Here is a 57671-nt window from a genome sequence, read left to right as displayed (position 1 = left end):
TTGCGCATAACGGATTAGGGATCTAAAACGGCCGGATAGTGTTGTGTGAGTTGTAGAATGGCCAAATTGCTTGTCCAGATGATCCAATTGCTCTGTGATGTTTTTTTGAAGCTCATTGGGTTCTGTGTATTGGCCTCCACCAAAGCTGAGACGCAGCACAGGGTATTTTGTTGTCCAGTCCCATTGTTCGTGGGCGGCTAAGCCGGTAAAGAGGGGTTGATTCCCTTCAAAAAGCTCTTTCAACGTATCGAGAAATAAGCTCTTACCAAAACGACGGGGCCGCGAAAGAAAGTAATGCTTACCTTCTTCAATCAGGTCGATCAGCATCTGTGTCTTATCGACGTAGTAGTAATCGTTTTCTCGTATGTCACGAAAAGTCTGTATGCCGATAGGGAGCTTTTTTCTTTGTTTCATACTGAGATTACTGATTGATTTAATTGAAGTTTAGCATGTTTTAGATTTTATCTGGGACCGACTTAAGTAGCTGTTGTTCGGACAACTTAATTTGATATGTCTTGTGGATAAAACTAATCTATTTAACATTTACTGAACGCTGCACCTGTCTGTGAATATCTTGCAAAAAGTGCATCGGTATAGGTTGCCTATAATGGCGACAAGCTAAAAATATAATTGGCCAAAACGGATACTTGATCGCGGACAATTCTCTAAATTGACTTGACTCGTCACATTCATCAAATACTTCCTTAAGTAGATCTGATGGCTCTTTATCAATACTCACATCAGATAGTGTTCCACCATGATTCGCATCATTTTTATAGAAGTACTCTTCTGAGGAATCTCCCGGATACCAAACTTGAAAATTACAATGCTCAAGGAAGTCTGCCTTTAGTCTTTGAACAAACCGGTATGGTTGATCAAAACCAAAAATAGCAGAGAAAACTGAAATGTATGGATAGAGAATTGACCCTTTAGTCACTGATTCTCTGTAGCTTTTGGTGTCATCAACGGGGTGCTCGATAAGCTCCGCATAGTTTTCAATTGTTGATGGATATGTGTTGTTTGTCTGAAAAAAGAAATAACAGCCGTCAGTCATTATAGATAACCAGTTATTAATATGACCTTGATTATTTCCGTCTAAACCCAAAAAATACAGAGCCAACATGATGTCTATTGCTTGCTCGTCTTTGTAGGGGCTAAACAGTATTGGGTTATTTGTAATAAGCTGCTTCAAAGATGAGTGATATGAGTGGGTCACTGCATACAGCTTTTCATTAGCTTCACTATTGCTATCGGTAACCTGAGTTGAGAGCCAGTCGGCCCAAATCCCTGCCATCGAAAGGCGACCAAGGATATCAAACAACTTTAAATTGGTATCAACAGGACAGGCAGGGTTGATAGCTGAAGATAGCGCATGGAGCTTGTCAGTGTACGGAAGCACGACTACTTCCAAATAATGATTTGCTATTTCAATATGCAGCTTCAAAATTGCATCCAAGGTTTCTTGTATCGACCGTGGGATCTTGTTCTTTTGACCAAAGCTTGATTTCGACAAATCCCAAGCATGAAGGAGAACTGATTCAGATGATAGGTACGCACTCTCTAAGTTATTTTCTTCTCGGCACCAGGCATAGAGAATCCACAGAGAAATATAGAGCTGCCTTATTGATGTAAGATCATCTTTTGCTGTTCGGTCCCCCGCTTTAGTCAGCAGGTGAATCAAATGGCTGAAGTGTTTAAATGACACCTCAGGTTCATCTATCATTGCCAGCGACTTTCTAAGTTGACTACGCAAATACTCTGGGACAAAATCTTCTTGCAGCAGGTGATGCTCAATATATTCAGCTAGCTTATCCCCATTCCACTCACTGAATGTCACGTTATTTCTCTCACTCCTACTTTTGGTATAACCAGATACTTCTTGCCTTATTTTCGATTCAATGTCACCACCAAAGCATAAGCAGATTTCAATCGGTTTATTAGCGTGCTCCGAGGGAATTCTTGAAGGAATGAATCCGTAAATAATATCATCCAGTGACGGAAGTAACGCTTGATCAGATGAGCCATTCCAGGTGCTTCGAGTAAGGTTTCCCGATTTAACTGAAAAAAGGTAAACCGTTTCCTCTCCACCTTCTATGCTCCCTACGGCTGCAATATCAACGCCGTACTCTTTTGTCCCTCGACTGGGTGATATGAAGACATTCAATCCCATCTGACTAAGCAAATCAGGCAGGATAGCATCCAGTTCATCACGCTCTCTAAGCGAAGCAAGGTACTCTTTGATTAAAAGCTTCATTTAGTGCACCCCTCCAAACGAAATCTGCGTATTTGAAAATTTAATCCGTGAGGGTCAATAAGCTCAAGCGACGGAAATTCAAATTTGGTGGAAACTTTTTGCATTTGAGATTCCTGTCGGTGCTTCTCACCACTGTGATACATATAATGAATCGAGTTGGTGCCATACAAAAGGACGGACTCTTTTATCATGGAAAGGAAAGCCGACTCTTCTCGTACTCCGTCATGCATTTCACTCATCATTTTATGATAATGTCGGCTATACGCATGGCGTTGAGCTTCACTAGTCCTCATTTCCTTAATTCCTGAAACTTGATCTAAACCATCATGATACTCATCGAGTTTTTCTAGCACTGAAGCAGTAAAGTTTTGCATTTTTTCTGATGAGTCACTTGGCATATTCTCCAGATATTCTTTTACACCACCGGGATAACTAATGAGCAACGGATCAAAAACAATGCCAGATATTTCTTCTAGCTGTTCTTCTGGAGCGGAGTCGATTAAGGAAGCAATAAAACTAATTGCAGAAAACTGCTTAATAAAAAGCCACCCGCAAGCTTTTTTCGTGAGAAAGAGATGAGCATTAGTATTCTCCCCTGACAACTGTGACAAATCGCACTGAATGGCAACCTCTCTCGTGCGGCTAATATCAAATAAGTCACAACAGAATCGTCCAAGTGCTGCATTTCTTGATAGAAGCCATCTTGTGACAAGTTCTGACAAATAGGTATCCTTGTTTCGGAAAAGCTCGCCAACTAAGCTACTAAAATCAGCAATAGATATTTCATATTTAGATTGCTCAAATAGCTTTTCTATAAGCTCAATAACTCTGCAGGATTCTCCTCGTTTCAAAACATTAGTGAAGGCATAGTCAAGTTTATTGAGCGTGCCTTTGTTCTGTGGTTTGACTTTGCAAGCAAGCAAAAAAAGACTATTTTCAATTTCACCTGGTATTTTTCCTCTTTCGAAGAATAGGATTTCAGCAGCGGCATGTATCAGATGATCATCAGCTACTTCTTGATGGTTTTGAATGAAAGATAACAGCGCAGCCTCGCAATCTTCATCTTGTTGAGCAAGCAAAGATAAGGATCTCAAAGAAACTGAAAAGAACGGATTATCTTTATGTGCATTGGGCGCTGAGACAATAATTTCCACAGCGGCTCCAATCAGTTTTTTTTGATCTTTGTAATCAACTTGGCCTAACGCAAAAATAGCTCTTTGTGAAATGGTACTGTTTTTACTTCCCCCTAAGGAAACGGCCTTTTCGACATATTCCTGAATATCAATTGTTGCTCCAGATATAATCGCGGATGAAATAAAATCAAATTCTTCATCAATTATATCTGTAGCGAGTGTCAGTACCTCTATCGGTCTTTCAGGGTCAGATTGGCAAAACTCTCTGAATGGTCTCATAAGAGTGTGTGATGTCATGTCTTTACCCGCTTCCAAGGTTAAATGCTTTACACAAGACATAACCTGGGAAGTCGGAGCATTAATTTCTGGTAAGACATTTTCCAACACGCCCCTGAGTAAGAAAAAATCTTTACCTTCATCTTTTGCTCTAAGCTTATTGAACTCAGAGATCACATCCAACAGGCCTTCGTTGTGCATACCTATTAACGAAGTATTCAGAGTACTCTCCTCACCATGGTCTTCTAGATATAACTTATATACCACATCCAGAAATGAGCCATTTTTATAGCTGTCCAGTAGTTTTTCATCCAACTCTTTCATTCTGTCCTTCCAAGTTTTGAGCTCTTGTAACCCAACGCCAACACCGCACTATTAACCCCATAAAGCGCCAACACATCCCGCAGCCACAATCGGCACCCAAGATCCTCAATACGGTGGTCACTTGAACAATCTACCTGCCACTGCCGCAACACATACCCCGCCATTGCCGCTCGCATTTTCAAGTGCAATACCCCATTCACCATCCCATAATCCCGCTCAATAATCTCTGGATGGGCACGATCAGGATGCGCAACAATATCCAGCTCCACAACACGATTCCATTGATGATCCTGTTCCGACAACTCGTTCTTGGCCAGCAAGCTGTCTGCCAATAGCTCCGTAGACTCCATACGCGTAAACACAAAGTCCCGAAACTCCCCAGACTTACGGTCAAAAGCACGAACATGCCAACGCAGACCGTCATTGGCTAAAGCAAATGGCACAATTTCTCGTTTTGATAGTCCGCTAGAATGTGAGAAGTAGCGCATCTTCACTGCTTTATGCTGGTGTATCGCCCGAGTCACTGGAGCCAGAATATCCGCCGAAGGGCGATTCGACACCGGAGGAAGTTCACATGATAACAAAGCATCTTGCGTCTGACCGATACCACCCCCAAAGCCACGCGATAACATCATTAATACGCGTTCAATGTTGTGTTCAAATACGGGCTTAAACGCTTTCCCTAATATGTAGGTTTTACGGCTGCCTTCAAAATCAATATTGTTAGGACATTGCTCACGGTACAGTGTGAAGTCACGGGTTGCTGCGGCTGGTGCAACACTGAAGCGCTCCATGAGATCTTGTCTGCGTATGTCACCGAGAAAAAATAATCGAAACTCGATATAAGCCAAGCGTTCCCGTTGCGCTAAACTGGAGTTGCTTATTTTTTCAGATGAAGTGTTGGTAGTTGACTGTTTCATGTACAACATTATGCTTTTCTATGTTTTAGAATACAAGCTAATCGATTATGTTATCTAATCAATTTGATGATGATTTTAAAAATCAGGGTAAGGCCATGAAAAAAGCAGTTATATGAACTAACTTCAACATTTGAAGTGCATGCGCAAACTACTGAAAGTGAGATGGAATTCTGGCTGGCTCGTGACCTGCAACACTTGCTGGGTTGTGCCGAATAGCGCAATTTCACTCTAGTTATTAGCAAAGCTAAAACTGCCTATGAAGTCACTGGTCACGCCACTCTCGATCATTTTGTTGATGTTAACAAAATGATCGCAATGCCTAAAGGAGCTGAGAAAGAGATACCTGATATCATGCTTACACGCTATGCCTGTTACCTGATCGCTCAAAGCGGTGATCATTGAAAAGCAGCTGGTGGTTGATGGATAAAAAAATTACTGAGAAGCTTGAGATACCTACCCTTTGAACTAAGCGTTGTTTTTTTCTATCAAATTGGGTGCTATGTTAGTAAAAAATATTTTGAGGAAACAAGCATGCTACCAGCAGAAGTATTACAAGATTACGAAACACTGCCCACCGAGGCGCAGCGGCAAGTCATAGACTTCATTGAGTTTATGAAAGCCCGTTACCAAAAAACTAAGTCAGAGAATAAGACCTCAAGCATTGAGGATTCTTTTGGGCTTTTGAAGGCAAGCAGAACTGTCACATTAGATGAGATGGATATGGCTGTTGAAACTGAAGGAGGAAAGCTTTGATTGCTGTCGATACTAATGTACTAGTTCGAATTCTGGTACAAGACACCGAGCAACAGAAGCAAACAGAGTTGGCGCAGGAGTTGGTCAAAAAGTCAGGAGCAGTCTTTGTACCTCAAATGGTGCAAGTTGAGCTGGTGTGGGTATTAGAGGCAGCGTATAAGTTTGAAAAAACCGACGTCGTCGGTGCATTGCAATATTTGCTCACAAGTAGTTTTTATCGACTACAGCGAGAAGAAAGTTTCAAACTGGCGCTAGAACGGTTTCAGACAGGAAATGCCGGATTTGCAGATTCTTTGATAGCGGTTGAAAGCCAATTTGAAAATGTTGAGCTATGGACTTTTGACCGGAAGCTTAGCAAGCAGAGTGGCGTGATTAAATTGACTGAACAAGCTATGGCGGATCTACCTCGCCCGTAGCTACTAACACTACCTAAGCATCTCCTCCTGCAGCGCATTCCCCCCTTCATCCAACAAAAACTCCAAAAACTTCTGAGCCGTCCGCGACAGCCTTTTTTCCTTCCGATGCACCGCATACCATTTCCGTTGCACCGGAAAATGCTGCACATCCAGCACCGTCAGCAACCCCGCTTCCAACTCAATTTTCAGGTTATAAAGCGACAATACCGAAATCCCCAAGCCCGCCATCACCGCCTGCTTAATCGCCTCGGCACTACCAATTTCCATATAGGTATTAGCCTTTAATCCACTCTCCTCAAACAAGCGATTTCTAAAGGCGCGGGTGCCTGAGCCTTCCTCACGTGAGATAAACCGTTCATTAGCGATGGCAGAGAGCGGTATGTTTTTCTTTTTTGCCAATGGGTGATCGACCGGTGCGACAAACACCAGTGGGTTATCCAGAAAGTAATTGGCCTCTAGTGACATGTGCTCCGGGTAGCTTCCCATTATGAAAATGTCATCAAGATTTTCGGCGAGTCGGGTCTTAACTTTGGATTGATTGGTGATGGTTAGCGATGGCTCAACGTCAGGGTACATCTTCAAAAAACGCCCCAGCAAATGCGGCATAAAATACTTGGAACTGGTGATCGCCGATATTCTCAAGGGGCCGCTTATGGTGCGTTCCATGTCCTGAATGTCTTCGTTAAACAGTTCCAAACGCGTCAGCACATCATCGGTTGCGTAGAACAATTCTTTGCCCGCATCGGTCAGGTAAATCTTCTTTCCAATCTTTTCAATGAGTGGAATTCCGACGGTTTCTGATAGGCGTTTTATCTGAATCGACACACCGGATTGAGAAAGATGCAATTCATTTGCTACGGCGGTGAAGGATAAATGTTTCGCCAAACTGTGAAATAAACGCATTTGATGGATGGTTATGTGCTTTAAATTCATAAGCTTAAGTAGAGAGTTATAATATTAGAAAATACTTATATTTACTTTAGTTAATGATTCCCATCATAACTATTAACTTTTAGTTTGACTAGCGATTTTTTAGTATCAAACACAGTCGAAATAAGCCTCATTCGGGCAAGTATTCCCAACTGAATAAAAGGAAGGAGAAATCAATGGCGAAGCAATACAACGCTGGTGTTCAGGATTACCGGCAAACCTACTGGCAGCCAGATTATGTCCCATTGGATACCGATCTACTGGCCTGCTTCAAAATCACACCGCAACCCGGTATTGACCGCGAAGAGGCAGCAGCAGCGGTTGCAGCTGAGTCATCAACAGGTACTTGGACAACAGTATGGACTGATTTATTAACCGACATGGATTACTACCGTGGACGTTGTTACCGAATCGAAGATGTACCGGGTGATGATTCATGTTACTACGCCTTTATTGCCTATCCTATTGACCTGTTTGAGGAAGGTTCGGTTGTAAACGTATTCACCTCATTGGTGGGTAATGTATTCGGATTTAAAGCGGTTCGTGCACTGCGTCTTGAAGATGTTCGCTTCCCGATTGCCTTTGTAAAGACCTGTAATGGCCCACCGCATGGTATTCAGGTTGAGCGTGACCATATGAATAAATATGGCCGTCCGATGCTGGGTTGTACCATCAAGCCTAAGCTGGGTCTGTCTGCAAAGAACTATGGCCGTGCGGTTTATGAAGTACTTCGTGGTGGTCTGGATTTCTCAAAGGATGATGAGAATATCAACTCACAGCCGTTTATGCGTTGGAGAGATCGTTTCTTATTTGTGCAGGATGCAATTGAGACAGCACAAGCGCAGACAGGTGAGCGTAAAGGTCATTACCTCAACGTAACAGCAGCATCTCCGGAAGAGATGTATGAGCGTGCTGAGTTTGCAAAAGAGATTGGTTCGCCAATCATTATGCATGACTACCTAACGGGTGGCTTGACTGCAAATACAGGTTTGGCGCGCTGGTGTCGTAAGAACGGCATGTTGCTGCACATTCACCGTGCTATGCACGCAGTACTGGACCGTAACCCGCATCACGGTATTCATTTCCGCGTACTGACAAAAGCCCTTCGTTTATCAGGTGGTGACCATCTACATACCGGTACGGTTGTGGGTAAGTTGGAAGGTGACCGTGAGTCCACGCTTGGTTGGATTGATCTGTTGCGTGAGTCTTACATTCCTGAAGATCGTTCACGCGGTATTTTCTTTGATCAGGACTGGGGTTCAATGCCTGGTGTATTCGCAGTGGCGTCTGGTGGTATCCACGTATGGCACATGCCTGCCTTGGTGAGCATTTTTGGTGATGATTCTGTACTGCAGTTTGGTGGCGGTACTTTGGGACATCCTTGGGGTAATGCAGCGGGTGCAGCGGCCAATCGTGTGGCGCTGGAAGCCTGTGTTGAAGCGCGTAATCGCGGTGTTGAGTTGGAGCGAAATGGTAAGGAAATTCTCACCAAAGCGGCTCAGTCCAGCCCTGAATTGAAAATCGCCATGGAGACATGGAAAGAGATCAAGTTTGAGTTCGATACAGTCGACAAGCTTGATGTTCAGAATCGCTAATTGATAAGGAGTTAATAGGATGTCATCTGTAGCAGATTATAAGCAGGAAATGCGGTTTGAGACTTTTTCTTATCTCCCACCGCTTACATCGGATGAAATACGTGCGCAAATTCAGTACGTCATTTCTCAAGGCTGGAACCCGGCGGTAGAACACGTTGAGCCGTCAGGCGCGATGCGTAATTACTGGTTTATGTGGAAGCTTCCGTTTTTCGGTGAGCAGAGTGTTGACTCTGTGCTGGCAGAGGTTGAAGCCTGTCATCGTGAGTATCCGGATCATCATATTCGTTTGATCGGTTACGACAACTACACCCAAAGTCAGGGAACGGCCTTCGTTGTATACAGAGGGTAATTTTATTCACCGGAGTGAGGAATTGCTATGCCTGCATTAAGTAGTGCTGACAAAAAGCAACAGGCGCATGAAGCCAGACGTCAGGCGGCACTGAAGAGTGCTCAGAATCGTCGTAGGCGTGAAAGACCAGCGGCTGTTCAGACCCAAAGCCAGCCAGCGGCGAAGCCGGAAAGTGCTCCTGCCGCTGAAACCCTTGCCGATACTGTTCTTTCTGCACCGGCCAGCATGAGTGTTGAGCTGAGTGATGCGGGCAGTAGCGAGGTGGATGAGTTATGCGAGATCGTGGAGTCAAATCCGACCGCGTTGGGGTCTGACCTGAACAATGTGCGCCAACTGTGTCGTAACCGTCGTAAGGCATTGTCATCAAAAGGCAAAGCTGCAGTTCCGAGCAAAAGTAGCGCTTTGGGTCGTGGTGGAAATGCTGCAAGAGCAATGGCTTTTGCAGCAGGTCAAATCAATGGCCGTGACTTGGCTAAATTACGTCGTAGTGAAATGGCCAGTAAGGGCCGTGGTGATGCGCCGGTGTCTCGCCCGAGTGGTCGGGTAAGGCCAACGGTTGCTCCACCGAAAGTTGAGGTGGGTACGACGCTGGCAGGTCATGAAGTATCGGGCACGCAAGTTGAGCGCACGACGGCTGTGACGGGTAACGAGCAAGGAACTTGCCGCGCGATCACTGGCACGGAGTATGTGGGAACTGAGCAGTTTGCCAGTTTCTGCGGCACTAAGCCGGAGCCGAATACACCGAAAGTTGCCTTGAGTATTACGGGTGGTGGAAATGCTGTGAGTGGTACTGAGGTCGGACGTTCCCATAAAGTGACGGGTGATGAGCAAGGCAGTTGTGTGAGCGTGACCGGATCTGAGTATATTGGTGCGGACAAAATGGCTAACTTTTGCGGTGTTCAACCGTCTGCGAAGCCTGCCAAAGTCATGAGTGGTCGTTCGGAAAAAACAGATACCCGAATTACCGGCGTTGATGAGGCTCGTATGAATGCAACGGGCAGTGAAGCCGGTGCAAACAATCGTATCACTGGTTCGCAGTATGCGGATATGGGGGCAGCTAAGATGACCATCAACGGGCCATCAAAAGTTGCACTCACGCACACAATTGCAGGTCAGGCGATAACGGGTACAGAGGTTGGTCGTTCAGCGGCTGTGACCGGTGATGAGTACGGTAGTTGTCGTCCGGTGACGGGGACGGAGTACATCTCTAATGAGCAGTTTGCGTCGGTCTGTGGAACGATTGCAGCGCCACATCCTGCCAAAGTAGGCGTTGATAATAGCCTTCAGGGGCAGCGTATTACGGGTGCATTAGTTGATCGCACGGAAAAGGTGACGGGTAATGAACCTGGCTCATGCACACATCTGACCGGTACGCAGTATGGCGAGAGCAAGCTGTGCGGTGGCGCAGCGCCTAAAGTTAATAATATGCACACCTTAAATGGAGGTCATTTAACCGGGAATAGTATTGATCTTTCCCCAAAGATGACAGGTGACGAGCAGGGTGGGTGTCTTCCCGTCACCGGTTATTACGGACAAGAGCAGTTCGCTCACTGTCCCAGCACCCCAGTGGCAGCTCCGGCTAAAGTAGGAGTGGACCACACACCGAAAGGTGAGCATGTATCAGGAACGATGCTCGGTGCGGTTGGCAATGTCACGGGTAATGAGCATGGCGCTCAGTTACCGGTGAGTGGCACGCCTTATGCAGGTATTCAGGCTCCGCAGCATCATGGCTCATGTTGTGATTCTTGTGCGGTTCGTGATGCAGCGGCAGCAGCGGGACTCGTCGCGCCAACCCATCATCATGCAGCTCAGGTGTCACAGCCACAAGCCACGCAAGCTTATGCGCAACAGCCATCGTCTGTGCCAGCACAGCAGTACCCGGTACAACAAGCAGTTCAGGCTGCCCCACCAGTAGCACCTCAGGACTTTAGTATTGTGTCACCAGCGCGTGCTGCACAAATTACGGGTAGTCATGGTGGTTATCACGATACAGGTCGGGTGACTGGTCCTGGTGATTTAGCGACGAATCGAGTTTCAGGAACACCGGAGTTCCGTTATCCGGATACTCGCCAAATGGCCGCGCCTGCGCCTGCACCGATTATGGCTGCACCGGCTCAGCTTCCTGTTCAGCAAGCGAATTTTGCACCTGCTGAACCAGCGCCGATGCCTCAGCAAGCGATGGCTCAACCACAGCAGCAAGTAATGATGCCAGTGGAGCAAGCACCAGCGATGCATTCACAGCGGATTACCGGTGAAGGTCGCGAAGGTGGTTTTACTGTATCTGGTGATAACTGGGGACGTGCGCCGGGAATGACAGGGACAGAAGGTCATGTTGCTCAAGGCCGTAATCCAACGTTACGTGTTGGTGAGATGCAGCAACCGGTGAATAACGCCTACCACAACAAAGGCATGGAGCGTCCGGAAGTGCCGGCAGCGCGAGTGACTGGCAGTAGTGGTAATAGTGCGGAAGGTGCTGTGATTACAGTATCTGGCGGGGCAAGAGGCTAAGGCTTATGAATACCCGTGGCGCATATCAGTTAAGAGCACAGAAGGCAGCAGAACGCCGTCGTGGCAAAACACAGCCACGCGGCGGACAGATCGCTCCGGTGAGTTTGGCAAATCCTATGCCGGTTTCTGAAAACAATGCCTCGCCATCTGACGGAGTGTTTCAGAAAAAAGCAGGAATGCCTGCAAGACGCTCACAGCATCTTTTAACGGATGGTTACACCAATGCGCGTTTGGCACATTGTGAGGATTCGGTAAAAGGCAGATTTGACGCTATTTTACCGACACTGAAGCGAGTTGCCGGCCTGTCTTATGGCCCTGATTTTGTTGAGAGCGCCCAGCGTATTGCCAGACAAACGCTTGATTTTGATCTGTCTGAAGAGTTGTTGGATAAGGCCTGGGTTGGTGGCGCGGATATGAAGGCGCTGTATGCGCAGTGCTCATTCTCAGCGCTTCAGGCGGCAGCGGCACAGTTTGTTGAGGATCTGAATCAGCAGCTGGAGACCGTTGAAGATACGCGGAATTTCTTTTTGGATTGTGGCTTTCATGCGGTGGATATCAGTCCTTGTGCGGATGGTCGTCTTAAAGGCTTAACCCGCTATATTCTGCGTTTGCCATTGTCCTCATTTACGAGGCGCAAGGCTTATGCCGGTGCACTGTTTGATGTTGAAACCGATGTGCACCACTGGGAAGAAACAGAGTTACGACGGTTCCGTGAGGGTGTGCCAACGCCTCCGGAGTCCGGAACGCGTTATCTGAAAATTGCGGTGTATCACACCAGTTCCAGTGATCCCAGTCATCAGGGTTGTGCGGCTCACGGTAGCAATGAACACGCAGCATTGGACGGAGCATTGGAGCGTTTAAATCAGTTCCGTGAAGCGATTGAAAATACATTCTGCTGCGGCGCGAGTACCGATATTTTGTTAATCGGTGTGGATACGGACAGCGATGCGATCAAGGTACATGTACCGGATAGCAAGGGTGATTTGTCGCAGCATCGGGTGGTTGATAATGCGCAGTTATACCGCGACACCATTAATCTCAGCGCGGATCAGGCGCGGGTTGCGATTTACGAAGCGATTAGCAAGCCGAATCAGCAATCTCCGGGTTGGGGCGCAGGTGAAGGTCAACCTCACGAGGGAATGCGCAAGTTGATCGCTAATTTGCTGATTAACAATCTGTCGCAGATTGAATACGTGGAAGATTTGTATGACGGCTGCTACCCAGATATCGGGCATGCCGAGCGTTATATCAGTGTTGGTGATGGCTTTGATGAAGTGCAAATGCGCAATATTGCCTACTACGCACATCTGCATACCCTGGAAGAGGGTGTGGCGGATATGGATGTTGGTATCAAGATATTTACGGGCTTGAATGTGACGCGTGGACTGCCGATTCCGGTGGCGATTCATTACCGCTACAACGCCAAAGTACCGGGGTCGCGTGAGCGTACGGTGGTGAAGGCGAAACGAGTGGAAGCGGCGATTCGTGAGCGTTATGCCGATTTGGATGGCAAAGGTTTGTTGGTCTGCCATCTCTCGGTTCAGGATCGTCCCACTGGTAGTGCCATAGAAACGGTAGGAGCGTCAGCATGAGAATCATGAAGGTCGAAAAAACCTTGGTTTCCACCAATCGACAGGCAGAGCTTGGGCATAAGCCGCTACTCGTGGTGCGTGATAAGGCTGGTGCAACGCCATTGGTGGCGGTTGATGCCATCGGTTGTGTGCCGGGGGATTGGGTGATTTGTGTGAGTTCATCAGCGGCGCGTGAAGCGGCGGGTAGCAAGTCTTTTCCATCAGATCTGACGATTGTTGGAATTATTGATCACTGGAATCCGGAAGACGCACCGGCTGGAGCCTGAGATGGAAATTCTTCAGGTGGTTGATGAGTTAGTGGCAACACGACGCACCGCAGGACTGAAACAAATGTCGCTGCGAGTGCTGACGGACAGAGCCGGAAAACTGAGTGTGGCAACGGACCCGATTGGAGTACCCGCGGGGAAGTGGGTGTTTACCTCTAGCGGCTCAGCGGCACGATTTGGAACGGGAGATCCTGAGATTCATACCGATCTCACGATTCTCGGCATTATCGATTTTTGGAATCCTGCGGAGTGGGATTAAGCATTGGTTTTTGTTTGATCTAAAAAGGGTCAGGCAAAAAGAACAATAGAAGAAGTAAATCAGCGAAATAACTGTTTAAGGAGCATGAAATGGCAGAAGTGACGGGCGTAGCCCTTGGAATGATTGAAACACGTGGTTTAGTGCCCGCCATCGAAGCGGCGGATGCAATGACAAAGGCAGCAGAGGTATCGCTGGTTGGTCGTCAGTTTGTTGGCGGTGGCTATGTGACGGTTCTGGTACGTGGCGAGACAGGTGCGGTAAACGCAGCGGTTCGTGCCGGTGCAGATGCTTGTGAGCGAGTGGGTGACGGTATCGTTGCGGCACACATCATTGCGCGTGTGCATTCAGAAGTTGAAAGTATATTGCCGAAAGCAGGTGAGCTTGCAGACCAGGCAGCTGTTGGTTAACGACGGTTGGTTAATTATTAATTATCTCAAGGAGAAAGAAAATGGCAGATGTAACAGGTATTGCCTTAGGTATGATTGAAACCCGCGGTCTGGTTCCGGCTATCGAAGCGGCAGACGCAATGACTAAGGCGGCAGAAGTAAAGTTGGTTGGCCGTCAGTTTGTTGGCGGTGGTTACGTGACTGTTTTAGTCCGTGGTGAAACCGGCGCGGTCAATGCAGCAGTTCGTGCTGGTGCGGATGCATGTGAGCGAGTAGGTGATGGTATCGTCGCTGCGCACATCATTGCACGTGTACATTCTGAAGTGGAAAGCATTCTGCCTGGCTCGTAATGATTCCTATCGGTTTAAATGGGATGTGCTGCGACACAAGCAGACGTAGCGCATCCTCTTTTAATAATAGTGGAGAGTAGACTATGAGTGCTGAAAACCTTGATCAGGCGTGGAAAGTCAGTAAGCGTCCCGCCAATATTAGCCGTAGCTTCCAGTTTGAGACTTATGATGCGTTGCGTCAGTTTTTGGATGATCTCGCGGATGTTTCAGAGAAAGCAGGTTATTACCCGAATCTCAATTTTACCCGTACTCAGGTGAATGTGAGTATTGAAAGTGATGCGGATGAGCTGGGTAGTCGGGAATATCAGTTTGCTGAGCAAACCGACGCCTTGCTAACGCAGCAGGCAGCTTAAGGAGCGTTTGGCATGAATGATTCTGATGATAAAAAAGCGGCTGATACGGCTAAGACATCCAGTGCGAAGACAGCCGGTGCGACGACGGCTAAAACTGCTGCTAAGCCAGCGGTAAAAAAGACGACAGCTGCTACTAAACCAGCAGGAAAAACAGCTGCAATCAAAAAGCCACCAGCTAAGCCAAAAGCACCGGCTGCACAGAAAACAACAGCAGCGAGTAAGGCCAAAGCTGCAACTAAGCCTGTCAGTAAAACGACGGCAGCTAAAAAGACTGCCACGGCTGCTAGTGCTAAAAAAACGACGTCAACAGCGAAAACAGCTTCAGCTAAAAAGCCGGTAGCAAAGAAAACAACAACGCCAAAAAAGGCAGCACCAAAGAAAGTGGCGGTGAAAAAGCCAGCTGCTAAAAAAACGCCTAAAGCAAAGCTAGAAAGCATGGTGACAGACTCCGGTTTGGAGCAAACCATCGATCTGAATAACGACAAGTTACCCACACATCCAGACCGAATCTGGCCAGATTAATCTCGCGGAGCGTGCAAAAGAAATAACGTTGCGGCACACGAGACATCAAGTGGAGATATCGAATAAATGGCAATTCAACTCAGCGACTATCAAGATGTACTTGATGAATTGGGTGAAACAGCCAATGAAGTCCTGGAGGCTAATTGGCATGAAGCCGCGCGTGTCTTCTCTCCTCGTGGGCTTGATACCTATCTGCGTGGTGCATCCGGTCTAAAATCACTTGGTCGTGGCACGGATCTGGTGGTTTCATTTATTGAAAGTGCGCCGCAAGTGGCGCGGGAAATCGGTGAAGATGCGGTCGCGGAGCTACTTTCCTCTGCCATCAAAATGTACTCCCGAACCAGTGCTGAAGTGTTGGTGTTGTTGTTTTCGACTGCGCCTTCTGCCGCTGCCCGCATGGGTGAAATAGGCTTATTCAAAGGCTATCTCATGCTGCTTAATAATATGTTGGCACAGGCTCCGCGCTCATTACGTCCTATGTTAGGTAAGCTGGAAGTGCTACTGGGCTATCTCACTTTGGGTGGTTTACGCCGCTGGGCGATGTGGGGTGTATCTGCTTATAAAAATGATTTTGAAGCGCAGGTTGCGTACTTTGGTTTAGATAGCGATGAGGCTATGGCCATCATGAAAAAGGAGCAGCGTGGCACCTTATTTGTGGATGTGCAACGTCGTTTGATCATGTATTTACGCGCTCTTTGGGGGCAGGATTTCTTCTTACGTCCGACTTCAGGAGACTTTGAAACGCGCGAAGGTTATCGACCCTACATCGAGCATTATTTTATTCACTTGCCGGACGCCTTTGATGATTTTGGGCTGGATGGTGGCGATAAAGTCGGTGGCTTAGAAATCTATCGGGCTGCTGCCGCACATGTTGCTGCGCACTTCGTTCATTCGCGCTGCGAACCGCAAGTTGATGATATTCCCAGCACGTTTAATCCAGTGCAAAAAATGCTGATTGGCTTGGTTGAAGATGCACGTATCGAGGCATTGGCTGTACAAAAATTTCCGGGGTTGAAGCAGCTTTGGTTGAGTTTATTGCCGGTCAATTCACAAACCACTCCACAGACAGATAGTGATGACCGCTCTGTATTATTGGATCGAATCGTCCGCGCTTTATTGGATGAAAATTACAATGATTCCCATCCATTAGTACTCGCTGCGAGAGAGCTGTTTTACTCAGCGGAAGATCGTTTGGAAGATGACAGGCTGGCTCATGAAATAGGTGTGGTATTAGCGGATAAGGCGATTTCATTGGGCATTAATTTCAATGTAAACAAGGACAAACCTAGCAATCCATACCGCGATGACAACCGCTATTTGTGGGAGGATCAGGAAAGCGAGATAGACCAGATACTCCTTCCGGGTCAGGTTAAGCAGGTTAGAAAATATGTTAGCGTGATGGAGATGTTGAATAATCTCGATGTGCAGGAAGCGACGGACGATGCGCAGGAAATCTGGGTGCTAGCGACTGAGTTTTTCCATGATGACGGGACGTCGCTAAACGAGCGGGAAGGCAAGCCGCCGGTATCTTCTCCAGTGAATTATCCTGAGTGGGATTATCAAACGCAGTTGGAGCGACCTAACTGGGTCACGCTGCTGGAGAAGCGCCCGAAAATGGGAGATCCGGTTGAGGTTGATAATGCGGTTGAAGACAACAAACACATTATCCAACGTATCAAACACATGATTGAAGCGGTGCAACCACAAGGTGTGGTGCGCGAACGAAAAATGGAAGACGGCGATACCATCGATATCAATGCTGCGGTGAATGCCATGGTTGATATTCGCATGGGAATACAGCCTGACCCACGCATCAATATTCGCACACATCTGCAAATACGTGACTTGTCTGTTGTGCTGTTGATTGACCTGTCTGAATCGACCAATGATGAAGTGCGCGATGCCGATGAAGAAGGCGTGACGGTCTTGGATTTAGCGCGGGATGCTGCTGCATTACTGGCCGAAGCATTGGATAAAGTGGGAGACCCATTTGCCATCCATGGCTTTGATTCCAATGGACGCCACGATGTGGAGTATTACCGCATCAAGGATTTTGACTCACCGTATAACGATACCGTGAAAGGCCGTTTGGCAGGTATGACGGGGCAGCTTTCAACGCGCATGGGCGCTGCATTACGTCATGCCGGATCATTACTGAATGAACGCGCCAGTGAAAAGAAAATGGTGTTATTGCTGACCGATGGTGAGCCAGCCGATAACGATGTACGCGACCCGCAATACCTGCGCTACGACACAAAAAAAGCGGTGGAAGATTTGGCCCGAAATGGCGTCAGAACCTTCTGCCTGAGCCTTGATCCTTATGCCGACGATTACGTCTCGAATATCTTCGGACAAAAGAATTATCTGGTGCTGGATCATGTGTCGCGGCTGCCTGAAAAACTACCTTCCCTGTATTTGGGGTTAACGAAATAACACATGGGCTTTATGCATGGATAACGTCAATCTGCGGGTTTATTCATTTATTGACTCGCTGCAACCACAGTTAGCGTCGTACCTTGGTACGTCTTCGCAAGGGTTCCTGCCGATTCCGGGGGATGCTTGTTTGTGGATTGAAGTGTCGCCCAGTATGGCAGTGCATCGCCTGAGTGATATCGCCCTGAAACAAACCAATGTTCGACTTGGCCAGCAGGTGGTTGAGCGTGCTTTTGGTTCGATGGAGATTCATTACTCCAACCAGAGTGAAGTGCAAGCGGCAGGCGGCGCAATTTTACAGGAAATACGACAGGATATTTCTCAGCGTGACCAATGCAAAATCGCCTGGAAGGAAATCATTAGTGCGATTACACCGGATCACGCAACTCTGATTAATCGTCAGGTGCGCATGGGCTCGATGATGATACCGGGCAAGAGCATGTTTATTTTAGAAACAGAGCCAGCCGGATATATTGTTTACGCCGCGAATGAAGCGGAAAAGGGCGCGCATGTGACGCTGGTGGATATGAAAGCCTTCGGCTCATTTGGTCGTTTGATCATGATGGGCAGCGAAGCCGAAACACAGCAAGCGATGTTCGCGGCAGAGCGGGCAATTGCTAACTTAAACCAACAGTCAGGGTATTAATCAATAGCGGTTAAGCATGATGCGTATATTAAATGAAATCAATTTTCGCAATATTCGAGGTGATGTTTTTGGCGGGATGACTGCCGCCGTTGTTGCGCTGCCCATGGCATTGGCCTTTGGTGTGGCTTCTGGTGCGGGTGCGGAAGCAGGTCTGTACGGTGCTATTTTGGTGGGGCTTTTTGCCTCCTTATTTGGTGGTTCGCCGACCTTAATGTCAGAGCCTACCGGCCCGATGACCGTGGTGTTTACTGCGGTGATTGCAGAGCTGATTGCAGCCAATCCTGAGCAGGGCATGGCCATGGCATTTACCGTGGTGGTGATGGCGGGATTGTTTCAGATGTTCTTTGGCGTAATGCGTCTGGGAAAGTTTGTGACCATGATGCCCTACAGTGTGGTGTCAGGGTTTATGTCTGGCATTGGTATTATTCTGATTATCCTGCAAATCGGGCCTTTACTTGGGCATGCAAATCCTGCGGGTGGTGTGATTACGATTTTGCAAAATCTGCCAGCGCAGTTTGCTGACATCAAGTTGAGTGAGTTGTTGTTGGGCGGTCTGACGGTTGCCATTTTGTTTTTGATGCCAGCCAGAATTAACCGTTACATTCCGCCGCAGTTATTGGCGCTGGTGGTGGTGACGCTGATTTCAGTATTGTTGTTGGCAAATGATGATGTGCGCCGTATTGGTGAGGTCCCATCCGGCATTCCAGAGTTCAGAATGCCTGTGTTTAGTATCGAGCAATGGCAGATTATGTTTGTCGATGCCATTGTGCTGGGTGTATTGGGCTGTATTGATGCCTTATTAACTTCAGTGGTGGCAGATAGCCTGACGCATAAGCAGCATAATTCTGATAAGGAGTTGATCGGCCAGGGTTTGGGAAATGTTATGTCTGGTCTGTTTGGTGGATTGCCGGGTGCTGGTGCAACCATGGGCACGGTGGTGGGGATTCAGGCGGGGTCACGATCAGCACTTGCCGGACTGGTCAGAGTCGCCCTACTAGTGATTGTGGTGTTCTGGGCATCAGGACTGACAGAGGTTATTCCGCTAGCGGTGCTGGCTGGCATCGCACTTAAAGTCGGCATCAATATTATCGATTGGGGTTATCTAAAACGTGCGCACAGAGTATCCAGTAAAGGTACGGTGATTACCTATGGCGTGATTATGCTGACCGTCTTTGTTGATTTGATTGTGGCCGTGGGAATCGGTTTGTTTGTGGCCAATGTTATTACTATTACGCGGTTGTCAAAATTACAGGCCGATGATGTTAAAGCAGTGACCAATCCGGATGAGTCGGATTTAGAACTCAACGAGCGCGAATACGCCTTAATGAAAGAGGCCGAGAATCACATTCTGTTGTTTTATATGCGCGGCAAAATGATCTTCGGTACATCGCGGGTGATTAGTCGTAAAAATTCAGAAGTTGAGGGCTACCGCTCGTTGGTAGTGGATATGACGGATGTGAGTTATTTGGGCGTTTCTGCGGCTTTGGCTTTGGAGGAAGCCATCTTAGATATGGTGAGAGCAGGGCGCTCGGTATTTATTGCCGGTGCCTGTGAACAGTCGATTAAACGTTTGAAAAATTTAGGATTATTAGATCAACTTGGTGTTGATAGTATTAAAGATAGCCGGGAGGTGGCGCTTGAAGGCGCGTTGTTAAAGGTTAAGCAAGACAAGCCGAAGGCATAGCAAAAATATGGCGGGATAGCTATATAGCCAAAGGATGATGCGCTACTGCTTGACCCTGATCACTAATGAGGAAGACTATGTAGGTGATCATTTGAGCTAACAATTTTACGGTGATTGGCCATGTAAATCGTTATCGAAACCAAGCAGTCAATCACCTGAGCAGAATATTCTGCTACTGAAGGAGGAGTGCAGTCATGAAAAAAAATATAACGCCCAAATTGGATCGCATTACCCTCAAGCAATTTCGTGCTTACACGGCTTATGTGCGCGCTGGAACGATCAAAGGAGCGGCTAATATCCTGCATATTTCACCCCCTGCGGTGTCTCAACAGTTGAGCTTATTACAAGATAATGTGGGCACATCGATGGTGGTGAAAAGGCCGGATGGTGTCCAGCCTTCTGACTTCGGGCAAGAAATTTTGCTGGCGGCTTCGCGTATCGAAAATGTACTGGAAATGTGCCAGACCTCATTGCAAAAATTGGGTGACAGAACCAGTGGCCGGGTGTCGTTGGGGATCTTCAATTCGGCAAATTATTTTGCGCCAAGATTGATTGCGGAGTTTAAAAAATCGCACCCGAATGTGGATGTCAGAATACGCATTGGTAACCGGGAGAGTGTGTTTAAAGCGTTTCGGAATTACGAATTTGATTTTCTGGTAGTCGGTCGTCCACCGGAAGATATGGATATGGAAAGTGTGGTGATTGGTGATCATCCGCACATCATTATCGGGCCGCCTGATCATCCGTTGATTAATCAGAAGAAGCTAGGTTTTAAAGAGTTTTCAGACGAAACTTTTTTGGTTCGGGAGGAAGGCTCAGGTACCCGACTGGTGATGCTGAAACTGTTTGAAGAGGCTGGGATTAACCCGGGTCCAGGTATGGAAGTGGGTAATAACGAGTCGATTAAGCAGGCAGTGATGGCTGGTTTGGGTATCGCTTTGATATCGGCACATACCGTGGCTGATGAGTTAAAAGACGGGCGACTTAAAGAGTTTGATATCGAAGGTTTACCAGTGATTCGTAAGTGGCTGGTGGTACGCCATAAGAATATAGACCTAGCCCCTGCGGCAGAGGCTTTGTTTAATTTCTTTATCGAATCAGGGGTAGATTTTCTGCCCAAATACCGACAAGAGTGATATTTCCCAATGTATGGGGTGTCTACTATAGTTAGTGTAAGTTTGACTTAATAGTAGTGGATCGGTCTTCAGTATTTGCTTTGCTCACACAAGCTGCGCTTGAATCGATTCGCCGCAGCAAATACTGAAGACCTACTGTGTGGTTGTGATGGTGAGGTGTTGAGTTGGCCGCCAATGTTTGAGCTAGCGTAATTTGCAGTGACTGTGCCATCAAAAAAAGATTTGGAGATTGCGATGCTTAGATGAGTTCAAAGCAAGTAAATCTCGCAGTCAACGCAGCTTTTAGAGTTAGCACATTGCCGTGTTTGGGTGTTTGCGTAGGAAATGTTCGCACCGAAGGTGACATTTCCGGAGCAAACACCCAAACACAGCTGAAAAAACACTAAAATAAAGGAGAAATCGAATATGAAGATATCAGTACCTAAGGAGGTGACGAGCGGCGAACGCCGTGTTGCCACCACCCCGGACGTGGTCACTCAGCTACTGAAGCTTGGCTACAGTGTTGAGGTGGAAACCAAAGCCGGTGAGCCTGCTAATTTCAGCGATGAGGCTTATGAAGCGGCTGGAGCAAGTATTGCGCCGGATACTAAGAGTTGCTGGGATAATGGCGATATTATTCTAAAGGTAAACCAGCCGACGGAAGCTGAAGAAGCCTTGATGCATGAAGGTCAAACGCTGATTAGTTTCTTCTGGCCTGCGCAGAATGAAGAGCAGTTAGCCCGATTCGCTGAGAAGAAGGTGAATGTGATTGCGATGGATGCGGTGCCACGTATTTCCAGAGCACAGAAGATGGATGCCTTGAGTTCGATGGCGAATATCGCGGGTTATCGCGCGGTGGTTGAAGCTTCGAATCATTTTGGTCGTTTCTTTACTGGCCAGATTACGGCGGCGGGTAAGATTCCTCCGGCGAAGGTGTTGATTATCGGTGCCGGTGTTGCAGGTCTGTCGGCAATTGGTGCAGCGACTAGCATGGGTGCGATTGTGCGTTCTTTCGATACGCGCCCTGAAGTAAAAGAGCAAGTCGAAAGTATGGGTGCTGAGTTCCTGCTATTGGAATTCGAAGAAGATGAAGCGGGTGGTACCGAAGGCGGTTACGCCAAAACCATGAGTAAAGAATTCATCGATGCTGAAATGGCGCTGTTCCGTGAGCAGGCTAAAGAGGTCGATATTATTATCACCACTGCATTGATTCCGGGTCGTCCGGCACCGAAGCTGATTCTGGCCGATATGGTTGAGATGATGAAGCCGGGTAGTGTGATTGTCGATCTGGCTGCGCAGCAAGGTGGTAACTGTGAGTTAACGGTACCGGGTGAAGTTGCGGTCAAGCATGATGTAACGTTGATTGGTTACACCGATCTAACCAGCCGCCTAGCGACACAATCGAGTCAGTTATACGGCACAAACCTTCGCCACATGCTAACGGATCTCACGCCGGAAAAAGATGGCAAGATCAATATCGATATGGAAGACGATGTTATCCGTGGGGCGACGGTGACTAAGGAAGGCAAGATTACTTGGCCGCCACCACAAATCAGCGTATCGGCGGCACCACCAGCGGCTGCCAAGCCTGCGGTTGAGCCAAAGCCTGAACCTACTAAAGAAGAATTACGTGCTGAGGCAAAGAAAAAAGCAACTATCACGCTGGCTACAGTGTTTGGTTTGATTGCCTTTATTCTGTGGATTGGTTCGGTTGCGCCGCCTGCGTTTATGGGACATTTGATCGTATTTGTATTGGCAATTTTTGTTGGTTGGCAGGTCATCTGGAATGTCTCGCCCTCGCTGCATACACCGCTGATGAGTGTGACCAACGCCATCTCTGGCATTATTGTCATTGGTGCCATTTTGCAGATTGGTTCGCCGTCCGGAATAGTCGTGATATTAGCGGCCATCGCCGTGCTCATCGCCAGTATTAACATTGCCGGTGGTTTCTTAGTAACTCAGCGCATGCTGCGTATGTTCAGTCGTGAAGAGGACTAAGTCATGATGAATGGTATTGTTGTTGCATCTTATATCGGTGCGAGTATTTTATTTATTCTGAGTCTGAGCGGACTGAGTAAGCAAGAAACGGCTAAACGCGGAAACTTGTACGGTATGGCGGGGATGGCCTTGGCTATTCTGGCGACTGTATTGAGCGATAACGTGAACAGCTATGGCGTGCTAATTGTCATGATGCTAATCGGTGGTGGTATCGGTGCATACATGGCTAAGCGGGTTGAGATGACCTCTATGCCCGAGCTGGTAGCGATGCTGCATAGCTTTGTGGGTATGGCCGCTGTTTTGGTTGGTATTGCCAGCTATCTGGACCCGAATATGCACTTTGAAGGTGCTGAAAAAACCATCCACAATGTTGAAATCGTGCTGGGTGTGTTTATCGGTGCTGTGACCTTTACCGGTTCGGTGGTTGCCTTCGGTAAGCTCAAGGGCATTATGTCGAGCAAGCCATTGGCATTGCCGGGGCGTCACGCGCTGAATCTGGGTTTGGTGATTGTATCCATTATCTTAGGTGGTGTTTTCCTAAGTGCAGATAGCACGGGTGTTGCGGTCACTGCATTGCTTGTGGTGATGTTACTGGCCTTTATTTTTGGTGCATTGCTGGTAATGGCGATCGGTGGCGCGGATATGCCGGTGGTTATTTCGATGCTAAACAGTTATTCAGGCTGGGCCGCAGCAGCGACTGGATTTATGCTGGCAAATGACCTGCTGATTGTGGTGGGTGCGCTGGTAGGTTCCAGTGGTGCGATTCTCAGTGTGATCATGTGCCGCGCCATGAACCGTAAGTTTCTTAGCGTTATTCTGGGTGGTTTTGGTAATACCGAAACATCCGCGGGTGGCGATGAAGAAGCGGGTGTTCATACCGAGATTAAGGCGGATGAAACGGCTGAGTTACTGAAGGACGCTAAGGAAGTGGTCATCGTACCAGGCTACGGTATGGCGGTTGCTCATGCGCAGCATCCGGTGTCAGAAATGACTAAGAAACTACGTGCTAACGGCACCAACGTGCGCTTTGCAATTCATCCGGTGGCAGGTCGTATGCCCGGTCATATGAATGTACTGCTGGCTGAGGCGAAAGTGCCTTATGACATCGTACTGGAAATGGATGAAATCAATGAAGACTTCCCTGATGTTGATGTGGTGATGGTGATTGGTGCAAACGATATCGTGAATCCGTCAGCCTTGGATAATCCGAACAGTCCGATTGCAGGCATGCCGGTACTTGAGGTGTGGAATGCTAAAACCACGATTGTGTCTAAGCGTTCAATGGCGTCAGGTTATGCGGGTGTTGATAATCCATTGTTCTATAAAGAGAACTCACGCATGTTGTTTGGTGATGCCAAGGCAACTGTTGAGGATATCCTGAAACAACTGTAGTTTTTGGTTTATCTCGGTACGGGATAGATAGTCTGTACCGTCCTAAACTAAGTCCCAATAAAAAAGCCACCTTCAGAAATGAGGGTGGCTTTTGTGTTTATATAAGCGTGCGATTAGGAGGTTATTGCGAGCACGGCTTGTAGCACAGGCTTAGTGAAAGCGCCCCTTAAATTGAAAAGCATTTAACACGGAGTGATCACCGTTAAAAATCTCTAAAACCTGATCCTGATGACCGTAAGCAATCGCTGTTGCAAACCAGTAGTGGCTTAATGCTGAGCTATGTTCACAATCAATCCCGCCATTGTATCGCTCAAGGTAATAATGGCCTAAATCAACAGAGACGATATGCTCCTGCTCAAAAGCAAGCTTGAAACAGTCATTAGCGGCAACCGTATTGTGGCACTGTTCAAGGTAGATGATGCCAAGGTTAAATTTCATTAGCGCATGTCCCTTTTCAGCCGCGGTTTGCAGCAAAGACAGGGCTAGTGGAAGGTTCTTCTCTACACAATTACTTCCTGTGGCCAGAATCATGCCGAGGTTATAAGTGCTGTGTAAATTGCCTTGGTCAGAAGACTCTTTATAAAGTTGAACCGCTGCCTGAAGGTCTACTGGCATACCGCCATCGCCAAACTCATACATGCAAGCTAAGCGCTCTTTAGCAGGTGCAAAATCCTGAGCCACTGCTTTTTTATACCAGTTGAAGGCCTGCTGGTAGTCCCTGACATCTTCAATGCAGTGGTATAGAACACCGACATTATGCTGGAAAGTCCGATCTCCTTTTTCGGCCAGCTCCATGAAAACATCGAGAACTTTGTGATAGTGGTGGTTTGCAAAGAAATACTTCGTATCAAGCTGAGCTTTTGCATGCTCAATGTTTGAGTCGTCATACTCCAGATATAATTCGCACACGCGTGCGTTGTTTACGTTACTCATTTTATGGATGTGCCTCCCCGCACGACCAATGGAATACTTTCGTGTATTCACTTGGTGTTCATGATAGAGATAGCGCAGGAGGTTGTAATCACCCTATAGGGTGATTTGAGATGTATAAGTGACAATCAGACCTGTCGCAGTAACCTTTGGATAGCTACACGAAGCGTTGCAGGCTTTAATGGTTTACGAAAAACACTATTACCTGTTTGTCGTATTTCTTCCAGTCTTTCAGGATCTGTTTCCGCCGTAATAACCATAGCAGGGAGGTCTCTAGCTATTATGGTTTGGATTTTTTTGATTACATCGCAACCATTATAGTCTTTATTTAAGTAATAGTCACTGATTATTAACAAGTCGTTATCGTCGTCCGGGTGCGAGTTCTTTAGTTTTTCGGCAAGTTGGATGGCCTCCTCCATATTAGAAGCCGTGACCACTTTACATCCCCAAGTGCTTAACAACAGGTCAAACGAAGAGAGGATATCTTCATTGTCCTCGACTACGATAATCGTCACGCCAACTAATGACCACTGATCTCTGGCCTTATTGGGTAAGCCAATGGGCGCTGCGCTTGCTTTGGGGAGGCTGATTTTAAACTCACTACCGATGCCCGGCTTAGAGGTGACTGTCAGCTCGTGGCCTAGTAAGTTACAGAGCCGTTTCACGATGGAAAGACCAAGACCAAGTCCTTTGTGATCCTCGTTGGAAGGGCTGTCTAGTTGTACAAACTCTTTGAATATCAGCTTTAAGTCGTCCTCTGAAATACCGGGGCCGCTGTCTCGAATAGTAATGCAGACATTATTATCTTCAGAGCTGACGATTAATTGAACTTTGCCCTTCTGGGTATAGCGGATTGCATTGCTCAATAAGTTAGAAATGATCCGCTCTAGTAATAACTGATCACTGTTGATATAGAAGTCGTTGGGATTGATCAGCGATAGTCTAAGGTTTTTACTAAGAGCTTGCTCTTCATAGCGGTCAAGCATTCTGTTAACCAGAGCTGTCACCGGAATCGGTTCTCTGTTAACGGTGAGTAAATCTGCATCCAACCGTGAAATATCCAGCATGCCATTGAGTAGTTCAGTAATACTGTCGAGGGAGTAGTGAATACCCTTGAACAGCCTGGCGTTCTCAGGGGTTTGTGACTGTGACTGCAAGGTGCTAAGTAATAGGCTGGATGCTTGCAGAGGCTGGCGTAAATCATGGCCGGCAACCGTCAGGAATTTCGCCTTAGTGACTTTGGCTTGCTCTGCTTTAATGAGTGCGTCCCGTGTGGCGCGGACCTGTAGGAGCAACAGCGAGAATAAGCCGATCGACAACATCAGTAATCCAAGCATGGCAAATTGCATTTGCAGGCGTGATTCTTTAGTGGCATCCTCCCAGGCAGCTGACTTCCAGTTCGTTCCTATTCGGGTAGCTTTGACAATGCCCATTATGTCAGGGAGTAATTTATCCTTAATACAGTCATCTATCCGGGTAAGATTTTTATCACCAACACGAGCTTCGTCGATATCAGGTTTAAGTGATAGAAACGTATTAAAGTTAGTAGTGATTAACGCAACAACCTGGCCTTCTTTCAGAGGCTTAATGAGATCATAAGTATCGCCCATCATTAAAGTCTCATACTTGGAGTGGGTGATAGCATAGGCTAAGTCGAGGTCATCTTTGCTGTAAGAGGGGTGACCCATGACAAAGCTGTTATACACATTTTGAAGCTCTTTCATTTTCAGTTCGAGCTCATACGCATTAACCACTACATGACGAACGCGACGTGTATATTCTGTTTCCTCATCGGTATTCTTTAGGTAAGCATGAGCAAGCAGCGCACTCAAAGCTAAAAAAGCGATGAAGATAATAATGTATTTGATCCGGTCATTCTGTCGGATCATAGAACTTCAATCGTCTGAATTTGCCAGACTGAACGGCTATTAATCTGCTTTTTTAATAGCTTCTGCTCGTCATCTATGGGGTAGATCAACCAGAGCGGGCCTTTCTTAGCGACCGTTAAATACTCGCCCATGTTTTTTAGCATGATGGTGGCGCGGTGTTTGATTAAATCCTCAACCGGCACTTTTGCCTTGTATTTATCTAGCGCATGAATTTGTAATTTACCTTCAGTGACACCGACCGCTTCCATCAGTAATTTACCCGGGACACCTTCAAATTTCTGTACACCATCGGTCCAGTAGGTTTCAGTATCAATGCTCACCATGCCGAGCGCTTCAAGCATTTCGCGATCAAAACGCGCTTCGCCTGGTGCGTTGGTATGTTTGATATTGCCGGTAATCGTGAGTATTACTTTACCTTCCGGGGCTTTGAGGATATCAGCATTAGCTGACATAATGGACATTACAAGTATTGCGAAGCAGGTCAATATTCGAACAACTATAGACATCAGTTTACCTCGTGTATGGTTGCTTTTTAGCGATAGTCTACATTAGTGTAGTGTTGATGGTATTATAATGCTAGCAATTATGGCGTAATTTTAACTGTGTGAGGGTTTATGAAGGTAATCCATGTGGATGACCATGTACTGTTTGCAGAAGGCTTCAAGGCCATGCTGACGATGCGTACAGCGTTTGATGTTATAAGCCTGACCAGTGCGCGTGAGGCACTAACATTGCTTGATGAAATAGGCGAAGTTGACTTGTTGCTAGTGGATTTGCAAATGCCGGAAATGAACGGTATCTCGATGATTGAGGCTATCGAGCGGAGAGGCTTGTTAGTGCCGGTTGTAGTGATTTCAGCCAGTGAAGATTTATGGGAAATTCGTAAAGTAATGAATGCTGGTGCAGCTGGTTTTATTCCAAAAACAGCCAATACCGAAGAGATTGTTTCAATCCTTGAGCGTGTCATGCAGGGTGAGATTTATTTGCCTGAGAATATTGAAGCGGGTATTGCTCACTTGCCACAGATCAAGCCTGAAGATGGTGTCAAGCAGGCTATGGCTCACTACCACATTACTGAGCGTCAGCTGGAAGTGTTGCGTTTAATCCGGCAGGGATACAACAATAAAGATATCTCAAAAATCCTCTACATCTCAATCGAGACGGTCAGAACGCACGTCAGGAATTTATATAGTGCCTTTCAGGTGAACGATAGAATTCGCTGCGTGCGAGCAGCAGAAGAGGCGGGATTACTTAGGAGGACCCACTAATCCCCGCCACGGTGCTGATCGTTACTTAGTGCTGCCTTCAGTAGTGGTACTGACTGACATGTTCTCACTGTTACCGGATTGTCCGGACATGTCAGCAGCGGCATGTTCATCATAAGCGACCACCGGCTTATTCTCTCCAATCCATTGAACAATACCACGATGGACATTATGCACTTGGGTATAGCCAGCTTTACTGTCTAAGTACTGACTTAGCATTGCAGTACGCCCACCCACCGCACAGATCAGCATAAACGGTTTATCCTTACCGGCAATTTTATCCAGATCAGACATCCATTTCTCGATATCAAATCTACCTCGCTCATCAAACAAGGTAAGTAAGTGACTCCCTTCGACAATGCCGGTTTGTTTCCATTCTGACTTTGTTCTGATGTCAATAATAGGGATGCCCTCATCGATGAGTGACTGCGTTTTTGCCGTGTCGATGTGGATGATTTCAGCCTGAGCGATCGCTGAAAAAAGGAATAATGTCATGATGCTGATTGTCTTTATAAATTGCATGCCTGTAAGCCTGTTTTTAATTTAGTTCGAATATTATTGCGTGAGTTAGTTACGTTTGAAACACTCATTTAGTTGTAGTTCCATCGCATTGTAAAAATCAACGCCATACACTTTAAATTGTGTCGCGAAGTCGGTAAGGTGCCCGCCTTGCATGAGATACCCACTGTGCAGTATTGTTATCGATAACACACTTACTCAAATACCAGACTGGAAGCTTCTATGAATTATGATATCGCCTTAATTGGTCTTGCGGTAATGGGACAAAACCTTGCATTGAACATGAATGATAACGGTTACAAGGTTGTTGCCTACAACCGAACCACCTCAGTCACTCATGATTTCTTGCAAGGCGCTGCTAAAGGTACCGATATTATTGGTGCTGAAACGCTGGAAGAGATGATTTCAAAATTAAGTGTGCCACGAAAAGTCATGTTGATGGTAAAAGCCGGAGAGGTGGTTGATACCGTTATTGAGTCTTTATTACCGCTGTTGGATGAGGGTGATGTGATTATCGATGGTGGTAACGCGAACTACCCGGACTCACAGCGCAGAGCGATTGATTTAAAAGAAAAAGGTTTCCGCTTTATCGGTGCAGGTGTGTCTGGCGGAGAAGAGGGGGCACGTTTCGGACCGTCCATCATGCCGGGTGGAAACCTTGAGGCATGGCCGCTGGTTAAAGAGATCTTTCAGGCGATTAGCGCCAAAACGGAGAATGGTGATCCCTGCTGCGACTGGGTCGGCGCAAATGGTGCAGGGCATTTCGTCAAAATGGTGCACAACGGTATCGAGTACGGTGACATGCAGTTAATCTGCGAAGCCTATCAATTTATGAAAGACCAGCTGCATATGAGTAATGACGAGATGCAGCAGGTGTTTGCAGAATGGGATAAGGGCGATCTGGATAGTTATCTTATCGAAATCACAACTGACATTCTGGGTTATCAGGAAGATGGCACTTATGTGCTAGATACCATTCTTGATAAGGCTGGACAGAAAGGAACCGGTAAATGGACGGCGATCAATGCGCTGGAGTTTGGTATGCCGGTATCGTTGATTGGTGAGGCGGTATTCGCACGGTGTTTGTCTGCACTTAAACAGGAGCGTGTGGCGGCCTCTAAAATACTCGCTGCACCGCAAGCACAAGATTATTCTGCTGAAAAAACTGAGCTTATTGAGGCATTGGGTGATGCTTTGCTGGCATCTAAGATTGTTTCATACGCGCAGGGCTTTATGTTAATGCGTGAGGCATCTGAGCATTTCGAATGGGATTTACAATACGGTTCTATTGCACAGCTGTGGCGTGGTGGCTGTATAATCCGTTCGGTATTTTTAGATGATATCAAAGCGGCTTATGATAAGAACCCGCAGTTGGATAATCTGCTGGTTGATGAATATTTCACAAATAAAATTGCGGCAGCACAGTCCGGATGGCGCAAAGTGTTAGCTAAGGCCATTGAAGCCGGTGTACCGACACCCGCGATGAGTAGTGCATTGGCATTTTATGATGGCTACCGCACAGAAACCTTGCCAGCCAATATGCTGCAGGCTCAGCGCGACTACTTTGGGGCGCATACTTATGAGCGTATCGATAAGCCGGAAGGTGAGCGATTTCATACGAATTGGACGGGTACCGGTGGGGATGTCTCCAGTACTAGTTATGATGTGTAGGTAAGTTTTAACTATATTACTGGACTCTGAACCGTTTTTTAAAGCTCACTGCCTTTTGGAGAAAGTCTGAAAAATGGCCTGATCTGTGAGCGGGGAAATGTCAGTCACCTGAGCTTACTGTTCTGGTGCAGTCTGTTTCCTAATGGTTTGTTTTGGTGCGGGGTGTCTTTTGAGGCGCCCCGTTTCTTATGTCACTGCATATATTTTTAGCGAAATAATTTTTGGCACGTCATTTGCTAGGTTGATACTGAGTTTATTAACCTGAGATGAAGCGAATGAAAAAACAAATCAAAGGATTGCTAGCGTCAGTGATGACGGCGGGCTTGGTATTTGGTTCAGCGATTGCAATGGCCGATAGCCACAGTGAGAAAGAGACTATCAAGGTCGGTGTACTGCACTCTCTGTCCGGTACTATGGCAATCAGTGAAACCACACTTAAAGACACTATGTTGATGCTCATCGAAGAGCAAAACAAAAAAGGTGGTCTGCTAGGCAAGCAACTGGAAGCAGTGGTTGTTGACCCGGCTTCTGACTGGCCACTATTTGCTGAAAAGACACGTGAGCTGATCACCAAAGACGGCGTTTCGTCTATTTTCGGTTGCTGGACTTCAGTTTCTCGTAAATCAGTACTACCTGTTATTGAAGAGCTAAACGGCTTACTGTTCTACCCTGTTCAGTACGAAGGTGAAGAGTCATCTAAGAACGTATTCTACACAGGTGCTGCACCAAACCAGCAAGCGATTCCAGCAGTTGAATACCTAATGGACGAAGGTGTTGAGCGTTGGGTGCTTGCAGGTACTGACTACGTTTACCCACGTACTACAAACAAAATCCTTGAAGCATTCCTTAAGAGTAAAGGCGTTGATGAGAAAGACATCATGATCAACTACACGCCTTTCGGTCATTCTGACTGGCAGTCAATCGTTGCTGATATCAAGAAGTTCGGTAGCGAAGGCAAGAAGACAGCGGTTGTATCGACTATCAACGGTGACGCTAACGTTCCATTCTATAAAGAATTGGGTAACCAAGGCGTAGATGCTGAGTCTATCCCTGTTGTTGCATTCTCTGTTGGTGAAGAAGAGCTTTCTGGTTTTGATACTAAGCCTTTGGTTGGTCACTTGGCAGCATGGAATTACTTCATGAGTGTTGAGAACGATGCTAATGCTGACTTCATCAAGAAGTGGCAGGCATTTACTAAAAACGATAAGCGTGTAACGAACGATCCTATGGAAGCACACGTCATCGGTTTCAACCTTTGGGTACAGGCTGTTGAAAAAGCTGGTACTACAGACGTTGATGCAGTGGGTAAAGCAATCATCGGTCTTGAGACGCCAAACCTGACTGGCGGTATCGCGAAGATGCTACCTAACCACCACATCACTAAGCCTGTTCTGATTGGTGAAATCCAGGAAGACGGTCAGTTCGAAGTTGTTTCTGAAACTGACGGTACAGTACCGGGCGATGCATGGTCTGACTATCTTGAAGGTTCTAAGGATTTAGTGTCTGACTGGACTGATGCTAAGAACTGCGGAAACTACAACACTGTCGAGAAGAAGTGTGTTGGTGCAGTTAACTAAGAACTAAGCAACACCTTAAGTTCCAATAGCACTATTGGCCCGCGCCTGTCACCGACATGGCAGGCGTGGGCTTTTTCCATCATTGTGGGGTCTCCATGCAACGAACCAGATTTGCCATCCAGCATTGGGTTTGGATGTTGCTTCTAAGTCTGACTATGAGCTTCTCGGCAGCGACACATGCTGATGACTCAACGCTTCAGGCTGGCATTCAAAATCTCTTAGCGAAAGGTTTTTCGCAAAAAATTGAAGGCGTGAATCAGATTGTCGAGAGCGGCGATCCACGTGCTGAACAAATTCTACAAGCGTTGCTCGACAAGCAACTCTTCTCCGTTAAAGCTGATAATACTCTGGTGTTCTACGACAAGAAGACCGATGAGGCGCAGGCTAAACAAGTACTTACAGGTGAACCGGTTGCGGTAGCATCTGCCAAAGATCTTTCCCGCATTCGTACCAATAACCGCATGCGTGGGCAAATTAAACAGTTGCTTGCCAGTATTCAGTTGATGAATCCTGATGATGCGATGCGTCTGGCTGCGGTCAAAGCGATGGTTGGGAATGTGTCGCCTGATCAGGTTGACAGTATCCGTACTCTGGCTGAAAAAGAAGCCAATCCCGACATTAAAAAAGAGATGCAAACGCTGGTACAACTGGCAGAGCTGAAGTCAGATGATGCTGATGTGGTTAAAGCCGCGATTGCTGGTCTAGCGGGTAATCTGAATCAACAAGTGCGCCCCACGTTGCAGGCACTGACCGAATCAGATGATGCATCCATTGCTGCGGCTGCCACGCAGACTTTAGTTGAAATTGATAATAAAGTGACGTGGTATGGCCATCTTGAAACGCTGTTTTTTGGTTTGAGTCTGGGCTCGGTTCTGGTACTTGCGGCAATCGGTTTGGCGATCACCTTCGGTGTAATGGGTGTGATCAATATGGCGCATGGTGAGCTGATTATGCTGGGCGCATATACCACTTACACCATCCAAACTTATGTCTTGCCTAACTTCCCCGGTGTCTCGCTGATTGTGTCCATTCCGGCCGCTTTCGTGGTGTCTGGTTTGGTGGGTGTGCTCATTGAGAAAACAGTGATTCGTCATTTATACGGACGCCCACTGGAAACATTGCTGGCCACATTCGGTATTAGTTTGATCCTGCAGCAAGCAGTGAGAACCATCTTCTCGCCACTGAATCGCTCGGTTGAAACACCGGAGTGGATGTCTGGCTCGATTCAAATCAATGAGGTGCTGTCACTCACGCTGAATCGCTTATACGTGATTGCCTTCTGTTTAGTGGTGTTTGCACTGTTGTTTATGGTGCTGAAGAAAACCTCCCTCGGTTTACAGGTGAGAGCGGTGTCACAAAACCGTGGCATGGCGCGTGCCATGGGGGTAAAAGCCTCACGGGTCGATGCCATGACTTTTGGCTTAGGTGCAGGTATTGCTGGGGTGGCGGGTGTTGCCTTATCCCAGCTCACTAATGTTGGGCCGAATCTGGGACAAAGCTACATTATCGACTCTTTCATGGTCGTGGTATTTGGTGGCGTTGGAAACTTGTGGGGCACGTTGATCGCAGGCTTCTCTCTCGGTATTGCCAACAAGTTCTTAGAGCCGTGGGCCGGTGCAGTATTGGCCAAAATACTGGTACTGGTTTTCATCATTCTGTTTATTCAGAAACACCCGCGCGGATTGTTCCCGCAAAAAGGGCGAGCCGCTGACAATTAAGGAGCCATCAGATGTTTAGAATTTTAAAAGGCGACTACGGCGGCCAGATCTTAATTGCGATTGTTATTGCCGCTTGCGCACTTGTGCCGTATTTGAATTTATACGTGCCAGCCAGTAGCCCGTTTCACTTATCGACCTTTACCGTGACGCTGTTGGGCAAATACCTGACCTATGCTTTGTTAGCCTTGTCGGTGGATTTGGTGTGGGGTTATCTGGGGATACTCAGCTTAGGTCACGGCGCATTTTTTGCACTCGGTGGCTATGCCATGGGTATGTACCTGATGCGTCAGATTGGTGATCGCGGGGTGTACGGAAACCCTGAACTGCCGGACTTTATGGTGTTCCTGAACTGGGATGCGCTGCCATGGTTCTGGCAGGGCTTTGATATGTTCTGGTTTGCCATGTTGATGGTGCTGTTTGTGCCGGGTTTATTGGCGTATGTATTTGGTTATTTAGCCTTCCGCTCGCGTGTGACCGGTGTGTATTTATCGATTATCACACAAGCACTGACTTACGCCTTATTGCTGGCTTTCTTCCGTAATGAGATGGGTTTTGGTGGTAATAACGGACTGACTGACTTTAAGGATATTCTCGGCTTTAATTTGCAATCCGATGCCACGCGGATTGGTTTGTTTATTGCCTCTGGGATTGCGCTGATTTTGGGTTACCTCAGTTGTCGGGCTATCGTAGCTTCACGTTTAGGACGTGTGGCGATGGCGGTACGTGACTCAGAAGACCGTGTGCGTTTTATCGGCTATCGTGTGGATAAAGTGAAACTGGCGATTTTTACCTTCTCAGCGGTATTGGCGGGCGTCGCCGGTGCTTTGTATGTGCCACAAGTGGGTATTATCAACCCCGGTGAATTCTCACCACTGAACTCTATTGAATTAGTAATTTGGGTGGCCGTTGGTGGTCGTGGAACACTGTATGGTGCAGCCTTGGGCGCGATTGTGGTGAACTATGCCAAGACTTATTTAACCGGGGCATTACCTGAAGTATGGTTGTTCGCACTGGGTAGTTTATTTGTATTAGTCACACTGTATCTACCGCAAGGTATCGTCGGCTTAATGCGTCGCAGACAAAAGGAGATTGGTCATGAAACAGCTTGATACGCTCCGTGAAATAATGCGACCAGATGAAGTATTTCCCTTCGTTCATAGTCAAAAAGGCTTGGAGCCAATTACCGACCGCGGGGTGATTCTGAGTCTGGAAGGGGTCAATAAATCCTTCGATGGATTCAAGGCTATCAATGATCTGAATATGGCGATTGATGCGGGTGAACTGCGCTGCATTATCGGGCCGAATGGCGCGGGTAAAACCACCATGATGGATATCATTACCGGCAAAACCGTACCAGATACCGGACGCGTGCGTTTTGGTCAAACCATGAATCTGCTGGGCATGTCAGAGCCTGAAATTGCACAGGCGGGCATTGGTCGTAAGTTCCAGAAGCCGACCGTTTTTGAATGCCTGACAGTTGCCGAGAACCTGGAATTAGCCATGCACGGCGATAAGTCGGTGTGGGCAACTTTTAGAGCCACACTGAGCGGTGAGCAGCAGGATCATCTGGATAAAGTACTTACTACCATTGGCCTGCAGGAAGGTGCAAAAGGCCAGGCCGGATCACTCTCTCATGGTCAAAAGCAGTGGTTAGAAATCGGTATGTTGCTGATGCAGCGACCTCATGTTTTGTTGGTCGATGAGCCAGCTGCTGGCATGACCCACCAGGAAATGGATAAAACCACGGAACTGCTCAATGCCTTAGCCGGTGATCACACGGTCGTGGTAGTCGAGCACGATATGGACTTCGTGCGTTCCATCGCCCGACGCGTCACCGTGCTGCACCAAGGGCATGTGTTGGCAGAAGGAACCATGGACGACGTGCAACAAGATCAACGCGTAATTGAGGTATATCTCGGTGAGTAATTTATTAAGTATTCAGGGTTTAAACCAATATTATGGCGAAAGTCACACGCTTTGGGATGTCATGTTGGACGTGCCGAGCGGCAAATGCACCTGCTTAATGGGGCGTAACGGGGTGGGTAAAACTACGTTGTTGCAGGTCATTATGGGCTTGCTGGCGACCGAGTCTGGCGCGATCAAATTTGATGATCAGGAAATTCAGTCGGTAAAAGCTGAGCAACGTGCTGAGCTGGGAATTGGTTATGTCCCTCAGGGGCGACAGATATTTCCATTGCTGACCGTGCAGGAGAATCTGGAGGTAGGGCTGCTGGCACGTACTGATGGCGTTAAAACAGTGCCGCAGTTCGTGTATGACTTATTCCCTGTGCTGAAAGACATGTTGAAGCGTCGGGGTGGTGATTTATCCGGTGGTCAGCAGCAGCAATTGGCTATTGCGCGGGCGCTGATGATTGATCCTAAAATGTTGATATTGGATGAGCCTACGGAAGGGATTCAGCCGAATATTGTCAGGCAAATTGGGGATATTATTACGCAGTTGAATGATGAGCTTGGGTTGACCGTGTTGTTGGTTGAGCAGAAGTTGCCGTTTGCTAGACGGGTTGCGGATACGTTTTGTATTTTGGATCGGGGACGGTCTGTGGCGCAGGGGGAGATTGCTGAGTTGAGTGATGAGTTGGTTGAGAGGTATTTGACGGTTTAAGTGTATTATTTTATCAAACAATATCAATGAGTTAAATATTATTCAGGGTCGACTACATAGCGATGCGTCGGTTGTTGGCGGCTCACTCATCTAGCTTTCTTCATGAGTTTTCTAACAAATCATCGGTTAGCATTATAGCCAGCATAAGCGAGCAGTGTTACCAAGGTTCGTTGATCTGCTGAGCTACCAATTAGGCCAAACCGTCGCTTAAGTTTTGTGGCGAGTTTAAGGCGTTGTGGCGAAATAACTTTACAGGCCTTATTTCCAGTAACGGTAACTACCTCGGTTAATCATTAGAACACTGAACAACGACTGAAGCTACAGCTCTCCCATGCTGCTGGCGTGTCAATGAAAACCTTTGATTGAGTCCTGCATCAACATGTCCACTTCCCCATTAGTGAGACACTTCTAAACTAGAATTTTCCAGTTTTCTGCGGTATTCACTAGGTGGTAAATACCCTAAGCTTTCATGTGGTCGTTCGTCGTTGTAGTCCAGTCGCCACTGCTATGCCATTTCTCGTACTTGGCTGAGACTTTCAAATAAATAAGCGTCGAGAGACTCACGGCGCATTGAGCCATTAAATCGTTCTGCAAAACCGTTCGGTTGCGGTTTGCCTTTTTCAGTATAAGCCAAGTCAATTCCGCGATCGTGACACCAATCAGTAAACACGCCAGAGATTAGCTCCGGACTATTATCAAGGCGTATCTGCTGTGGCAGCACTCGTTCCTCGTTCAGTTGCTCAAGCACACGAATGACTCGTTCTGAGGGCGAGGAAGTATCGACCTCGATACTAAGCACTTACGAGTACCCTCATCAATCACGTTTAACGTACGGAAACGCTTTCCGCAATACAGTGTGTCATGCATAAAGTCTAACGCCCATTGATGGTTGACCGATTGCTGCATGCTCAGTGGCTTTGGCTCACGTTTTGGTAGTTTCCGTTTAATACGCCTGAGTAGATTGAGCCCCAAACGGCAGTACACGCGATACACCCGTTTGTGGTTGAAGCTATAACCCAATCGACGCAGCCGCTTAAAGCATTTCCAAAACCCGGAACGCGGTGCATTAGCAAGTACATCATTGATTGCAGTGATGACAGCAGAGTCCACTTCTCGCCAGTCCATTGGCTGACGATAGAAGCTGGCCCGATTCAAGCCTGATAAGGTGCATGCCGTTTTCACAGCAAGTCCTGATTGTGTCAATTGCTGAGCCGCTTCTCGTTTCTCTGCTGTCACCAACCCTTTTTTGCGATTAAATCCTTAACGGCCTGCAGTTGCAGACTCTGGTCAGCATACATCCGCTTAAGACGTGCATTTTCATCTTCCAGCTCACGTATTCGTTTGAGTTCAGAAGCGTCCATGCCGCCGTACTTCTTTTTCCAGTTGTAGTACGTCGCTGAGCTAATACTATGCTGACGGCAGAGCGCTTCCACTTTCATCCCGGCATCCGCTTCCTTAAGAATCGCGATAATCTGAGTTTCTGTAAATTTTGATTTTTTCATAACAATCTCCTGAGGTTATTCTCTCAGAAAATTCTAGTTATGAGTGTCTCAGTTTAGGGGAAGTGGACAGTGGGTTTGGTTGAGTAATTAACTGACGATGGAATAACAGGACTTGATAATAATAAATTTTGTGGGTACATTTGTGGGTGTAAATATCTTTGTACTTAGTGGCATCCATGAATACTGAAACCAGAAAAGACCAAACCTTAAAATTCCGCATTGATGATCTGACGCTCAAGCTTTTAGATCAGGCGCAAAGCTATGTAGAAATCAACAGAAGTAAATTCATTCGGCAAAGCATTCGAGAAAAGGCTGAGGCTGTCATTGCTGAGCATGATCAGACTCGATTTAATGAGAATGACTGGCATCTATTTTTTGACTCGTTAGATAAACCAGCAGAGCCAACAGAGCGAATGAAGAAAGCCGCTCAGCGATATAGCCAAATCGTAAACTCTGATGAAGTTTAGTGCTTTAGACCCCAAGTTTCATAACCGCAAAGGTTTTGATTGTGGGGTTGAAGCATTAAATCGATATGTGAAGCAGATTGCAGGGCAGGATCAAAAGCGTAACCTGAGTAAGGTCTACGTGCTTGCAGAAGGTGAAACCATAGTTGGTTATTACTCACTTAGTGCCCACTCAGTTTCTCGTGAAAATTTACCTGAAGATATTAAGCTTGGTGGTTATCAGGATATTCCGTTTTTGTTGTTGGGACGGCTTGCAGTAGACGTAAAGTATCAGGGGCAAGGTTTTGGTGATGCATTGATTTTTCATGCGTTTAAAACGACACAGGAAGCTGCTGAAAGAGTGGGTATTTTAGGAATAATTGTTGATGCAAAAGATGAAAGTGCTGCTAGTTTTTATGAGGGCTTTGGTTTTGTAAGGCTTCAAGGGAGTAGCAGGCGCTTGGTTTTGAATATTTCTGCGCTTTCGACACTTCTAGCTGAGGTGAATATCCAAAATAAATAACACTGTGTGGCTGTTGCGCTATTCTAAAAGCGCATTAAATACATGCGCTACTTTAGCACAACCAAAAAACTAACGACCAGCAGTCGAGGATGCAGCATATCAAATGACTCACTTACTCAATACTGAAACGCTTGATCACCAGTTGCATGAAATGCGGCAAATTGCGATCAGCATAAAACGGTTAACACAGGGCACTTCTTATCTATACCTTGGTCAGTTGTTTGAGTGAAGTGCTACTCGTCACCATAATGCGTTTTTAACTTTTTAAGTAGCGCTAGTCCACGTGGCTTGCTGCCTCGACTAGCGAGTACTTTAAATCGGTTTTCTGCATCAAACTCTGTGAGTGCCATAACAGTAAACTCCTCATACAGCTTGTTGATGCTGATGCTTCTGGATGCTGCCAATGCTTTTACTCTTAGGTGAGTATCTTCAGGCAGTCTAACAGTAATCATACCCATGGGGACTCCTTCATAAATTGCTGGGGTGTTACGACGCTAAGTCCATCGAAAGCCAATTCCCCGTTTTTTAAATCACGCACATTACTGGTAATAATGTACTGTGCTCCACCTGCTATCGCTAGCTCGATTAAATGGTTATCGCCTTCATCTCGCAGGTTTGGACGCCAACCAAAGTATATTTTGCACCACTGGCAACAAGACAAGAATGCAGACAAAAATTCTAATCGCTCATCACCATTTAACGGGCATTTTTGCATAACGTCTTCACGGTCAAGAATATCCATGTATTCATTAAACAATGCCTCCCCTACTAATGGTGAGATAACATCACTCATAGATAGTTCTAAAATTTTACGAGCAGCCCCCGACTCATTTCCCAATAGGGCTGCAACTAAAATATTGGTATCAACTATGACTTTCAAGCGTATTCCGTTCTGTAGGTTCTTATGTGAATAATGCTAGCATATACGATAGCGTTTTGGAATTGGTTCTTTAGTTAGTGGTTTTATCTTAGCAAGTCGTATAGGGTTGGCGGAGTATTTGCTGGGAAGTTTACGATAGTGAACTTGAGCAATTGTGTTAACCTAATTGAGTATTGTGATAACAGTACATTTCAAGCAACCACCAGCAGTCGGCTGGCTATTATGTGAAAGATTATCTATTAGATTTACTGCTCGACCTAGACGGTATTGAGCAAGACCCGTACTACCACCCCGAAGGCGATGCCCTTTTTCATTCACTCCAAGTTTTCCAGTTAGCGCATCAGCAAAGCGATTGTCCTACCATGTGGGCGGCAGCCTTATTTCATGATGTCGGTAAAGCTAATGGTTCGAAAAGCCATGACGCGGTTGGTGCAGAGATGTTGCAAGGTGTTCTCAATGATCAGATCGTTTGGTTAGTTGAGCACCACCTAGACTTGCTCATTGCCTCCGCGCAAACAAAACGAAAACTCAGAAAACAACCTACCCAATTAAAGCAATTAGAACAGTTGCGGCATTGGGACGTATCAGGTCGTGACCCAACAGCAGAAGTGATCAGCCCACAACAGGCGATTGCTTTGCTAGATCCATTCTTCACTCAAACCGTGGCATAAGCTGCCACCTAAAACTATGAGTAAAAAACAGCAACAAATCCGTATGCTTCTGATTCGAGAGGCAGCTAGGTTAATGGTCGAAGAAAATGTAACGCAGTACCTCGACGCAAAGAAGTTAGCGGCAAAACGCTTATTCAGAAAACCACTCAAAAACCTGCTAAGCAACAAAGAAGTCGCGGATGCAGTATATCAAATGACTCACTTACTCAATGCTGAAGCGCTTGATCAGCAGTTGCATGAAATGCGGCAAATTGCGATTAATGTCATGCGCGAGTTAAGTGACTTTTCACCGCGTTTAATTGGCTCTGTCAGCACTGGGCGTATTCGTGAGTCCAGTGATATTGATATTCATGTATTCGTCGATCATATTGAGTCGCTACTCATCTTTCTTGATCACTTGGGTTGGCGCTACGAGACAAGTTTGGTGAGCATCCAGCAAAATGGCGTGTTGAATGATTATCAACATGTGTATCTGTGGTTGGATTATCCGATTGAGTTGTCAGTTTATCCAACGTTAGAGATACGGAAGGCTACGCGCAGTAGTGTTGATAGGAAGCCGATTAAGCGGTTGTCGTTATCTAAGGTTGAGGCGCTGCTTGGGTATATGGACGATACTGTTTAACTTGCTAATTCTGGAACACTAGTGGTCTGCCGGAATACATAAATCACACGGTATAGGTATTCTGGCTATATGTTAAAAGTGTAAATTGTATATAGTCGATACATCGAAAAATACCCTAAGCTACCAATATGCCCGCTACTGTTAAGTCCTTTAAAGAGTCTGTTTTTTACAAGTCAATTAAAGGCAAAGAAAGACAAATACAGTTCTTTTTTCGCGACCTGTTCAATTCAATTCGATACGGTCGTTACGGAAAATTCAACGTCCCACGTAGCTTTGAAAGACTATGCATTGATCCCAATGAAGTGCAGCACACTCATTGGTTTCGGCGTCGCTCTAGTGGCAGGGTGATCGGTGGTGATTGGGATATCAATGCCAAGCCGATTGATACCATTCAAAAAGTGAAATTTTGTTGATATAAATTCACATCAGGCGTGTCTTGGGAAGAATCCGGCATTGTTGATCTGATGTTGGATGAGATAGAAAAGCGTGGTCAGTTTGATGGCTGTCGTAACCGAGCGGTTGTGGACGCGCGTTATGAGAAGCTTGATGTGCTGTTTAACGAGCTGAAGCAAGGTGCTCGTTTTAAGACGATGGGTGAGCTTAATCCCAATAGTTTTCGAGAGTATGGTGGGTCTGTTATTCATATCGGTCGGGATGGGCGCTTGGTGTTTAGTGGAGCAGGGTGTTATCGGCTAGCGATCGCGCAAGTCCTCAAGCTACCTCTGATTCCTGTACAGATTGGGGTGTGTCATCCTTTAGCAATTAAAGATGGCCATGTGGGTGTATTACCAAGTAGAAAGCCTTAATTAGATTTATCACGTTTGTTGTGAAATCAGATAAGCCTTACTGTTGATTATAAATAGTAAGGTTCGCCGCAGTTACCGACTGAGCACCCGCAGCCACCGATCCAAAATCAACACTCACATTACCAGCCGAAAAGTTTTGCGTAACTGCCCCGTAGCTGTGTGGCTGTTGTTAACCACCACATTACCTGCTTGAAGATTATGAGTGCCAGACTGTATGTAGTGGAGCGATGTTGTCGTCAAATTCTGCACTACATCGCCGGATGTGGTTGGCAGTCCATCCGCTTCAATATAATTCCCTGCCTGGATATTCCCAGAACCAATACCTTCGAATTTAAGGGTGATGTGCTGCGCTTGAACGTTTTGTTTCAAGCTTTGCAGTGGGGCGTCACCCGTTGCTTTGGCGTAGTTCAAGGCTTGAATATTGTTATCGCCGCCTTGTTGCTTGAGCGCCACATTCCCTGCTTGGTTCAAGGTTTGAGCGGCTGAATGAATCTCTGGGGAGAGGAGATAATTCACAGCCTGATGATTGTTATCTCCACCACTTTGTAACAGCGTTAAATCACCACTTCCCAGATTTAGCGTCTGCTGTGTGTTAGTGACTGAGCTGCCTCCATTACGTAATTGAATGCTATTGATAGCCTGAGCGGAGTTAGTCATATTGCCTTGAGAGATTGATAATGGGGCACTGACGCTTACATTTTGGGTGATTGTCCAACTATCAGCGAACGCACTGCCGCTGACCAGTGTCGCCAATAAAGCTGTATTGATAGTAAGTGTCAGTGACATCGTTATTACTCCGCTTTAGCTGTTTCAGTTGCCGGCTTGGCTTTGTCGAGCTGACCTACTTTAGCCGGAGTCATGTCAGTCTACGCTGTGGCTCGGTTTCGAAGCATGACTTAAAGCTGGTTTGTCCACCATACGCTTTGTTTAGTAGCCAAAAAGCGGCTGCATCAACCAGTGTTTTTTGTGCGCTGTGGACGCCTTCAACAGTGACTTTATTTCTAGAAATGCCGTAGTAGCCGTCACCAGCAGCAACGCGTAGGCGGAATGTTCGATTGTTTCTATAAAAGATTAGATCAAACGATTGTGAGGCAACCACCAGATTATTTCTTGGATCAATGAGGTTAAGTACCAAAGAGATCGCTTTAGCCGATGAGGTTTTACCAATATCTACCTGACCGCTGACTTTTCTCCAGCGGCTATCTTCTTCGTTATCCGCGAGTGTTTTTGTGCGAGACCCTGCATTTTGCCCAGAGCCTGCCTGAAATAGATTATCCGAGTCAAACCGGGTAAATGCACCACTAATGACAAGGGGAGCCACGTTGGAAGCTAGTGGTAGTTGTTTAGCTTTTCTGGCGCCCTGAATGATTCCATTATAATTCGCCATAAAGACCGTTATATTACTGCGAGAAGGTAGCCCAAATCGGTTGAGTCCTAGGCCTTCTTTAGACATCGGGCTAAACATCAACGGGAACTGATCCATGACTAAACCAGCGTGTGGATATAGGTGCTCACTAAGTACGTTGATGAGTTGGATGCGGCCCGAATCTGCAAGTGGGCTATCCTGATAGACGCTGTCTTTTACCGTGCCGTCTTTGATGTTTCTGGCTAAAAACAGATAAGCATTATTTTCACTATGCTTTTTTAACGCGCCACCCATGCAGCCAATAGCATCGGTCATGTTAGTGCGTGTTAACTCTGGTGTTTCAGTTAATGTTTTAGAGATACGAACTGTGTTATTGCTGCAAGCGGTTAGCCGCGACAAGCTCAAGAGAATAAGTAGTTTACTGACAGTTTTCAAAGTTCACCTCCCCAATATGCACGTTACTAACAACCTGGGTACTCCCTAGAAAACCATTGTCGTCTTGACTGACGTAAGTGGCATAGAAAGCGCACTTTGGTTGAGCCAGGCTGTCTACTATGAACTCGCTGCCGTCCGGAGACGTAACTTTGTAACCATTGGTCCAGTCCACTTTGTAAGCCTTGAAATGAACAGCGGCAGAAGCAACAAGCTTAGATGCCTGAAGTACTTCGTAGCTAGCTGGAATGCTTGGGTAAGAGGGCGTCGTCGGGCTGTCTGCTAAGGCTGGTGCGAAACTAATCGTCAGAATCGTTTTTAAAAGAAGAGAAGTGTACTTGTGCATGATGTGGGCCTCATTAGTGAGAGTATTGTTATTTTGAAGGACTATCGAAGACACATATCAGGAGGTGTATTCGATAGTCTTAGCCCGAGGTTTTACTGTGGTGCATTTCCTACGTAGTTAACTGCTTGGATAGCGCCGTTGCCGCTGTATTGATGCATTGATAGAGTAGTTGCTGATGCGGCTTGTGTGACAGTACCACCGATGCCGGCACTGCTAGTAAGAACAGCATTACCTGCATTGAGCCCTGAGTCAGATGCATACTGATGTAGATACAAGCTATTAGTGTTAATCGTTTGTTTGCCCGCTGATAACTCACCACCGATATCCATTAGGTTAGCTGCCTGAACGGTTGCCGCACCGTATGAATGTTGTTTGATATCAACGTGGTCGGCATTAACATCTTGATCTGCTGAAGCAACAACACCATCGCTAGAAGATTTGAGGTAATTGCCAGCTTGGGTGCCGCCACCGTCAGAGTGCATATGTACTCCGCTGCCTGATACAGTTTGTTTTGATGCGATGCCGACACCTTTACCATCGATCATATTCAATGCCTGAGTGCTATCTTGAGATGTCCAGCCCATCTGCCACATGTCGCTATGACCACTAGTGCTTTGATTGACACTGCCTACAGCGCTTGTGCCACTAGACACCCGATTGACTGCCTGTATCTGGTTCCCTGAGCCATGTTGATCCAAGTGAAAGTAGTCGGCTGAAGTGCTTTGGTTAGCTTGTTCTAACGCAGTGTGAACCGCTATATTATTGACGGTCTGAGTATTGTTGCCGCCTCCACTTTGGTGAAGTGCAAAAGAGCTCGTTTGCGTACTCTGTTTCACATTCGATGCTTTCTCAGCGGTCAGGTTATTTGTGGCCTGTATACTGCCTTCCGTCGCTCCTGATTGATATGAGTGGGTGTAGTCAGACTGGGCACTCTGTGTAAGGTCAGACACATTTGTTGCAACAGCGCTATTCACTACCTGCGAGCTTGCACTGGCACTCGCTTGATCAAGGTTTAGGTTTGATGCATTGGCCGCTTGTGACAGCTCGGAAATTGTCGCAGCACTGGCTGTATTCACAGCTTGGTGGTTATTGACCAGGTTTGCTTCGTTCTGCTTCATAAGGGTGTTTCCACTACTTGAGTAATCCTGTTTCATGGAGCTGCCTAGTGTACCGATTGTTTCAGCTTTGAGGTAATTAACGGACTGGGTTGAATCGCTTGTTTGTTCTTTTTGCTCTAACTCTAATTCAAAAGCGCCTGAAGCAACTGCCTGGCTACCAGTGACCGTTGCAGTAGTCGAGTTGACAGCATTCATTGACTGAATAGCACTACCTTGAGCGCTGCCGTACTGTGTGATTGTGGTGTCGCTGGCCGGTGTTGTCGTTTGAGTAACGTTCCAAGAGTCAGCTTGAGCGGCTGATGAAATAAATGCGGCAGTGATAGCAGTTGCTAGTGAGATTGTATTTTTTTCATGTTGTTGTACCTAGATTGATTGGCCAATAATGATTAACCAATGGGTTATTCAGGCTGTGACAGTGAACTTAGGGGGAGGCCTGATAAGTGGTGATCAATAAATTATTTATAATTTTTAATGATCCCGATCCTGTACTCTTCATGCTGCTTCAGAAGCTGGTGGGGAATACCTCTGAAGTTGGATTTATCATAGGGCCGCGAAACTGAAGATTACCTGAATGATCTTATAGAATAAGCCATATATAATATACTATAGCTTATTGTGTATATATAACTACCTGTTTGGGTTTAATATGCTATGGGGTATAAATCCAATTTTTAAGTGCTATTTTTGCAGCTACTTTCTAATTATTAGAGATTGTGTGACTGAAAAAAAACGATGATTTTTCTTGTTATAACAACAACTTTCTTGTATTCAAAAAACACGGCTGCTCCGTTTTAGTTCAAAAATAATGTGATTTTTTTGAAATTATTTTTCGCTGCACTCCAGTACTCACCAAAACTACGCGCTAATCATGCACTGTTTTAGTGAAACTAGTTAATAAAGCACGAATATGGTGCGTTTAAAATCGACACCTGAGTATTCTTGGCCCTATAGTAGTGCATATCCTTTTTGGCATAGCTTTTGCATTTGGTTTTGAGAGATAAAATTAATACAAGCAAGGATAGTACTATTGAGTGCAAACCCACTAACACACGCGGATGTGCCTTCCGGTTGGAAAGCAAAACTAGAGTTAGGTTACATAGCACGTAGCGAGCGCACCGTTTTAGCCCACCGCAGTCGCCGCGGCCCATTAGCCGTGCAGCGTGCTTTCTACCCCGAAGGCTCGGTTTGTCACTCGTATATCCTTCACCCACCCGGTGGCGTAGTCGGCGGTGACGAGCTACTGATTAATGTCGATGTAGCTCAGAATGCTCAGGCCTTACTCACCACACCCGGTGCAACAAAATTCTATCGCTCGCTGGGCCAACAAGCACATCAGGTGCAACATTTTACGATTGCAGAGCAGGCATGTCTGGAGTGGCTGCCGCAAGAAACTATTTTCTTTCCCGGCGCGAATGCTGCGCTCAGTACAAAAATCGAATTAGATGCGCAAGCCAAATACATTGGCTGGGAAGTACATTGTCTGGGTCGTCCCACGAATAATGAAGTGTTTGAGTCAGGACAATTATTATTCTCAACTGAGTTGGAGCGTGACGGCAAGCCTTTATATAAAGAGCGTCTGCCGATTCTCAGCGATAATGATTTAAACACACCTGCCGGACTCAATGGTTATCCGGTCACCGCAACGCTGATTGCATTGCCTGCGACAAAAGAAGCTCTGACGCTGGCACGCCAACATTGTCAGGACTTTATGGATGATGCCAAAACCAAGGGAGTCGATGGATTGGCAGGAGCTACTTTATTGCATGACGTGCTCGTGGTGCGCTACCTGGGGCACAGTACCGAGCAAGCACATAACTTATTCCGAACCACGTGGCTGAGCATTCGGCCATTGGTGAATGGCCTGAAGGCTGTCCCACCGCGTATTTGGTCCACTTAGGAGGAACCATGGATTTAACACCCCGTGAAAAAGATAAATTAATGCTATTTACTGCCGGATTATTGGCAGAGCGCCGTTTGGCGCGTGGTTTAAAACTCAACTATCCGGAGTCAGTGGCCTACATTAGTGCTGCGATTCTGGAAGGTGCGCGCGACGGCAAAAGTGTCGCTGAGTTAATGGATTACGGTCGAACGCTGTTGACGGCTGATCAGGTCATGGACGGTATTCCGGAAATGATTCATGACGTGCAAGTTGAAGCAACCTTTCCTGACGGCACCAAGCTGGTGACCGTTCATGACCCCATCGTATAAGGCAGGTGACGCATGAAACCAGGTGAAATTTTTGTGGATGATGGCGACATCGTACTAAACGAAGGGCGTGACACTGTCACCGTCTCTGTAGCAAATACTGGCGATCGTCCGATTCAGGTTGGTTCGCATTATCATTTTTATGAAACCAATAGCGCCTTGCAGTTTGATCGTGAAGCCACCAAAGGCTTTCGTCTCGACATTGCAGCGGGAACGGCAGTGCGTTTTGAACCCGGTCAAACCCGCGAAGTCACGCTGGTCAATTATGTCGGCATACGCGAAGTGTACGGATTTACCGGCTCTGTCATGGGACCATTGGATACAAAAGGAGCGACGTCATGAGCAAAATAGATCGACGTGCCTATGCGGAAATGTACGGCCCAACCACCGGCGACCGCGTGCGACTGGGGGATACGGAGCTACTGATTGAAGTCGAAAAAGACTACACCACTTACGGCGATGAAGTGAAATTCGGTGGTGGCAAAGTTATTCGTGACGGCATGGGGCAAAGCCAACGTGCCGATGCAGATGTCGCTGATGTCGTCATTACCAATGCACTGATTCTGGATCACTGGGGCGTGGTTAAAGCAGATATCGGTATCAAGCATGGTCGTATCAGCGGTATTGGTAAAGCAGGTAATCCGGATGTGCAGGATGGTGTGAATATCATCGTTGGCCCCGGTACCGAAGCCATTGCGGGTGAAGGCTCGATTATCACGGCAGGCGGTGTGGATTCACACATTCACTTTATTTGTCCACAACAGGTCGAAGAAGCCTTAAGCTCCGGTGTCACCACCATGCTGGGTGGCGGAACGGGCCCTGCAACCGGCACCAACGCCACGACCTGTACACCGGGCATCTGGAATATGCATCGCATGTTGCAAGCCGCGGACTCTTTGCCAATGAATCTAGGGTTCTTGGGTAAAGGTAACGCCAGCTTGCCGCAAGCGCTGAATGAGCAAATCGAAGCCGGTGCCATGGGACTGAAGCTTCACGAAGACTGGGGAACCACGCCCGCAGCCATCGACAACTGCCTGAGCGTTGCCGAAAACTACGATATTCAGGTGGCAATTCACACGGACACTTTGAATGAGTCTGGCTTTGTTGAAGACACCATGGCCGCATTCAAAGGTCGTACCATTCACACCTACCACACAGAAGGTGCCGGTGGTGGTCATGCGCCGGATATCATTCGTGCAGCGGGTGAGGACAATGTTTTGCCTTCATCAACCAATCCAACGCGCCCTTATACTGTGAATACGGTGGATGAGCATCTGGACATGTTGATGGTTTGTCATCACCTTGACCCGAGTATTGCCGAAGATGTGGCCTTTGCAGAGTCTCGAATTCGTCGCGAAACCATCGCCGCGGAAGATATACTGCACGATCTTGGTGCATTCTCGATGATTGCCTCAGACTCGCAAGCCATGGGTCGTGTTGGTGAAGTCATTACCCGCACATGGCAAACTGCCCACAAAATGAAAGTGCAGCGCGGCAGTCTGGAAGGCGATCCGTCGCGCAATGACAACAACCGTGCCAAACGCTACATCGCAAAATACACCATAAATCCCGCAATCACTCACGGCATCTCACACGAAGTGGGCTCTGTGGAAGTGGGTAAATTAGCGGACTTGGTGATGTGGAAGCCTGCCTTCTTCGGGACTAAGCCGAGCCTGATTATTAAAGGTGGAATGATTGCCTATGCGCCAATGGGGGATCCGAATGCCTCGATTCCAACGCCACAGCCAGTGCATTATCGCCCGATGTTTGGTGCGCTGGGGGCTGCCATGCACGCCACTCGCATGACCTTTATGTCGGAAGCCTCGATTGATCAGCAAGTTGCAGAGTCGATTGGTTTGCAAAGTATGATTGGTTCGGTGCATGGCTGTCGTCGCGTCAAAAAGGCGGACATGCTGCTGAATGACTATCAGCCTAAAATCGAAGTGGATTCGCAGACTTATGAAGTAAAAGCCGATGGTGTGCTGTTGACCTGTGAGCCAGCAAAAGAACTTCCATTGGCGCAACGGTATTTCTTGTTCTGATGATTAAATTAACTGAAAAAATTGATGCAGCCACCCCAGCCGCCGCAAGCGTGACCTTACCCTTGGATCTGAGGATTAAAACCCGCCAACGGGTCACTTTAGATTCTGGGGAAGATGCCGGTATCTTTCTGGAAAAGGGTGCAATCCTGCGCGGTGGTGAAAAGTTGAAATCCGAAGAAGGTTTAGTGGTTGAGATTATCGCTGCGGATGAAACGGTTTCCAGTGTGTATGTTGAGGATGGCCTGGCTTTAGCCAAAGCTGCCTACCATTTGGGGAATCGTCACATTCCCTTACAGATCGAAGCTGGCTTATTGCGCTACCAGCATGACCATGTACTGGATGACATGATTCAGGGTTTTGGGTTGTCAGTTACTGTTGAGTCAGTGCCATTTGAACCAGAAGGTGGTGCGTATAAAAGTGGTGCGGGACATTCGCACGGCGCGCACAGCCACGGGCATAGTCATGACCATCATGGTGGGCATTCTCATGGCTGAGTCGATGGCTTATATGCGCTTGATGCAGCTGACCAGTCCAAGTTTACCAGTGGGGGCGTTTGCCTATTCACAGGGGTTGGAGTCTGCGGTTGAGATGGGCTTGTTGAAAGACTATCAATCCGCTGTGCAGTGGATTCGCAGCATTATGCACAGTGGTCTCAGTCGCCTGGAAGTACCGATGTTCTTTCGTCTGTATCAAGCATGGCAGCAGGATGATAAGGAGCAGTTGCGTCTGTTGAATGAGCAGCTATTTGCGCAGCGCGAGGCTGCCGAATTATTCGCTGAAGACTCTCATATGGGCGTGGCTTTATCGCGCTTACTGAGGGACTTAGGGATGGTTGGCACTGAGTATTGGGAGCGTGGAGAGGCAGTGAGTTTTACCACCATGTTTGCCTTGGCCTCGGTGCGTTGGGACATTCAAGCGACACAGGCGGCAACCGGACTGGTGTGGTCCTGGATGGAGAATCAGGTCGCAGCAGCAATTAAATTAGTGCCATTGGGGCAAACCGACGGGCAACGACTGATGGGTGAGCTGTTGCAGGAGATTCCGGCATTAGTTGAGCATTCCGCCAATATCACTGATGAGGCCATTGGCTCCGGCCTTCCCATGCTGGCTATTTTAAGCGCGCAGCATGAAACACAATATTCACGTTTATTTCGATCTTAAGAGATTTTTGTATGGCAGATAGTAAATTACTTCGCGTTGGTGTCGGTGGACCGGTTGGTTCAGGAAAAACCGCTTTGTTAACGCAGCTGTGTAAGGAAATGAAAGACCCTTACGAAATGGCAGTGGTCACCAATGATATTTACACACGCGAAGATGCGGAGTTTTTATTGCGCAATGAGGCGATGGAACCAGACCGGATTGTCGGTGTTGAAACCGGTGGCTGCCCTCATACGGCTATCCGTGAAGATGCGTCGGTCAATCTGGCGGCGGTTGATGATTTGTATGCCAAGTTTCCGGATCTCGATTTCGTGGTCATCGAAAGTGGTGGTGACAACTTAAGTGCGACCTTCAGCCCTGAGCTGTCGGATCTGACTATCTACGTGATCGATGTGTCTGCTGGCGATAAAATCCCCCGTAAAGGTGGGCCGGGTATCACTAAATCAGATCTGTTGGTGATTAATAAAATCGATCTTGCACCCATGGTCGGTGCATCGCTGGAAGTAATGGATCGGGATGCGAAGAAAATGCGCGGTGACAAGCCGTTCGTTTTTGCCAATATGAAAACGGGTAAAGGTGTACAAACCATCATTGATTTCATTGTGCATCAGGGAATGTTGGACGCGAAGGTCTGAGGTAGCCATGCGCTGAGTTCAGCGAGCTAGGCTGGACTCAACGCAAAATACTATTCATTTTTGGCTAAGTAGTAAGGACTTATCACGTTTGCCTACTTAAGTGCAGCAGCCAGAGCTGGCGGCAGTGACATCAAAGATGTTTAGCCAAAATTTTTTCAAACTTCTCTTTGCTAATAATGCCCGTATAGATATCCAGTACTTTTTGCTCCGGACTAATCAAAACACTGTAAGGTAATGCCCCATCAGGGTCGCCATACGTGGCAGCAAGTTTGTTCCCTGCATCTTGTCCATAAGTCAGTGGATAATTCATTTTATTCGCGGTCACAAATGGCATCATTTCATCCTTACCTTCAATGCTGACACCAATAATAGTAAATTTCTCGCCACCGTATTTGCTTTGCATCGCCACAAAGTCTGGTACTTCCACGCGACACGGCGGGCACCATGATGCCCAGAAATTCAGCAATACCAATTTGCCTTTATAGTCTGACAGTTTGAGAGGCGTATCTTTACCTAATTGGGGCAGGCTAAAGTCTGGTGCGGTTTGCCCTTTGATCGAATCATCAAAAACGGGGTCACGTCCGCCACGGTCACAGCCAGCTATCAATAGCGTTGCGCTCAAGGCAAGTAGCAGAATTGTTTTCATTATTATGTTTCCATGGTTGAGTATATTAGTAAAAGCTTATTTAAACGAAGCGTTGATTTATTGTTAATTGATGCATCGCAACATTTTTAATACTATAGAGCCCGTAAGATGATTTCCTCCTCCTCAGCCAATCGGAGGTAGTTGACTTAAGCCACTTTGTCTCCTACCTCCCTTTGGCTTTTTAATGCCTGTAATATTCTCACGCTCCCGCCAGAAACGCTATAAAAAATAACATAGGCTCGCTGAGATATGTCATTTTGAGTTTATTAATAAATCCAACCAATACTTACGCTTTATTAAGTAATACTTAAGTGAATGCTGTTGGACTAGTGTGCCTATTTTATGTAACTTACGGCAGCTAATGATGTTATCTCTTCTTACTGTCAAAAAAGGGAAGTCTCTCTGATGAATGCCAAAACCGAGCAAAAACCTCAAGTCCTTCCTGAAAAAGCCAAGTTTAAAGTGAATCCTCAAAACCATTATGACCTGATCGTTATTGGTAGTGGGCCGGGTGGTCGTAGTGCTGCGATTCAGGGTGCGAAACTTGGAAAGCGGGTGCTAGTGATCGAAAAGGGTCACAAGATCGGCGGTGTATCTGTTCATACCGGTACGATTCCCAGTAAAACCATGCGTGAAACTGTACTGAACTTATCGGGGATGCGTGAGCGTGAGTTCTACGGTTTGAGCTATCGCGTGAAAGAGAATATATCGGCGCAAGACATTCTTGAGCGACTCAATAAAACTCTGTCGCACGAGGTAGAAATTCAGGAGATTCAATTCCAGCGCAATCAGGTCGAGACCTTGTATGGAATGGCGAGTTTTGCGGACAAAAATCATATCCAGATTGAAATGGAGCATGGTGAAAATGTTATCGTTCGTGGCGAGACTATCATTATTGCGGTAGGGACTAAGCCGTACCGTCCTGACTATGTGCCATTTAATGGCCAAACCGTTATCGACAGTGATGAGCTGTTGAGTATGGAGAAAATACCAAGCTCATTGGCGGTGGTCGGTGCCGGTGTTATCGGTCTGGAGTATGCCACTATCTTTAGTGCGCTGGATGTCAGTGTGACGTTGATCGATCCGAGAACAAAGATTCTGGATTTTGTTGATCGTGAGATTATTCAGTACATGGTAAATCAGCTGCGTGATCGCGGTGTGACTTTCCGTTTAGGACACAAAGTCGAGAGCATAGAGCGAGACGAAGTGAGTGGTCGTCATTTATGTCACCTGCATAGTGGTCGTTTGGTTAAAGCTGAAATGGTGTTGTTCGCAGCGGGCAGAGTCGGTTCCACATCAAGTCTGGGTCTGGAAAATTGTGGATTAGACGTTGATGAGCGTGGTCGTGTTACGGTGAATAATGATTTCCAAACCTCAGTGGATAATATCTACGCGGTTGGTGATGTGATTGGCTTCCCTAGTCTGGCGTCGACTTCCATGGAGCAGGGGCGTGTCGCGGTGTGTCGTGCTTACAATCAACCGATGAGTACCACATCAGAATACTTCCCATACGGTATTTATTCAGTGCCCGAAATTTCCATGGTTGGTATGACTGAGGAAGATGTTCAGAAGCGAAATATTCCTTACGAGGTTGGAGTGGCGCGTTTCCGTGAGACGGCGCGCGGACAAATTATGGGTCTGACAACGGGCCTGATGAAGTGTATCTTCTCAATTAAAACCCGTCGACTACTGGGTGTGCATATTGTTGGTGAGGGTGCGACTGAACTGGTACATATTGGTCAGGCAGTAATGGCTCACAAAGGAAAGCTGAACTTCTTTATCGATAATACTTTCAACTACCCAACGCTGGCCGAAGCCTACAAGATTGCTGCATTGGATGCGCTGGGTAGAATGCCGGTTAAATAACCCCGGTCCTCATGTCAGGTATTGTTAGTGGGCGTTATCCGCTGAGCTTTTAAACGCATCTAACATGGCATGGACTTCACCCAAGTACTGAAACATCGCAGCGTGTGCCTCCGGGTGAGTTTCTTTCAAGGTGTCGCTTTCCAGTTTGAACTGCTGAACCTGTTCGTTATGGTCAGCCAACAGCAGTTTAAACATGGCATTCTCAGCCTCCGTTGCTGCCAGATTAAACTTCTTTGTGCGGGTATCAATCGCCAACATTAAATCCAAATGGCGCTGTTTAGTGGTTTCCATAGCGTTATATGCCTGAAAAGCAGCCGCTGCCTGAATACGCTGAGTGGGTGTCATGAGTGAGCTCCTGAACAAGCCGGACAATTTGGGTTTTTGGGAAGTTGCATGCGTTGCCATTCCAAATGCTGTGCATCCAGTAATAATAGTTTTCCAATCAATGCAGGTCTGCCGAGTAATACGTTAATAGTTTCCTGCGCCTGCATCGTGCCAATGATGCCCACAACCGGTGCAAGTACACCTTCCATGGCACAGGTCACGCTTTCAATGCCAATGTCAGGATACAAACACTGATAACAGGGACTGTTTTCAACACGCAAATCATAAGTGCTAATTTGCCCTTCCTGACGAATCGCTGCACCGGAAACCAATGGCTTTCCCGCTTTAATACAACAACGGTTTAATTCAAAACGACTGGGAAAATTATCGGTGCAATCCACAACAGCATCGGCCAGTTGTATTTGCTCCATCAAGTCATCATCACTTAATTGACGCGCAAGAGGCGTGACTTGCGTGTCTGTGTTGAGCGATTCAATAAAGACTTTCGCCGAATCCACTTTGAGCTGGCCAATGGTTTGCTCGGTGTGAATGACTTGTCGCTGCAGATTGGAGCGCTCGACGATGTCAAAGTCACTCAACACCAAATGACCGACACCGGCAGCGGCCAGATACATGGCAACCGGCGAGCCGAGTCCACCCATACCGATGATTAACACGCGCGCATCCAACAGGCTTTGTTGGCCTGATTCGGTGATTGCCGGCAAGCGTATTTGTCTGTCGTAACGATCCCGTTGTTCAGGGGTCATCAGTTAGCCACCTCCGCGGTGCATATATCGATTGAAGCGTTGCATGAACTCATCGACCTGCGCTTTGCTTTGCTCTGAAAACTTCAGAACAACCATCGTGCGGGGAATACGTGCGGAAGCGATAGCACGTGGTGGCAAAGCCGTCGTTTCGATTTGGATTTGCTGGTCATCAGAGTCTAGTAAATAGCCATAACTCTGTGTGGTGAGTTGGTAGGGTTTCACCGCATTGGGTAAGGCTCTGCCAAACTCTTTTTCCGACAATCCCATCTCTAACTCAATCGTGGTGGATTCATTCACCATTATCCTCCCGCGACTGGTGGCCAAACCGCTAATACATCGTTTTCTTTTAGCGGCTCGAAGCGTTCATGTAACTGTAAATATACCCCGTTGACCAACACCAAATAGGCGTCTTCGCGGGATACGCCGTAGCGGTCGATAATATCATAGGCCGATGTGTCATCACTTACCTCTAAGTCCACGGCATGGCCATCAGCTTCCGGCGGTAAGTGACACATTAATGTTGCGAATAATTTAAAGGTTACCTTCATGCATGGTTTCCGGTGATTGAGACATAAGCGTCCATAAAGTTTAGTGGATTTTCCATTAAGCGATCTTTCCAGACACCCAAATGACTTTCACTTTGAATAAGGCCACGGAGTGCGCCGATGTTTTGCGTGATGCCGAGGGTGTTCGCACCGATTAATTTATCGCCGCTAAATTGCAGTCGAATGTAGCGGTAGCGGTCGCTATCAATTAGCTCCGAGCTTTCACCACCTGCTACGCCTTCCCATGCACCATACGAGGTAGACACTAAGTCTAGCGTGGATAGCACATTCATCTGCAGGCTCCCTTTATGTCGGGTTGAGTTGCCCTGAACCATATTTTTCGCACAGATAATGCCGTGATCAGCAGCTGTCGGCTGTATCGCATGGACGCTGTAGCCGCCAGTGGTGAAGTCCACACCTTGAGCCACGTCGCCCGCAGCATATATACCCGGTAAATTTGATTCCAGATGCACATCCACCAAAATACCCTGATCCATTTTAATGCCACTACCTTCAAGGAATTCAGTATTACTGCGAACACCCGTTGCTGAAATCACAAAGTCAGCATCCAGCGCTTCACCATGGGATAGCTGGATTTTCAAGCCATCACCATTGTCTTCAATACTGGTCACCTGCGTTTCAGTCAGCACGGTTACGCCTTTGGATTCACACCAGCTTTTCAGCATGCCACCGCATTGTTCATCTAACATACGAGGTACCATGCGGTTGTCCATTTCTACCACCGTTAAATCAGCCCCACGTCTGACCAGTGCTTCGAGAATAATACAGCCGATAAAGCCTGCACCGATTTGCACGACGTGTGAGCCTTTCTTAACGTGATCGATAATTTTTCGTGAATCCGCCAGTGTCCAGCAATTAGCAACTTTGGGATTGTCTAGTCCTGGAATGGGTGGCTTAATCGGGTGGGAGCCGGTAGCGATGAGCAGTTTATCCCAGGGCAGCGTTTGTCCGTTTTGCAACTCCACCACATTATTGACCGGATCAACCCGCGTCACATGTTGCTGAATGACATTAATATTGGCATCAGCAAAGTGGTTGTTGGTTTTGCGTAGGTGCGTGCCTTCGGCTTCAATATTTTCTTCAAGGAAATAGGGGATTGCCATCCGTGAGTAGGGCGCTTCGGGTTCATCACCGATGATTGTGATCGTGGCGTTTTTATCTAACTTTCTTATGGTTTCTGCCGCTACAACACCTGCCGGGCCTGCACCTATAATAATGTGTTGGGTGCTATTTTTTGCGTTAGTCGCTGTTCTGCTGCTAGATGTACTCGTGTTTGTATTGGCTGCTGCGGTTTCATAACTTGCAGCTTCTTCTGTCTCACTAAAGTTTTCTGCCAGTAGCGTTTCAGCTTCTTCTTTTAGCTCTGTAATTTGTTGTCGCTGATCGCCTTCGGGTTCTGACTGATTACCGTCATCCGATGTATTATTTAAGTATTGTGCAATACCCACAGCACTTGCGCCACCAACACCTGCAGCAACCTTAGTAGCTGTGCTTGCAGTTGTCTCTTCACTATTTCGCGCGGCAGAAGTTGTTTCCACGGGGGCATCCGCAACACTATTGGTATTGGTATTGGTATTGGTATTGGTATTGGTATTGGTATTGGTATTGGTATTGGTATTGGTATTGGTATTGGTATCAGCCGGGTGATGTATCACGGTGGTTGTAGAACGAACCGTTGAATTTGTTGAGCTTGGGCGAGCGCCCCCGAACAACCACGCGATTGCTTGAAACAGATTCATTATGAGGCCTCAGATAACACGATATATAAGTAGAAAGGAAAGGGGCAGCCGAAATAGCCGCCCCATTAGGTTAGATTTAAGCAGGCAGGTTTAGGCGCGACCGCGTTTCATCAGTCGGAACGCCATCAGCTGTCCAACCGCGCAAGGAGTAATACTCCGGAAGCATTTGATCCAGATCGGCCACACGACCAGTCGCCGGACCAACTTTAGCGGCTTCTTTTAACAGGCGCTTAGGCAGGGTGTCTTGCTCACCAGTAATGCCCGCTTTGATATTGAAGTCACGTTCCATATTCCAGATGCGCTCACCCACTTCCAGCAGTTTCTCAACTGACCAGTCGCCTTCACATGCCGCATCGACCTGAGGTGAG

At 47.0% G+C, this 57671-nt stretch carries 61 protein-coding genes and 1 pseudogene (1 of these 62 running past the window's edge); 39 read left to right on the top strand and 23 right to left on the bottom strand.

Annotation, left to right across the window (positions count from 1 at the left end):
- The 4 genes from DKW60_RS00910 to DKW60_RS00895 all read right to left on the bottom strand — a co-directional run.
- Positions 1–414, bottom strand: partial view of an ATP-binding protein gene (locus DKW60_RS00910; protein ID WP_109835781.1) — the 5' portion only. Its footprint begins 1134 nt before the window's first position; only the first 414 of its 1548 coding nucleotides appear in the window; it begins with the start codon at positions 412–414; the stop codon falls past the left edge of the window.
- Positions 415–532: 118 nt separating this feature from the next.
- Positions 533–2254, bottom strand: coding sequence for a hypothetical protein (locus tag DKW60_RS00905; protein ID WP_109835780.1), 1722 nt, complete (start codon positions 2252–2254; stop codon positions 533–535).
- On the bottom strand, positions 2251–3987 hold the full coding sequence (locus tag DKW60_RS00900; protein ID WP_109835779.1) for a hypothetical protein: 1737 nt from the start codon (positions 3985–3987) through the stop codon (positions 2251–2253). The genes DKW60_RS00905 and DKW60_RS00900 overlap by 4 nt, the downstream gene beginning before the upstream one ends.
- Positions 3984–4907: a WYL domain-containing transcriptional regulator gene (locus DKW60_RS00895; protein ID WP_109835801.1), complete on the bottom strand. Its 924-nt coding sequence runs from the start codon at positions 4905–4907 to the stop codon at positions 3984–3986. The genes DKW60_RS00900 and DKW60_RS00895 overlap by 4 nt, the downstream gene beginning before the upstream one ends.
- Before the next feature lie 531 nt (positions 4908–5438).
- On the opposite strand from DKW60_RS00895, the gene DKW60_RS00890 reads away from it, so the two are divergent.
- Entirely contained in the window at positions 5439–5660 is a 222-nt protein-coding gene (locus DKW60_RS00890; protein ID WP_109835778.1) for a DUF2281 domain-containing protein, read from the top strand.
- The gene (locus DKW60_RS00885) at positions 5657–6076 is read left to right on the top strand and encodes a type II toxin-antitoxin system VapC family toxin (protein ID WP_109835777.1); all 420 of its coding nucleotides are present in this window, start codon (positions 5657–5659) and stop codon (positions 6074–6076) included. The genes DKW60_RS00890 and DKW60_RS00885 overlap by 4 nt, the downstream gene beginning before the upstream one ends.
- Before the next feature lie 9 nt (positions 6077–6085).
- On the opposite strand, the gene DKW60_RS00880 is transcribed toward DKW60_RS00885, so the two are convergent.
- Positions 6086–6979 (bottom strand): LysR family transcriptional regulator, encoded by an 894-nt coding sequence (locus DKW60_RS00880; RefSeq protein WP_245929525.1) that lies wholly within the window; start codon positions 6977–6979, stop codon positions 6086–6088.
- 203 nt (positions 6980–7182) lie between these two features.
- Here DKW60_RS00880 and DKW60_RS00875 point away from each other — a divergent pair, with 203 nt between their 5' ends.
- The 16 genes from DKW60_RS00875 to pntB all read left to right on the top strand — a co-directional run bounded on the left by DKW60_RS00875 (position 7183) and on the right by pntB (position 24454).
- Entirely contained in the window at positions 7183–8601 is a 1419-nt protein-coding gene (locus DKW60_RS00875; RefSeq protein ID WP_109835775.1) for a form I ribulose bisphosphate carboxylase large subunit, read from the top strand.
- 19 nt (positions 8602–8620) lie between these two features.
- Positions 8621–8950 carry a ribulose bisphosphate carboxylase small subunit gene (locus DKW60_RS00870; RefSeq protein ID WP_109835774.1) on the top strand — a complete coding sequence of 110 codons (330 nt, stop codon included), beginning with the start codon at positions 8621–8623 and terminating at the stop codon, positions 8948–8950.
- 27 nt (positions 8951–8977) lie between these two features.
- Positions 8978–11458, top strand: coding sequence for an alpha-carboxysome scaffolding protein CsoS2 (locus DKW60_RS00865; RefSeq protein WP_109835773.1), 2481 nt, complete (start codon positions 8978–8980; stop codon positions 11456–11458).
- A 5-nt stretch (positions 11459–11463) separates the two neighbouring features.
- Positions 11464–13050 carry a carboxysome shell carbonic anhydrase gene (locus tag DKW60_RS00860; protein ID WP_109835772.1) on the top strand — a complete coding sequence of 529 codons (1587 nt, stop codon included), beginning with the start codon at positions 11464–11466 and terminating at the stop codon, positions 13048–13050.
- Positions 13047–13316, top strand: a complete 270-nt coding sequence (csoS4, locus tag DKW60_RS00855) for an alpha-carboxysome shell vertex protein CsoS4 (protein ID WP_109835771.1) — start codon at positions 13047–13049, stop codon at positions 13314–13316. Before DKW60_RS00860 ends, csoS4 begins: the two co-directional genes overlap by 4 nt.
- 1 nt (position 13317) lies before the next feature.
- Positions 13318–13575 (top strand): carboxysome peptide B, encoded by a 258-nt coding sequence (locus DKW60_RS00850; RefSeq protein WP_109835770.1) that lies wholly within the window; start codon positions 13318–13320, stop codon positions 13573–13575.
- A gap of 89 nt (positions 13576–13664) precedes the next feature.
- Complete coding sequence (csoS1, locus tag DKW60_RS00845; RefSeq protein WP_109835769.1) at positions 13665–13982, top strand: alpha-carboxysome major shell protein CsoS1; 318 nt, start codon at positions 13665–13667, stop codon at positions 13980–13982.
- Positions 13983–14023: 41 nt separating this feature from the next.
- The gene (gene csoS1, locus DKW60_RS00840; protein ID WP_109835768.1) at positions 14024–14311 is read left to right on the top strand and encodes an alpha-carboxysome major shell protein CsoS1; all 288 of its coding nucleotides are present in this window, start codon (positions 14024–14026) and stop codon (positions 14309–14311) included.
- An 83-nt stretch (positions 14312–14394) separates the two neighbouring features.
- Positions 14395–14664 (top strand): 4a-hydroxytetrahydrobiopterin dehydratase, encoded by a 270-nt coding sequence (locus tag DKW60_RS00835; RefSeq protein WP_109835767.1) that lies wholly within the window; start codon positions 14395–14397, stop codon positions 14662–14664.
- Between the two features lie 12 nt (positions 14665–14676).
- Complete coding sequence (locus DKW60_RS00830; protein WP_109835766.1) at positions 14677–15186, top strand: hypothetical protein; 510 nt, start codon at positions 14677–14679, stop codon at positions 15184–15186.
- 66 nt (positions 15187–15252) lie between these two features.
- Positions 15253–17619 (top strand): nitric oxide reductase activation protein NorD, encoded by a 2367-nt coding sequence (locus DKW60_RS00825; RefSeq protein WP_109835765.1) that lies wholly within the window; start codon positions 15253–15255, stop codon positions 17617–17619.
- 16 nt (positions 17620–17635) lie between these two features.
- Positions 17636–18265: a hypothetical protein gene (locus tag DKW60_RS00820; RefSeq protein ID WP_109835764.1), complete on the top strand. Its 630-nt coding sequence runs from the start codon at positions 17636–17638 to the stop codon at positions 18263–18265.
- Between the two features lie 16 nt (positions 18266–18281).
- Positions 18282–19949, top strand: a complete 1668-nt coding sequence (locus DKW60_RS00815) for a SulP family inorganic anion transporter (RefSeq protein ID WP_219988588.1) — start codon at positions 18282–18284, stop codon at positions 19947–19949.
- Positions 19950–20143: 194 nt separating this feature from the next.
- Positions 20144–21085, top strand: a complete 942-nt coding sequence (locus DKW60_RS00810; protein WP_109835763.1) for a LysR family transcriptional regulator — start codon at positions 20144–20146, stop codon at positions 21083–21085.
- 405 nt (positions 21086–21490) lie between these two features.
- Positions 21491–23062, top strand: a complete 1572-nt coding sequence (locus tag DKW60_RS00805; protein ID WP_109835762.1) for a Re/Si-specific NAD(P)(+) transhydrogenase subunit alpha — start codon at positions 21491–21493, stop codon at positions 23060–23062.
- A gap of 3 nt (positions 23063–23065) precedes the next feature.
- Positions 23066–24454, top strand: a complete 1389-nt coding sequence (gene pntB / locus DKW60_RS00800) for a Re/Si-specific NAD(P)(+) transhydrogenase subunit beta (protein WP_109835761.1) — start codon at positions 23066–23068, stop codon at positions 24452–24454.
- Between the two features lie 150 nt (positions 24455–24604).
- Here pntB and DKW60_RS00795 read toward each other — a convergent pair whose 3' ends face one another.
- The 3 genes from DKW60_RS00795 to DKW60_RS00785 form a co-directional block, all read right to left on the bottom strand.
- On the bottom strand, positions 24605–25387 hold the full coding sequence (locus DKW60_RS00795; RefSeq protein WP_109835760.1) for a tetratricopeptide repeat protein: 783 nt from the start codon (positions 25385–25387) through the stop codon (positions 24605–24607).
- 125 nt (positions 25388–25512) lie between these two features.
- Positions 25513–27273: an ATP-binding response regulator gene (locus DKW60_RS00790; protein WP_109835759.1), complete on the bottom strand. Its 1761-nt coding sequence runs from the start codon at positions 27271–27273 to the stop codon at positions 25513–25515.
- Positions 27270–27779 (bottom strand): putative pterin-binding protein, encoded by a 510-nt coding sequence (locus DKW60_RS00785; protein ID WP_181389541.1) that lies wholly within the window; start codon positions 27777–27779, stop codon positions 27270–27272. The genes DKW60_RS00790 and DKW60_RS00785 overlap by 4 nt, the downstream gene beginning before the upstream one ends.
- Positions 27780–27887: 108 nt before the next feature.
- On the opposite strand from DKW60_RS00785, the gene DKW60_RS00780 reads away from it, so the two are divergent.
- Entirely contained in the window at positions 27888–28541 is a 654-nt protein-coding gene (locus DKW60_RS00780) for a response regulator transcription factor (protein WP_109835757.1), read from the top strand.
- Positions 28542–28562: 21 nt separating this feature from the next.
- Here DKW60_RS00780 and DKW60_RS00775 read toward each other — a convergent pair whose 3' ends face one another.
- Positions 28563–29033: a rhodanese-like domain-containing protein gene (locus DKW60_RS00775; protein WP_219988587.1), complete on the bottom strand. Its 471-nt coding sequence runs from the start codon at positions 29031–29033 to the stop codon at positions 28563–28565.
- A gap of 246 nt (positions 29034–29279) precedes the next feature.
- Here DKW60_RS00775 and gnd point away from each other — a divergent pair, with 246 nt between their 5' ends.
- From gnd to urtE, 6 genes are all read left to right on the top strand, one after another.
- Positions 29280–30728, top strand: coding sequence for a decarboxylating NADP(+)-dependent phosphogluconate dehydrogenase (gene gnd, locus DKW60_RS00770; protein WP_109835755.1), 1449 nt, complete (start codon positions 29280–29282; stop codon positions 30726–30728).
- Between the two features lie 275 nt (positions 30729–31003).
- The gene (gene urtA, locus DKW60_RS00765; protein WP_109835754.1) at positions 31004–32305 is read left to right on the top strand and encodes an urea ABC transporter substrate-binding protein; all 1302 of its coding nucleotides are present in this window, start codon (positions 31004–31006) and stop codon (positions 32303–32305) included.
- Positions 32306–32400: 95 nt separating this feature from the next.
- Positions 32401–34023, top strand: a complete 1623-nt coding sequence (gene urtB / locus DKW60_RS00760) for an urea ABC transporter permease subunit UrtB (protein ID WP_245929523.1) — start codon at positions 32401–32403, stop codon at positions 34021–34023.
- 11 nt (positions 34024–34034) lie between these two features.
- Positions 34035–35132 (top strand): urea ABC transporter permease subunit UrtC, encoded by a 1098-nt coding sequence (gene urtC, locus DKW60_RS00755; protein WP_109835753.1) that lies wholly within the window; start codon positions 34035–34037, stop codon positions 35130–35132.
- Positions 35119–35949, top strand: a complete 831-nt coding sequence (gene urtD, locus DKW60_RS00750) for an urea ABC transporter ATP-binding protein UrtD (protein ID WP_109835752.1) — start codon at positions 35119–35121, stop codon at positions 35947–35949. Before urtC ends, urtD begins: the two co-directional genes overlap by 14 nt.
- Entirely contained in the window at positions 35942–36646 is a 705-nt protein-coding gene (gene urtE, locus DKW60_RS00745) for an urea ABC transporter ATP-binding subunit UrtE (protein ID WP_109835751.1), read from the top strand. The genes urtD and urtE overlap by 8 nt, the downstream gene beginning before the upstream one ends.
- A 394-nt stretch (positions 36647–37040) precedes the next feature.
- Here the strand turns inward: urtE and DKW60_RS00740 are convergent.
- Positions 37041–38148, bottom strand: a pseudogene (locus tag DKW60_RS00740) (IS3 family transposase).
- 176 nt (positions 38149–38324) lie between these two features.
- On the opposite strand from DKW60_RS00740, the gene DKW60_RS00735 reads away from it, so the two are divergent.
- Positions 38325–38615: a type II toxin-antitoxin system TacA family antitoxin gene (locus DKW60_RS00735; RefSeq protein ID WP_109835750.1), complete on the top strand. Its 291-nt coding sequence runs from the start codon at positions 38325–38327 to the stop codon at positions 38613–38615.
- Positions 38605–39114 (top strand): GNAT family N-acetyltransferase, encoded by a 510-nt coding sequence (locus tag DKW60_RS00730; protein WP_109835749.1) that lies wholly within the window; start codon positions 38605–38607, stop codon positions 39112–39114. Before DKW60_RS00735 ends, DKW60_RS00730 begins: the two co-directional genes overlap by 11 nt.
- A 233-nt stretch (positions 39115–39347) precedes the next feature.
- Here the strand turns inward: DKW60_RS00730 and DKW60_RS00725 are convergent, their stop codons facing one another.
- Positions 39348–39566 (bottom strand): toxin-antitoxin system HicB family antitoxin, encoded by a 219-nt coding sequence (locus DKW60_RS00725; RefSeq protein WP_245929522.1) that lies wholly within the window; start codon positions 39564–39566, stop codon positions 39348–39350.
- On the bottom strand, positions 39563–39994 hold the full coding sequence (locus DKW60_RS00720) for a putative toxin-antitoxin system toxin component, PIN family (protein WP_109835747.1): 432 nt from the start codon (positions 39992–39994) through the stop codon (positions 39563–39565). Before DKW60_RS00720 ends, DKW60_RS00725 begins: the two co-directional genes overlap by 4 nt.
- Before the next feature lie 224 nt (positions 39995–40218).
- On the opposite strand from DKW60_RS00720, the gene DKW60_RS00715 reads away from it, so the two are divergent.
- From DKW60_RS00715 to DKW60_RS00700, 4 genes are all read left to right on the top strand, one after another.
- Positions 40219–40665, top strand: a complete 447-nt coding sequence (locus DKW60_RS00715; protein WP_109835746.1) for an HD domain-containing protein — start codon at positions 40219–40221, stop codon at positions 40663–40665.
- A 16-nt stretch (positions 40666–40681) separates the two neighbouring features.
- Positions 40682–41287 (top strand): nucleotidyltransferase, encoded by a 606-nt coding sequence (locus DKW60_RS00710; RefSeq protein WP_146203411.1) that lies wholly within the window; start codon positions 40682–40684, stop codon positions 41285–41287.
- A gap of 128 nt (positions 41288–41415) precedes the next feature.
- The gene (locus DKW60_RS00705; protein ID WP_109835744.1) at positions 41416–41700 is read left to right on the top strand and encodes a hypothetical protein; all 285 of its coding nucleotides are present in this window, start codon (positions 41416–41418) and stop codon (positions 41698–41700) included.
- A gap of 18 nt (positions 41701–41718) precedes the next feature.
- Positions 41719–42093, top strand: a complete 375-nt coding sequence (locus tag DKW60_RS00700; protein WP_109835743.1) for a hypothetical protein — start codon at positions 41719–41721, stop codon at positions 42091–42093.
- Between the two features lie 114 nt (positions 42094–42207).
- On the opposite strand, the gene DKW60_RS00695 is transcribed toward DKW60_RS00700, so the two are convergent.
- From DKW60_RS00695 to DKW60_RS00680, 4 genes are all read right to left on the bottom strand, one after another.
- Positions 42208–42879: a hypothetical protein gene (locus DKW60_RS00695; protein ID WP_109835742.1), complete on the bottom strand. Its 672-nt coding sequence runs from the start codon at positions 42877–42879 to the stop codon at positions 42208–42210.
- A gap of 70 nt (positions 42880–42949) precedes the next feature.
- Positions 42950–43894 carry a hypothetical protein gene (locus DKW60_RS00690; RefSeq protein ID WP_109835741.1) on the bottom strand — a complete coding sequence of 315 codons (945 nt, stop codon included), beginning with the start codon at positions 43892–43894 and terminating at the stop codon, positions 42950–42952.
- On the bottom strand, positions 43878–44237 hold the full coding sequence (locus DKW60_RS00685; RefSeq protein ID WP_109835740.1) for a hypothetical protein: 360 nt from the start codon (positions 44235–44237) through the stop codon (positions 43878–43880). The genes DKW60_RS00690 and DKW60_RS00685 overlap by 17 nt, the downstream gene beginning before the upstream one ends.
- A gap of 92 nt (positions 44238–44329) precedes the next feature.
- Positions 44330–45550: a hypothetical protein gene (locus DKW60_RS00680; RefSeq protein WP_109835739.1), complete on the bottom strand. Its 1221-nt coding sequence runs from the start codon at positions 45548–45550 to the stop codon at positions 44330–44332.
- Positions 45551–46382: 832 nt separating this feature from the next.
- Here DKW60_RS00680 and DKW60_RS00675 point away from each other — a divergent pair.
- The 7 genes from DKW60_RS00675 to ureG are packed head-to-tail and all read left to right on the top strand — an operon-like array spanning position 46383 to position 51395.
- Positions 46383–47252: an urease accessory protein UreD gene (locus DKW60_RS00675; protein WP_109835738.1), complete on the top strand. Its 870-nt coding sequence runs from the start codon at positions 46383–46385 to the stop codon at positions 47250–47252.
- An 8-nt stretch (positions 47253–47260) separates the two neighbouring features.
- A complete protein-coding gene (gene ureA, locus DKW60_RS00670) occupies positions 47261–47563 on the top strand; it encodes an urease subunit gamma (RefSeq protein WP_109835737.1) in 303 nt (100 codons plus the stop codon).
- Positions 47564–47575: 12 nt separating this feature from the next.
- Positions 47576–47902, top strand: a complete 327-nt coding sequence (locus DKW60_RS00665; protein WP_109835736.1) for an urease subunit beta — start codon at positions 47576–47578, stop codon at positions 47900–47902.
- Positions 47899–49602: an urease subunit alpha gene (gene ureC, locus DKW60_RS00660; RefSeq protein WP_109835735.1), complete on the top strand. Its 1704-nt coding sequence runs from the start codon at positions 47899–47901 to the stop codon at positions 49600–49602. The genes DKW60_RS00665 and ureC overlap by 4 nt, the downstream gene beginning before the upstream one ends.
- Positions 49602–50096, top strand: coding sequence for an urease accessory protein UreE (ureE, locus tag DKW60_RS00655; protein WP_109835734.1), 495 nt, complete (start codon positions 49602–49604; stop codon positions 50094–50096). Before ureC ends, ureE begins: the two co-directional genes overlap by 1 nt.
- On the top strand, positions 50065–50763 hold the full coding sequence (locus DKW60_RS00650; RefSeq protein ID WP_219988586.1) for an urease accessory protein UreF: 699 nt from the start codon (positions 50065–50067) through the stop codon (positions 50761–50763). The genes ureE and DKW60_RS00650 overlap by 32 nt, the downstream gene beginning before the upstream one ends.
- An 11-nt stretch (positions 50764–50774) precedes the next feature.
- Entirely contained in the window at positions 50775–51395 is a 621-nt protein-coding gene (ureG, locus tag DKW60_RS00645) for an urease accessory protein UreG (RefSeq protein ID WP_109835733.1), read from the top strand.
- 130 nt (positions 51396–51525) lie between these two features.
- Here ureG and DKW60_RS00640 read toward each other — a convergent pair whose 3' ends face one another.
- Positions 51526–52041 carry a TlpA family protein disulfide reductase gene (locus DKW60_RS00640; RefSeq protein ID WP_109835732.1) on the bottom strand — a complete coding sequence of 172 codons (516 nt, stop codon included), beginning with the start codon at positions 52039–52041 and terminating at the stop codon, positions 51526–51528.
- Positions 52042–52446: 405 nt separating this feature from the next.
- Between DKW60_RS00640 and sthA the strand changes: the two genes are divergently transcribed.
- The gene (gene sthA / locus DKW60_RS00635; RefSeq protein ID WP_109835731.1) at positions 52447–53907 is read left to right on the top strand and encodes a Si-specific NAD(P)(+) transhydrogenase; all 1461 of its coding nucleotides are present in this window, start codon (positions 52447–52449) and stop codon (positions 53905–53907) included.
- 24 nt (positions 53908–53931) lie between these two features.
- On the opposite strand, the gene DKW60_RS00630 is transcribed toward sthA, so the two are convergent.
- The 6 genes from DKW60_RS00630 to DKW60_RS00605 form a co-directional block, all read right to left on the bottom strand.
- The gene (locus tag DKW60_RS00630) at positions 53932–54252 is read right to left on the bottom strand and encodes a hypothetical protein (protein WP_109835730.1); all 321 of its coding nucleotides are present in this window, start codon (positions 54250–54252) and stop codon (positions 53932–53934) included.
- Positions 54249–54998 carry a HesA/MoeB/ThiF family protein gene (locus DKW60_RS00625; RefSeq protein ID WP_109835729.1) on the bottom strand — a complete coding sequence of 250 codons (750 nt, stop codon included), beginning with the start codon at positions 54996–54998 and terminating at the stop codon, positions 54249–54251. Before DKW60_RS00625 ends, DKW60_RS00630 begins: the two co-directional genes overlap by 4 nt.
- Positions 54999–55001: 3 nt before the next feature.
- Positions 55002–55298 (bottom strand): hypothetical protein, encoded by a 297-nt coding sequence (locus DKW60_RS00620; protein ID WP_109835728.1) that lies wholly within the window; start codon positions 55296–55298, stop codon positions 55002–55004.
- Positions 55298–55546, bottom strand: a complete 249-nt coding sequence (locus DKW60_RS00615) for a MoaD/ThiS family protein (protein ID WP_109835727.1) — start codon at positions 55544–55546, stop codon at positions 55298–55300. The genes DKW60_RS00620 and DKW60_RS00615 overlap by 1 nt, the downstream gene beginning before the upstream one ends.
- On the bottom strand, positions 55543–57303 hold the full coding sequence (locus tag DKW60_RS00610; protein ID WP_219988585.1) for an NAD(P)/FAD-dependent oxidoreductase: 1761 nt from the start codon (positions 57301–57303) through the stop codon (positions 55543–55545). The genes DKW60_RS00615 and DKW60_RS00610 overlap by 4 nt, the downstream gene beginning before the upstream one ends.
- A gap of 76 nt (positions 57304–57379) precedes the next feature.
- On the bottom strand, positions 57380–57671 hold a 292-nt coding region (locus DKW60_RS00605), incomplete at its 5' end, for an aldehyde ferredoxin oxidoreductase C-terminal domain-containing protein (protein WP_219988584.1).

Source organism: Leucothrix pacifica, assembly GCF_003172875.1.
Lineage (GTDB): Bacteria > Pseudomonadota > Gammaproteobacteria > Thiotrichales > Thiotrichaceae > Leucothrix > Leucothrix pacifica.
This window is presented reverse-complemented; position numbering and strand designations above follow the sequence as displayed.

Coding starts and splice junctions, on each gene's coding strand:
- DKW60_RS00875 (WP_109835775.1), top strand. CDS start 7,183: ATGGCGAAGCAATACAACGCTGGTGTTCAGGATTACCGGCAAACCTAC.
- DKW60_RS00705 (WP_109835744.1), top strand. CDS start 41,416: ATGCCCGCTACTGTTAAGTCCTTTAAAGAGTCTGTTTTTTACAAGTCA.
- urtA (WP_109835754.1), top strand. CDS start 31,004: ATGAAAAAACAAATCAAAGGATTGCTAGCGTCAGTGATGACGGCGGGC.
- DKW60_RS00665 (WP_109835736.1), top strand. CDS start 47,576: ATGAAACCAGGTGAAATTTTTGTGGATGATGGCGACATCGTACTAAAC.
- ureC (WP_109835735.1), top strand. CDS start 47,899: ATGAGCAAAATAGATCGACGTGCCTATGCGGAAATGTACGGCCCAACC.
- DKW60_RS00820 (WP_109835764.1), top strand. CDS start 17,636: ATGGATAACGTCAATCTGCGGGTTTATTCATTTATTGACTCGCTGCAA.
- DKW60_RS00860 (WP_109835772.1), top strand. CDS start 11,464: ATGAATACCCGTGGCGCATATCAGTTAAGAGCACAGAAGGCAGCAGAA.
- DKW60_RS00895 (WP_109835801.1), bottom strand. CDS start 4,907: ATGAAACAGTCAACTACCAACACTTCATCTGAAAAAATAAGCAACTCC.
- DKW60_RS00735 (WP_109835750.1), top strand. CDS start 38,325: ATGAATACTGAAACCAGAAAAGACCAAACCTTAAAATTCCGCATTGAT.
- urtC (WP_109835753.1), top strand. CDS start 34,035: ATGTTTAGAATTTTAAAAGGCGACTACGGCGGCCAGATCTTAATTGCG.
- csoS1 (WP_109835768.1), top strand. CDS start 14,024: ATGGCAGATGTAACAGGTATTGCCTTAGGTATGATTGAAACCCGCGGT.
- DKW60_RS00865 (WP_109835773.1), top strand. CDS start 8,978: ATGCCTGCATTAAGTAGTGCTGACAAAAAGCAACAGGCGCATGAAGCC.
- DKW60_RS00900 (WP_109835779.1), bottom strand. CDS start 3,987: ATGAAAGAGTTGGATGAAAAACTACTGGACAGCTATAAAAATGGCTCA.
- DKW60_RS00830 (WP_109835766.1), top strand. CDS start 14,677: ATGAATGATTCTGATGATAAAAAAGCGGCTGATACGGCTAAGACATCC.
- ureG (WP_109835733.1), top strand. CDS start 50,775: ATGGCAGATAGTAAATTACTTCGCGTTGGTGTCGGTGGACCGGTTGGT.
- DKW60_RS00620 (WP_109835728.1), bottom strand. CDS start 55,298: ATGGTGAATGAATCCACCACGATTGAGTTAGAGATGGGATTGTCGGAA.
- pntB (WP_109835761.1), top strand. CDS start 23,066: ATGATGAATGGTATTGTTGTTGCATCTTATATCGGTGCGAGTATTTTA.
- DKW60_RS00795 (WP_109835760.1), bottom strand. CDS start 25,387: ATGAGTAACGTAAACAACGCACGCGTGTGCGAATTATATCTGGAGTAT.
- csoS4 (WP_109835771.1), top strand. CDS start 13,047: ATGAGAATCATGAAGGTCGAAAAAACCTTGGTTTCCACCAATCGACAG.
- DKW60_RS00815 (WP_219988588.1), top strand. CDS start 18,282: ATGATGCGTATATTAAATGAAATCAATTTTCGCAATATTCGAGGTGAT.
- ureE (WP_109835734.1), top strand. CDS start 49,602: ATGATTAAATTAACTGAAAAAATTGATGCAGCCACCCCAGCCGCCGCA.
- DKW60_RS00775 (WP_219988587.1), bottom strand. CDS start 29,033: ATGACATTATTCCTTTTTTCAGCGATCGCTCAGGCTGAAATCATCCAC.
- ureA (WP_109835737.1), top strand. CDS start 47,261: ATGGATTTAACACCCCGTGAAAAAGATAAATTAATGCTATTTACTGCC.
- DKW60_RS00650 (WP_219988586.1), top strand. CDS start 50,065: ATGACCATCATGGTGGGCATTCTCATGGCTGAGTCGATGGCTTATATG.
- DKW60_RS00905 (WP_109835780.1), bottom strand. CDS start 2,254: ATGAAGCTTTTAATCAAAGAGTACCTTGCTTCGCTTAGAGAGCGTGAT.
- DKW60_RS00780 (WP_109835757.1), top strand. CDS start 27,888: ATGAAGGTAATCCATGTGGATGACCATGTACTGTTTGCAGAAGGCTTC.
- DKW60_RS00625 (WP_109835729.1), bottom strand. CDS start 54,998: ATGACCCCTGAACAACGGGATCGTTACGACAGACAAATACGCTTGCCG.
- DKW60_RS00730 (WP_109835749.1), top strand. CDS start 38,605: ATGAAGTTTAGTGCTTTAGACCCCAAGTTTCATAACCGCAAAGGTTTT.
- DKW60_RS00870 (WP_109835774.1), top strand. CDS start 8,621: ATGTCATCTGTAGCAGATTATAAGCAGGAAATGCGGTTTGAGACTTTT.
- DKW60_RS00850 (WP_109835770.1), top strand. CDS start 13,318: ATGGAAATTCTTCAGGTGGTTGATGAGTTAGTGGCAACACGACGCACC.
- DKW60_RS00630 (WP_109835730.1), bottom strand. CDS start 54,252: ATGACACCCACTCAGCGTATTCAGGCAGCGGCTGCTTTTCAGGCATAT.
- DKW60_RS00835 (WP_109835767.1), top strand. CDS start 14,395: ATGAGTGCTGAAAACCTTGATCAGGCGTGGAAAGTCAGTAAGCGTCCC.
- DKW60_RS00710 (WP_146203411.1), top strand. CDS start 40,682: ATGAGTAAAAAACAGCAACAAATCCGTATGCTTCTGATTCGAGAGGCA.
- urtB (WP_245929523.1), top strand. CDS start 32,401: ATGCAACGAACCAGATTTGCCATCCAGCATTGGGTTTGGATGTTGCTT.
- DKW60_RS00680 (WP_109835739.1), bottom strand. CDS start 45,550: ATGAATGCTGTCAACTCGACTACTGCAACGGTCACTGGTAGCCAGGCA.
- DKW60_RS00615 (WP_109835727.1), bottom strand. CDS start 55,546: ATGAAGGTAACCTTTAAATTATTCGCAACATTAATGTGTCACTTACCG.
- DKW60_RS00890 (WP_109835778.1), top strand. CDS start 5,439: ATGCTACCAGCAGAAGTATTACAAGATTACGAAACACTGCCCACCGAG.
- csoS1 (WP_109835769.1), top strand. CDS start 13,665: ATGGCAGAAGTGACGGGCGTAGCCCTTGGAATGATTGAAACACGTGGT.
- DKW60_RS00880 (WP_245929525.1), bottom strand. CDS start 6,979: ATGCGTTTATTTCACAGTTTGGCGAAACATTTATCCTTCACCGCCGTA.
- DKW60_RS00790 (WP_109835759.1), bottom strand. CDS start 27,273: ATGATCCGACAGAATGACCGGATCAAATACATTATTATCTTCATCGCT.
- DKW60_RS00785 (WP_181389541.1), bottom strand. CDS start 27,779: ATGTCTATAGTTGTTCGAATATTGACCTGCTTCGCAATACTTGTAATG.
- gnd (WP_109835755.1), top strand. CDS start 29,280: ATGAATTATGATATCGCCTTAATTGGTCTTGCGGTAATGGGACAAAAC.
- DKW60_RS00805 (WP_109835762.1), top strand. CDS start 21,491: ATGAAGATATCAGTACCTAAGGAGGTGACGAGCGGCGAACGCCGTGTT.
- DKW60_RS00825 (WP_109835765.1), top strand. CDS start 15,253: ATGGCAATTCAACTCAGCGACTATCAAGATGTACTTGATGAATTGGGT.
- DKW60_RS00685 (WP_109835740.1), bottom strand. CDS start 44,237: ATGCACAAGTACACTTCTCTTCTTTTAAAAACGATTCTGACGATTAGT.
- DKW60_RS00610 (WP_219988585.1), bottom strand. CDS start 57,303: ATGAATCTGTTTCAAGCAATCGCGTGGTTGTTCGGGGGCGCTCGCCCA.
- sthA (WP_109835731.1), top strand. CDS start 52,447: ATGAATGCCAAAACCGAGCAAAAACCTCAAGTCCTTCCTGAAAAAGCC.
- DKW60_RS00810 (WP_109835763.1), top strand. CDS start 20,144: ATGAAAAAAAATATAACGCCCAAATTGGATCGCATTACCCTCAAGCAA.
- DKW60_RS00640 (WP_109835732.1), bottom strand. CDS start 52,041: ATGAAAACAATTCTGCTACTTGCCTTGAGCGCAACGCTATTGATAGCT.
- urtD (WP_109835752.1), top strand. CDS start 35,119: ATGAAACAGCTTGATACGCTCCGTGAAATAATGCGACCAGATGAAGTA.
- DKW60_RS00725 (WP_245929522.1), bottom strand. CDS start 39,566: ATGATTACTGTTAGACTGCCTGAAGATACTCACCTAAGAGTAAAAGCA.
- DKW60_RS00695 (WP_109835742.1), bottom strand. CDS start 42,879: ATGTCACTGACACTTACTATCAATACAGCTTTATTGGCGACACTGGTC.